At 70.1% G+C, this 54,706-nt stretch carries 55 protein-coding genes and 6 pseudogenes (2 of these 61 only partly in view); 25 read left to right on the top strand and 36 right to left on the bottom strand.

Annotation, left to right across the window (positions count from 1 at the left end):
• A protein-coding gene (locus tag N8I84_RS35670) for an N-acetylglucosamine kinase (protein ID WP_263234993.1) crosses the window boundary here: on the top strand, positions 1-889 show its 3' portion. Its footprint begins 80 nt before the window's first position; the window shows 889 of its 969 coding nt (coding positions 81-969); the start codon falls outside the window, past its left edge; the stop codon is at positions 887-889.
• A gap of 168 nt (positions 890-1,057) precedes the next feature.
• Positions 1,058-1,981, top strand: coding sequence for a sirohydrochlorin chelatase (locus N8I84_RS35665; protein WP_263233580.1), 924 nt, complete (start codon positions 1,058-1,060; stop codon positions 1,979-1,981).
• Positions 1,982-2,087: 106 nt separating this feature from the next.
• Here the strand turns inward: N8I84_RS35665 and N8I84_RS35660 are convergent, their stop codons facing one another.
• A complete protein-coding gene (locus N8I84_RS35660; RefSeq protein WP_263234992.1) occupies positions 2,088-3,575 on the bottom strand; it encodes an FUSC family protein in 1,488 nt (495 codons plus the stop codon).
• 255 nt (positions 3,576-3,830) lie between these two features.
• Here N8I84_RS35660 and N8I84_RS35655 point away from each other — a divergent pair, with 255 nt between their 5' ends.
• The 3 genes and pseudogenes from N8I84_RS35655 to N8I84_RS35645 all read left to right on the top strand — a co-directional run bounded on the left by N8I84_RS35655 (position 3,831) and on the right by N8I84_RS35645 (position 8,214).
• Entirely contained in the window at positions 3,831-4,307 is a 477-nt protein-coding gene (locus N8I84_RS35655; protein WP_263233579.1) for an Lrp/AsnC family transcriptional regulator, read from the top strand.
• 43 nt (positions 4,308-4,350) lie between these two features.
• Positions 4,351-5,039, top strand: a pseudogene (locus N8I84_RS35650) (HAD family hydrolase).
• A gap of 25 nt (positions 5,040-5,064) precedes the next feature.
• Entirely contained in the window at positions 5,065-8,214 is a 3,150-nt protein-coding gene (locus N8I84_RS35645; RefSeq protein WP_263233578.1) for an acetyl-CoA carboxylase family protein, read from the top strand.
• Positions 8,215-8,300: 86 nt separating this feature from the next.
• Here the strand turns inward: N8I84_RS35645 and N8I84_RS35640 are convergent.
• Positions 8,301-9,101 (bottom strand): annotated as a pseudogene (locus tag N8I84_RS35640) (LysR substrate-binding domain-containing protein); the annotation flags it as partial.
• Between the two features lie 58 nt (positions 9,102-9,159).
• On the opposite strand from N8I84_RS35640, the gene N8I84_RS35635 reads away from it, so the two are divergent.
• Positions 9,160-9,564, top strand: a complete 405-nt coding sequence (locus N8I84_RS35635) for a DUF5997 family protein (RefSeq protein ID WP_263233577.1) — start codon at positions 9,160-9,162, stop codon at positions 9,562-9,564.
• Between the two features lie 83 nt (positions 9,565-9,647).
• On the opposite strand, the gene N8I84_RS35630 is transcribed toward N8I84_RS35635, so the two are convergent.
• Positions 9,648-10,067 (bottom strand): CBS domain-containing protein, encoded by a 420-nt coding sequence (locus N8I84_RS35630; RefSeq protein WP_263233576.1) that lies wholly within the window; start codon positions 10,065-10,067, stop codon positions 9,648-9,650.
• Between the two features lie 147 nt (positions 10,068-10,214).
• Positions 10,215-10,583 (bottom strand): DUF6479 family protein, encoded by a 369-nt coding sequence (locus N8I84_RS35625; protein ID WP_263233575.1) that lies wholly within the window; start codon positions 10,581-10,583, stop codon positions 10,215-10,217.
• A 230-nt stretch (positions 10,584-10,813) separates the two neighbouring features.
• Between N8I84_RS35625 and ctaD the strand changes: the two genes are divergently transcribed.
• Together ctaD and ctaF are read left to right on the top strand one after the other, a co-directional pair.
• Positions 10,814-12,487 (top strand): aa3-type cytochrome oxidase subunit I, encoded by a 1,674-nt coding sequence (gene ctaD, locus N8I84_RS35620; protein WP_263233574.1) that lies wholly within the window; start codon positions 10,814-10,816, stop codon positions 12,485-12,487.
• Positions 12,484-12,873 carry a cytochrome c oxidase subunit 4 gene (gene ctaF / locus N8I84_RS35615; RefSeq protein ID WP_263233573.1) on the top strand — a complete coding sequence of 130 codons (390 nt, stop codon included), beginning with the start codon at positions 12,484-12,486 and terminating at the stop codon, positions 12,871-12,873. Before ctaD ends, ctaF begins: the two co-directional genes overlap by 4 nt.
• Here the strand turns inward: ctaF and qcrB are convergent.
• The 5 genes and pseudogenes from qcrB to N8I84_RS35590 form a co-directional block, all read right to left on the bottom strand.
• The gene (qcrB, locus tag N8I84_RS35610) at positions 12,803-14,341 is read right to left on the bottom strand and encodes a cytochrome bc1 complex cytochrome b subunit (protein WP_390898983.1); all 1,539 of its coding nucleotides are present in this window, start codon (positions 14,339-14,341) and stop codon (positions 12,803-12,805) included. The genes ctaF and qcrB overlap by 71 nt on opposite strands.
• Positions 14,342-14,487: 146 nt before the next feature.
• A complete protein-coding gene (locus N8I84_RS35605; RefSeq protein WP_263233572.1) occupies positions 14,488-14,676 on the bottom strand; it encodes a hypothetical protein in 189 nt (62 codons plus the stop codon).
• Between the two features lie 92 nt (positions 14,677-14,768).
• Positions 14,769-15,788, bottom strand: coding sequence for an iron-containing redox enzyme family protein (locus tag N8I84_RS35600; protein ID WP_263234990.1), 1,020 nt, complete (start codon positions 15,786-15,788; stop codon positions 14,769-14,771).
• Between the two features lie 231 nt (positions 15,789-16,019).
• A pseudogene (locus tag N8I84_RS35595) lies at positions 16,020-16,169 on the bottom strand (CDGSH iron-sulfur domain-containing protein); the annotation flags it as partial.
• Positions 16,170-16,173: 4 nt separating this feature from the next.
• On the bottom strand, positions 16,174-16,851 hold the full coding sequence (locus tag N8I84_RS35590; protein ID WP_263233571.1) for a HemK2/MTQ2 family protein methyltransferase: 678 nt from the start codon (positions 16,849-16,851) through the stop codon (positions 16,174-16,176).
• A 649-nt stretch (positions 16,852-17,500) separates the two neighbouring features.
• On the opposite strand from N8I84_RS35590, the gene N8I84_RS35585 reads away from it, so the two are divergent.
• On the top strand, positions 17,501-17,749 hold the full coding sequence (locus tag N8I84_RS35585; RefSeq protein ID WP_263233570.1) for an IS3 family transposase: 249 nt from the start codon (positions 17,501-17,503) through the stop codon (positions 17,747-17,749).
• 134 nt (positions 17,750-17,883) lie between these two features.
• On the opposite strand, the gene N8I84_RS35580 is transcribed toward N8I84_RS35585, so the two are convergent.
• From N8I84_RS35580 to N8I84_RS35565, 4 genes are all read right to left on the bottom strand, one after another.
• Entirely contained in the window at positions 17,884-18,282 is a 399-nt protein-coding gene (locus N8I84_RS35580; RefSeq protein WP_263227760.1) for a hypothetical protein, read from the bottom strand.
• A complete protein-coding gene (locus N8I84_RS35575) occupies positions 18,279-19,127 on the bottom strand; it encodes an IS5 family transposase (protein WP_263227758.1) in 849 nt (282 codons plus the stop codon). The genes N8I84_RS35580 and N8I84_RS35575 overlap by 4 nt, the downstream gene beginning before the upstream one ends.
• A 518-nt stretch (positions 19,128-19,645) precedes the next feature.
• Complete coding sequence (locus N8I84_RS35570; protein WP_079173190.1) at positions 19,646-20,527, bottom strand: DUF6083 domain-containing protein; 882 nt, start codon at positions 20,525-20,527, stop codon at positions 19,646-19,648.
• A gap of 159 nt (positions 20,528-20,686) precedes the next feature.
• Positions 20,687-20,950: a helix-turn-helix transcriptional regulator gene (locus N8I84_RS35565; RefSeq protein WP_071381387.1), complete on the bottom strand. Its 264-nt coding sequence runs from the start codon at positions 20,948-20,950 to the stop codon at positions 20,687-20,689.
• 624 nt (positions 20,951-21,574) lie between these two features.
• Here N8I84_RS35565 and N8I84_RS35560 point away from each other — a divergent pair.
• Positions 21,575-22,126 (top strand): hypothetical protein, encoded by a 552-nt coding sequence (locus N8I84_RS35560; RefSeq protein WP_263233569.1) that lies wholly within the window; start codon positions 21,575-21,577, stop codon positions 22,124-22,126.
• A gap of 560 nt (positions 22,127-22,686) precedes the next feature.
• Here the strand turns inward: N8I84_RS35560 and N8I84_RS35555 are convergent.
• Positions 22,687-22,869 (bottom strand): universal stress protein, encoded by a 183-nt coding sequence (locus N8I84_RS35555; RefSeq protein WP_071381389.1) that lies wholly within the window; start codon positions 22,867-22,869, stop codon positions 22,687-22,689.
• A gap of 514 nt (positions 22,870-23,383) precedes the next feature.
• A complete protein-coding gene (locus tag N8I84_RS35550) occupies positions 23,384-24,424 on the bottom strand; it encodes an acetate/propionate family kinase (RefSeq protein WP_263233568.1) in 1,041 nt (346 codons plus the stop codon).
• A gap of 624 nt (positions 24,425-25,048) precedes the next feature.
• Between N8I84_RS35550 and N8I84_RS35545 the strand changes: the two genes are divergently transcribed.
• Positions 25,049-25,585, top strand: coding sequence for a phosphate-starvation-inducible PsiE family protein (locus N8I84_RS35545; protein ID WP_263233567.1), 537 nt, complete (start codon positions 25,049-25,051; stop codon positions 25,583-25,585).
• On the opposite strand, the gene N8I84_RS35540 is transcribed toward N8I84_RS35545, so the two are convergent.
• A complete protein-coding gene (locus N8I84_RS35540; protein ID WP_263233566.1) occupies positions 25,559-27,733 on the bottom strand; it encodes an FUSC family protein in 2,175 nt (724 codons plus the stop codon). The two genes, N8I84_RS35545 and N8I84_RS35540, sit on opposite strands and share 27 nt — an antisense overlap.
• Positions 27,734-28,027: 294 nt before the next feature.
• On the opposite strand from N8I84_RS35540, the gene N8I84_RS35535 reads away from it, so the two are divergent.
• The 4 genes and pseudogenes from N8I84_RS35535 to N8I84_RS35520 all read left to right on the top strand — a co-directional run bounded on the left by N8I84_RS35535 (position 28,028) and on the right by N8I84_RS35520 (position 30,427).
• Positions 28,028-28,219: a hypothetical protein gene (locus tag N8I84_RS35535; protein WP_263233565.1), complete on the top strand. Its 192-nt coding sequence runs from the start codon at positions 28,028-28,030 to the stop codon at positions 28,217-28,219.
• 240 nt (positions 28,220-28,459) lie between these two features.
• Positions 28,460-28,909 (top strand): DUF1931 family protein, encoded by a 450-nt coding sequence (locus tag N8I84_RS35530; protein ID WP_263233564.1) that lies wholly within the window; start codon positions 28,460-28,462, stop codon positions 28,907-28,909.
• A gap of 87 nt (positions 28,910-28,996) precedes the next feature.
• Positions 28,997-29,158, top strand: a pseudogene (locus N8I84_RS35525) (ISNCY family transposase); the annotation flags it as partial.
• A gap of 75 nt (positions 29,159-29,233) precedes the next feature.
• Positions 29,234-30,427, top strand: a complete 1,194-nt coding sequence (locus N8I84_RS35520) for a PP2C family protein-serine/threonine phosphatase (protein WP_263233563.1) — start codon at positions 29,234-29,236, stop codon at positions 30,425-30,427.
• Positions 30,428-30,758: 331 nt separating this feature from the next.
• Here the strand turns inward: N8I84_RS35520 and N8I84_RS35515 are convergent, their stop codons facing one another.
• From N8I84_RS35515 to N8I84_RS35460, 12 genes are all read right to left on the bottom strand, one after another.
• The gene (locus tag N8I84_RS35515; protein ID WP_263233562.1) at positions 30,759-31,151 is read right to left on the bottom strand and encodes a DUF2267 domain-containing protein; all 393 of its coding nucleotides are present in this window, start codon (positions 31,149-31,151) and stop codon (positions 30,759-30,761) included.
• 21 nt (positions 31,152-31,172) lie between these two features.
• Positions 31,173-33,104 (bottom strand): MFS transporter, encoded by a 1,932-nt coding sequence (locus N8I84_RS35510; protein ID WP_263233561.1) that lies wholly within the window; start codon positions 33,102-33,104, stop codon positions 31,173-31,175.
• Between the two features lie 475 nt (positions 33,105-33,579).
• A complete protein-coding gene (locus N8I84_RS35505) occupies positions 33,580-34,077 on the bottom strand; it encodes an Hsp20/alpha crystallin family protein (RefSeq protein WP_263233560.1) in 498 nt (165 codons plus the stop codon).
• Positions 34,078-34,124: 47 nt separating this feature from the next.
• Positions 34,125-35,906 carry an FAD-dependent oxidoreductase gene (locus N8I84_RS35500; protein WP_263233559.1) on the bottom strand — a complete coding sequence of 594 codons (1,782 nt, stop codon included), beginning with the start codon at positions 35,904-35,906 and terminating at the stop codon, positions 34,125-34,127.
• On the bottom strand, positions 35,906-36,166 hold the full coding sequence (locus N8I84_RS35495; RefSeq protein WP_263233558.1) for a UBP-type zinc finger domain-containing protein: 261 nt from the start codon (positions 36,164-36,166) through the stop codon (positions 35,906-35,908). Before N8I84_RS35495 ends, N8I84_RS35500 begins: the two co-directional genes overlap by 1 nt.
• A gap of 6 nt (positions 36,167-36,172) precedes the next feature.
• A complete protein-coding gene (gene trxA / locus N8I84_RS35490; RefSeq protein WP_263233557.1) occupies positions 36,173-36,631 on the bottom strand; it encodes a thioredoxin in 459 nt (152 codons plus the stop codon).
• On the bottom strand, positions 36,628-39,267 hold the full coding sequence (gene clpB / locus N8I84_RS35485) for an ATP-dependent chaperone ClpB (RefSeq protein ID WP_263233556.1): 2,640 nt from the start codon (positions 39,265-39,267) through the stop codon (positions 36,628-36,630). The genes trxA and clpB overlap by 4 nt, the downstream gene beginning before the upstream one ends.
• Complete coding sequence (locus N8I84_RS35480) at positions 39,258-39,665, bottom strand: chaperone modulator CbpM (RefSeq protein WP_263233555.1); 408 nt, start codon at positions 39,663-39,665, stop codon at positions 39,258-39,260. The genes clpB and N8I84_RS35480 overlap by 10 nt, the downstream gene beginning before the upstream one ends.
• On the bottom strand, positions 39,662-40,615 hold the full coding sequence (locus N8I84_RS35475; RefSeq protein ID WP_263233554.1) for a J domain-containing protein: 954 nt from the start codon (positions 40,613-40,615) through the stop codon (positions 39,662-39,664). Before N8I84_RS35475 ends, N8I84_RS35480 begins: the two co-directional genes overlap by 4 nt.
• Positions 40,616-40,621: 6 nt before the next feature.
• Positions 40,622-41,233: a nucleotide exchange factor GrpE gene (gene grpE / locus N8I84_RS35470; protein ID WP_263233553.1), complete on the bottom strand. Its 612-nt coding sequence runs from the start codon at positions 41,231-41,233 to the stop codon at positions 40,622-40,624.
• Positions 41,234-41,241: 8 nt separating this feature from the next.
• Positions 41,242-43,146, bottom strand: coding sequence for a molecular chaperone DnaK (gene dnaK, locus N8I84_RS35465; RefSeq protein WP_263233552.1), 1,905 nt, complete (start codon positions 43,144-43,146; stop codon positions 41,242-41,244).
• An 81-nt stretch (positions 43,147-43,227) separates the two neighbouring features.
• Positions 43,228-43,755, bottom strand: coding sequence for a general stress protein (locus N8I84_RS35460; protein WP_263233551.1), 528 nt, complete (start codon positions 43,753-43,755; stop codon positions 43,228-43,230).
• Positions 43,756-43,955: 200 nt separating this feature from the next.
• Between N8I84_RS35460 and N8I84_RS35455 the strand changes: the two genes are divergently transcribed.
• Both N8I84_RS35455 and N8I84_RS35450 read left to right on the top strand, forming a co-directional pair.
• Positions 43,956-44,096: a hypothetical protein gene (locus N8I84_RS35455; protein ID WP_263233550.1), complete on the top strand. Its 141-nt coding sequence runs from the start codon at positions 43,956-43,958 to the stop codon at positions 44,094-44,096.
• 7 nt (positions 44,097-44,103) lie between these two features.
• Positions 44,104-44,679 (top strand): hypothetical protein, encoded by a 576-nt coding sequence (locus N8I84_RS35450; protein ID WP_263233549.1) that lies wholly within the window; start codon positions 44,104-44,106, stop codon positions 44,677-44,679.
• Between the two features lie 74 nt (positions 44,680-44,753).
• Here N8I84_RS35450 and N8I84_RS35445 read toward each other — a convergent pair.
• A pseudogene (locus tag N8I84_RS35445) lies at positions 44,754-45,591 on the bottom strand (IS5 family transposase).
• Between the two features lie 396 nt (positions 45,592-45,987).
• Here N8I84_RS35445 and N8I84_RS35440 point away from each other — a divergent pair.
• Positions 45,988-46,152 (top strand): hypothetical protein, encoded by a 165-nt coding sequence (locus N8I84_RS35440; protein ID WP_176986079.1) that lies wholly within the window; start codon positions 45,988-45,990, stop codon positions 46,150-46,152.
• 57 nt (positions 46,153-46,209) lie between these two features.
• On the opposite strand, the gene N8I84_RS35435 is transcribed toward N8I84_RS35440, so the two are convergent.
• Both N8I84_RS35435 and N8I84_RS35430 read right to left on the bottom strand, forming a co-directional pair.
• Positions 46,210-46,572, bottom strand: coding sequence for a hypothetical protein (locus N8I84_RS35435; RefSeq protein ID WP_263233548.1), 363 nt, complete (start codon positions 46,570-46,572; stop codon positions 46,210-46,212).
• An 85-nt stretch (positions 46,573-46,657) separates the two neighbouring features.
• The gene (locus N8I84_RS35430) at positions 46,658-47,266 is read right to left on the bottom strand and encodes a hypothetical protein (protein WP_263233547.1); all 609 of its coding nucleotides are present in this window, start codon (positions 47,264-47,266) and stop codon (positions 46,658-46,660) included.
• Positions 47,267-47,663: 397 nt separating this feature from the next.
• Here N8I84_RS35430 and N8I84_RS35425 point away from each other — a divergent pair, with 397 nt between their 5' ends.
• The gene (locus N8I84_RS35425) at positions 47,664-47,918 is read left to right on the top strand and encodes a hypothetical protein (protein WP_263233546.1); all 255 of its coding nucleotides are present in this window, start codon (positions 47,664-47,666) and stop codon (positions 47,916-47,918) included.
• Between the two features lie 17 nt (positions 47,919-47,935).
• Positions 47,936-48,634: an HAD family hydrolase gene (locus N8I84_RS35420; protein ID WP_263233545.1), complete on the top strand. Its 699-nt coding sequence runs from the start codon at positions 47,936-47,938 to the stop codon at positions 48,632-48,634.
• Positions 48,635-48,789: 155 nt separating this feature from the next.
• On the opposite strand, the gene N8I84_RS35415 is transcribed toward N8I84_RS35420, so the two are convergent.
• Positions 48,790-49,041, bottom strand: a complete 252-nt coding sequence (locus N8I84_RS35415; RefSeq protein WP_263234989.1) for a DUF2795 domain-containing protein — start codon at positions 49,039-49,041, stop codon at positions 48,790-48,792.
• Between N8I84_RS35415 and N8I84_RS35410 the strand changes: the two genes are divergently transcribed.
• The 3 genes from N8I84_RS35410 (at position 48,937) to N8I84_RS35400 (ending at position 50,686) form a co-directional block, all read left to right on the top strand.
• The gene (locus N8I84_RS35410; protein WP_263235075.1) at positions 48,937-49,416 is read left to right on the top strand and encodes a hypothetical protein; all 480 of its coding nucleotides are present in this window, start codon (positions 48,937-48,939) and stop codon (positions 49,414-49,416) included. The genes N8I84_RS35415 and N8I84_RS35410 overlap by 105 nt on opposite strands.
• A gap of 202 nt (positions 49,417-49,618) precedes the next feature.
• A protein-coding gene (locus tag N8I84_RS35405; RefSeq protein WP_390898982.1) for an IS5 family transposase occupies positions 49,619-50,493 on the top strand; the annotation gives its coding sequence in 2 pieces (ribosomal slippage) (positions 49,619-50,000 and positions 50,000-50,493; 876 coding nt in all).
• 55 nt (positions 50,494-50,548) lie between these two features.
• On the top strand, positions 50,549-50,686 hold the full coding sequence (locus N8I84_RS35400) for a DUF2267 domain-containing protein (RefSeq protein WP_263233543.1): 138 nt from the start codon (positions 50,549-50,551) through the stop codon (positions 50,684-50,686).
• A gap of 1,290 nt (positions 50,687-51,976) precedes the next feature.
• On the opposite strand, the gene N8I84_RS35395 is transcribed toward N8I84_RS35400, so the two are convergent.
• The 4 genes and pseudogenes from N8I84_RS35395 to N8I84_RS35380 all read right to left on the bottom strand — a co-directional run.
• Positions 51,977-52,375: a cyclic nucleotide-binding domain-containing protein gene (locus N8I84_RS35395; protein WP_263233542.1), complete on the bottom strand. Its 399-nt coding sequence runs from the start codon at positions 52,373-52,375 to the stop codon at positions 51,977-51,979.
• Positions 52,376-52,730: 355 nt separating this feature from the next.
• Entirely contained in the window at positions 52,731-53,159 is a 429-nt protein-coding gene (locus N8I84_RS35390) for a DUF2267 domain-containing protein (RefSeq protein ID WP_263233541.1), read from the bottom strand.
• Positions 53,156-53,401 carry an Hsp20/alpha crystallin family protein gene (locus N8I84_RS42875; RefSeq protein WP_313884355.1) on the bottom strand — a complete coding sequence of 82 codons (246 nt, stop codon included), beginning with the start codon at positions 53,399-53,401 and terminating at the stop codon, positions 53,156-53,158. Before N8I84_RS42875 ends, N8I84_RS35390 begins: the two co-directional genes overlap by 4 nt.
• A gap of 142 nt (positions 53,402-53,543) precedes the next feature.
• Positions 53,544-53,817: pseudogene (locus tag N8I84_RS35380) on the bottom strand (thioredoxin family protein); the annotation flags it as partial.
• A 220-nt stretch (positions 53,818-54,037) separates the two neighbouring features.
• Here N8I84_RS35380 and N8I84_RS35375 point away from each other — a divergent pair.
• Both N8I84_RS35375 and N8I84_RS35370 read left to right on the top strand, forming a co-directional pair.
• Positions 54,038-54,643 carry a hypothetical protein gene (locus tag N8I84_RS35375; RefSeq protein ID WP_313884315.1) on the top strand — a complete coding sequence of 202 codons (606 nt, stop codon included), beginning with the start codon at positions 54,038-54,040 and terminating at the stop codon, positions 54,641-54,643.
• Positions 54,644-54,686: 43 nt separating this feature from the next.
• Positions 54,687-54,706, top strand: partial view of an ankyrin repeat domain-containing protein gene (locus tag N8I84_RS35370; protein ID WP_263228084.1) — the start only. Its footprint extends 316 nt past the window's final position; 20 of the gene's 336 nt are visible here — the first part of the coding sequence; the start codon lies at positions 54,687-54,689; its stop codon lies off the right edge, out of view.

Below are 54,706 nucleotides of genomic sequence, written 5' to 3'. Positions count from 1 at the left end.
CCCACGCACCTCCCGGGAGGCGGTGCGCACCGGTGCCCGGGGGATCGATGCCGGGCATCTGCTGGAACAACTCCTGCCGATCGCACGGCGGTTGCTGGCGGACGCCGGTGGTGTCGAAGTGCGGGCGGTCGCGGTCGGGACGGCAGGTCTGGCCACGCTGGGCGACGACCTGCGCGCCCGGCTTCCCGGCGCGCTGGCCCGTGAGCTCGGTGTACGCAGGGTGGCGCTGGTCGCGGACGCCGTCACCGCCTACGCGGGCGCACTCGGCGCACGTCCCGGCGCGGTGGTGGCGGCCGGCACCGGCCTGATCGCGCTCGGCACGGATATGACGAGCTGGCACCGGGCGGACGGCTGGGGTCATCTGCTGGGCGACTGCGGCGGCGGCGCGTGGATCGGGCGGGCCGGGCTGGAGGCGGCGCTCCGCGCGCATGACGGGCGGCCCGGCGGTTCTGAGCGTCTGCTGGCGCGGGCCGAGGCGATGTTCGGCCCGGCCACCGGCCTGCCCGGCAAGGTGTACCCGCGCCCCGACCGGGCGGCGGTGCTGGCCTCGTTCGCTCCCGAAGTGGCCGCCTGTGCCGCGGACGACCCGCTCGCCGACGGCATCCTGGGAGCGGCCGCCCGGCACATGGCCGAGTCGGCGGCCGCCGTGTGCCCCGCCTCGGGCGAGCCCTACGTCGCTCTCACCGGGGGCCTGTTCCGGGTGGGCGAACCCCTTCTCGTACCGCTGCGGCGCGAGTTGGCGCGCCAGGTGCCGCAGGCACGCCTGGTCCCCGCTCAGGGCGACCCCCTGTACGGCGCCGTACGCATCGCGCTCGCACTCGCGAACGATTCACTCACACTCCCCGACGACGAACACCTGTTGCATGTCGTGACCGAAAAGAGCGAGTGATTCCTCTTGCCGGGAGAGGGGAGTTACCTCCTCGTACGCGGCGGATAAGTCACACCGTATCGATCACTTCTCATCCGCACGTAACTCATCAGACAAAACCGGACGGATACCGCTCACCTGCACCCTCCCCGAACAGGGGAGCCCACAAAGCCAGTAGCATGCGGCGCCATGAGCTCCCCCACTGGGCCGGCATCCGGCCTGCCTGTACGAATGCCGCGACCCCGCCAGCCCGGGCGGCACCGCCGCCCGGAACCCCTGGTGGCTCCCGAGGGCGCGCCCGCGCTCGTCCTCGCGGTGCCGGGCACGCCCAGCGCCGCCACGCGCAGCCTCGCCGAGGAGGTCGTGAGCATCGCGCGTTCCGAGCTGCCCGGCCTGGACGCGCGCATCGGCTACCTGGACGGGGACGACTCGGAGTTCCCCGCGCTGAAGTCCGTGCTCACGCACACCGCCGAGGAGCGCACCGCGCGCTACGAGCAGGCGGTCGCCGCGGGCCTGGACGTCAAGGAGCCCGACGGCCCCGTCGCCGTGGTGGTGCCGCTGCTGGCCGGGCCTGACAGCGCGCTGCTGCGCCGGGTCCGCCAGGCCGTCATGGACAGCCGGATCGCGGCCGACCTGACCGATGCCCTCGGCCCGCACCCGCTGCTCGCCGAGGCCCTGCACGTGCGCCTGTCCGAGGCCGGTCTGGCCCGTGCCGACCGCGCCCGCCTGTTCACGGTCGCGACGGCCGCGGACGGCATCATCCTCGCCTCCGTCGGCGGCGACGAGGCCGTGCAGGCGGCCGGGATCACGGGCATGCTGCTGGCCGCGCGACTCGCCGTCCCGGTGATGGCGGCGGCGCTGGACCAGGAGGGTTCGATCACCTCCGTGGCCGAGCAGCTGCGTTCCTCGGGCTCGCAGCAACTGGCGCTCGCGCCGTACCTGATCGGCCCGGAGCTCGAGCCGGGGCTGCTGAAGGCGGCCGCCGAGGAGGCGGGCTGCCCCGCCGCCGAGGCGCTCGGCCCGTACCCGGCGATCGGCAAGCTGGCGCTCGCCAAGTACACGACGGCGTTGGGCATCGCCCCGCAGCAGCCGCAGGGGACGCCGGTCCGCTGACCCCGCCGGACACACCCGTACGGCCGAGGGCCCGCTCCCCCAGGAGCGGGCCCTCGGCCGTGTCAGGGGCGAGCCTGCCGCCGACCCCGCTGCGGGGTGACCGGCGTCAGACCCGGACCGGGGACGAAGCGCGCAGCGGAACGGCCAGGGCGATCAGGGCCCGTTCCAGTCCGTGGAGGTGGCCGAGAGCCTGCTCGGCGCCGGGGTGGTGGCCCGGGACGCCCGCGGGGGACGTCAGGGCGCGTTCGGGGACCGCTCCGAGCAGCGCCTCCACCGCGGTCTCGACGCGCCGGCACGCGTCCGTGAGCCGGGCGTCGTGCGAGGCGTCCGGGTCGGCGGCGACGGCGACGAGGCCACGCGTTCGACGGGCGCACTCGTCGAGCAGCGCCAGCACCTGGCGGGCCCGCGCCTTGCGCGCACGCAGCGGGTTCAGCGGATGCACCAACGGCGCGAGCGCCTGTCGGACGCGCCCCAGCAACGCCTCGAGCTCCGCCGCGCGCGACGCGGGGTCCGCCTCCGGGTCGCCCGCGAGCCGCCGTGCCGCCGCGGCGGTGCAGGCGTGCACCGCGTACACGGCTCGGCGCACCCACTGGTCGGTGACCGCGTGCGTGGTGATCGGCAGGACGAGCACGACGGCGAGGGCCGCCCCCAGGGCCCCGACGCCCGTCTCCGCGAGGCGCAGGGCGAGCAGCCCCGGGTGCAGCACGCCGAGGAGGCCGTAGAGCAGGCCCGCCATCACGGTGACGAAGAACATCATCCAGCTGTAGGACGGGGCCGCCGTGTAGAAGATGCCGAAGACGCAGACGGCGACGAGCGCGGCGGTGGGCGCCGGGGAGCCGTGCAGCGGCACCGCGACCAGCAGCCCGGCGACGATGCCGGTGACCGTGCCGACGACCCGCCGGAAGCCGCGCACCAGCGTCTCGCCGCGCGAGGCGGTGTTCACGAAGATCCACCAGGCGGTGCCGACGGCCCAGTACCAACGCTCGTGGGACAGCACCTGGCCGGCCGCGATGGCGAAGGCGCAAGCGGCGGTCGCCTGGAAGGCCTGGCGGGTGGCGGGCCGGGCGAGGCCGCGGCCGCCGAGCGGTGCGGGCGCGGCGGGCAGCGGCGTACGGCGTTCGACGCACCACACCCCGAAGCGCACCGCCGAGGCGGTGGCGAGCGAGAGCACCACGGCCGCGTACAGCTCCGGAAGCTGCCCCGGGACGGCGTGCAGGAACTGCGCGACGAAGAAGGTCATGAAGGCGAAGATGCCGAGTGCATGCCCGCGCGGCCCCCAGCGACGGGCGTAGACACCGGCGAGGACGACCGTGAGCCAGACCGCGTCCCGCACCGCCGGCACATCGTGCAGGGCGGTCGCGACCGTGAGGACCGGAAGGCCGACGGCGGGCAGCAGCGCGGTGGTGACCGCCTGGCCGCGCACGGTCGGGTCGGCGACCGTGAACAGTGCCAGCAGCGCGGCGAGCCCGCCGGTGACCGAGGCCGGCAGCGGCAGCCCGGCCGCCGCGCACGCGGTCACGGCGAGGCCGATGCCGAGCACCGCGCGCAACGACACGCGCAGCCGGAACAGCCCCGGATCCGGAGCCGTGAACATCTTCTTCAACTTCTTCAGCACCGGGTGAGTCACCGTCGTCCGTCCGCCCCACTTCTCATGTCATCGCGACGCCAGGACATGGGAATGGCGCCGCGGGCACGGATTCCGGCCTCGTCACCGGTCCTGCGCTGCGCGGCGCCATTGATACCCCTAAGGAAAGCATCAGAGCCGCAGTGGCTCAACCGGCGTGCTGTTCACTGATCCATTGGTACAGTCGAAGAAGATCCACTGATACCACCGGGAGGCCAACGGACCATGGCCGTGGACGGACTCGACACCCGCATCCTGCGGCTGCTGCTCGAACAGCCGCGCACCAGCGTGCGCGAGTACGCGCGCATCCTGGGCATCGCGCGGGGCACTCTCCAGGCCCGCCTAGACCGTCTGGAGCGCGACGGGGTGATCACCGGCACGGGGCCGTCCCTGTCGCCCGCCGCGCTCGGGCACCCCGTGCTGGCCTTCGTGCACATCGAGGTCACGCAGGGGCATCTGGACGAGGTGGGCGACGCGCTCGCGGCTGTGCCCGAGATCGTGGAGGCGTTCTCCATCACCGGTGGCGGCGACCTGCTGACCCGGGTGGTCGCACGCGACAACGCACACCTGGAGGACGTCATCCAGACGCTCATCAGCTTGCCCGGGGTGGTCCGCACCCGCACGGAGGTGGCACTGCGCGAACGCGTACCGCACCGGCTGCTGCCGTTGGTGGAGTCGATCGGCCGCGCGGCGGCGCACTGACGCCCGGGCGGGGCACAGGCCGCCCCTTGGCATGCTGGAGCCCATGAGCACCCTCGGCGCCACCGCTGTCGTCCTCGATCTCGACGGGACCCTCGTGGACAGCGAGCCCAACTACTTCGAGGCGGGCCGACAGCTCCTCGCCGGGCAGGGCGTCACCTACACCTGGACGGACCACGAGCGGTACGTCGGCGTCAGCACACGGGAGACGGTGGTCCACTGGCAGGAGCGCTACGGCCTCACATCCCCGCTCGACGAGCTGCTCGCGGAGAAGGACCGGCGCTATCTGGCGCTCGCCCGCGCCGCCACCCCGGTCTACCCGGAGATGCGGAAGTTCGTGGAGATGCCGGCCGGCGCGGGCGTGCCGATGGCCGTCGCCTCGGGCTCCTCGCATGAGGCCATCGAGGCGGTCCTGGCGGGCACGGGCCTGCGCGCATGGCTCGGCACGGCCGTCTCGGCCGACGAGGTCGCGCACGGCAAGCCGCCCCGGACGTCTTCCTCGAAGCCGCGCGCCGCCTCGGCACGTCGCCCGCCGACTGCGTGGTCGTGGAGGACGCGGCACCGGGAGTCGTCGCCGCTCACGCGGCCGGGATGCGGTGCATCGCGGTCCCGTACGTCGCCGCTCAGGCGGACGACCCGGCGTTCGCCACGGCGGGGTTGCTGTTGCGCGGCGGGCAGGCGGAGTTCACTGCCCGGACGGCCTACGACTGGCTGCTGGGCTCGGCGTCCTCGTAGCCTTCTTGCGACCGGGGAGGGATTCATGGGTTCCGAGGCCGTACTCGTCGCCAACCGCGGGGAGATCGCCGTCCGGGTGCTGCGCGCCGCCGCCGAACTGGGCCTGCGGACGGTCGCGGTGTACGCGGACGGCGACGACGCGCACGTCCGGTACGCCGACGAGAGCGTACCGGTCCCGGACTACCGGGACGCGGAGGCGCTGCTGACCGCCGCACGTTCGACCGGCTGCGCGTTCCTGCACCCGGGATACGGATTCCTCAGCGAGGACGCGGAGTTCGCCCGACGCTGCGCCGCCGGGCAGGTCACGTTCGTCGGCCCCTCCCCCGACGCCCTGGCCCTCTTCGGCGACAAGGCACGCGCGCGTGCCTTCGCCTCGGAGCTGGGTGTCCCCGTCCTGCCCGGAGGGGGAACGACCCTGCAGGAGGCCCGGGAGCTCCTCCGCGACGGCCCGTTGATGATCAAGGCGGTCGGCGGGGGCGGCGGGCGCGGTATGCGGGTGGTGCGGACGGCCGATGAGCTGGCCGGGGCGTGGGAGCGCTGCCGCTCCGAGGTTCGGCAGGGCTTCGGGCTCGACACGGTGTACGCCGAGCGGCTGCTGGAGGGTGCCCGGCACATCGAGGTGCAGATCCTCGGCGACGCGCACGGCGCTCTCACGCATCTGTGGGAGCGGGACTGCAGCGCCCAGCGCCGGCACCAGAAGCTCGTCGAGATCGCGCCCGCGCCCGAACTCCCGGACAGCGTACGGACCGCACTCGTGTCGACCGCCCTACGGCTGGCGCGCGCCGCGCTCTACACCGGGCTCGGCACGTTCGAATTCCTGGTGCGGGGCGAGGAGTTCCACTTCATCGAGGCCAATCCACGGCTCCAGGTGGAGCACACGGTCACCGAGGAGGTGACGGGCGTCGATCTGGTGGCCGTACAACTGCGCCTGGCGGCGGGCGAGTCGCTGGCGTCGCTTGGACTGGCGGGACCGCCCGATCCGCCGCGCGGTTTCGCCGTGCAGGCGCGGGTCAACGCCGAGGTGGCGGAGGCGGACGGCACGGTGCGCCCGTCGTCCGGACGGCTGACGCGCTTCGACGTGCCGACGGGCCCGGGGATCAGGGTCGACACGGCGGTCCGCGCGGGCGCCGAGGTCGGCGTGCGCTACGACGCACTGCTCGCCAAGGTGGTGGCACACGTTTCGTACGGCGGCTGGCAGGCCGCCTGCGCCCGGGCCCGCCGCGCGCTGGGTGAGTTCGCCATCGAGGGGGTTCGGACTTCTGTCCCGCTGCTGCGGGCGGTCCTCGCTCAACCCGGGTTCTGGGCGCACACGGGATTCGTCGAGCAGCACCTGCTGGAACTGCTGCCCGAGGAATCGGGCGTGGCGGCCGGGTCGGCGGACGGCACTTTAGGGGCACCGCTGAGCGGCACGGTGCTCTCGGTCGAGGTCGCGCCGGGTGACGCCGTGTGCTCCGGGCAGCAGGTGCTGGTGCTGGAGGCGATGAAGATGGAGCACGTCGTCCGCGCACCGGGCTCCGGGGTGGTCCGCGCAGTGCACGCGCGCGTGGGGGACACGGTGGCCGAGGGACGGGCCCTGGTGGAGCTCGACGTCACCGACGACGATCCGCACCAGGACGGCGGAGTCCCGGCGGTGGACCTGGACGCCGAGCGGCCCGATCTCGCGGAGGTGGTGCGGCGGCATGCCTTCGGCCTGGACGAGCACCGCCCGGAGGCCGTCGCCAAGCGGCACGCCTCCGGCCGGCGTACGGCGCGCGAGAACATCGAGGACCTGTGCGACGAGGGGTCGTTCACCGAGTTCGGTGCGCTCACGGTCGCGGCGCAGCGGCGCCGGCGCTCGCTGGAGGACCTGATCCGGGCGACTCCGGCGGACGGCATGGTCACCGGCACCGGGCGCGTGAACGGCGAGCCGTGCGTCGTCATGTCGTACGACTACACGGTCCTCGCGGGCACGCAAGGGCTGCAGAACCATCGCAAGACCGACCGGATGCTGCAGATCGCCGAGGAGCGGCGACTGCCGGTGGTGCTGTTCGCGGAAGGCGGCGGGGGCCGCCCCGGTGACACGGACGGAGTCTCCGTCTCGGGCCTGGAGCTGACCACGTTCCACCAGATGGGCCGTCTCAGCGGTCTCGTCCCCCTGGTCGGCATCGCCTCGGGGCGCTGTTTCGCGGGCAATGCGGCCCTCCTCGGCTGCTGCGACATGGTGATCGCCACGCCGGAGGCCACGATCGGCATGGCCGGCCCGGCGATGATCGAGGGCGGCGGGCTCGGCGTGTTCCGCCCCGAGGAGGTGGGGCCGCTGTCGGTCCAGGCACCGAACGGGGTGGTGGACGTGGCGGCCGCCGACGAGGTGGAGGCGGTCGAGGTCGCGCGCCGCTACCTGTCGTACTTCCGAGGAACGCGGACCGCCTGGGAGGCCCCGGACCAGCGACTGCTGCGGCACGCCGTTCCGGAGAACCGCAGGCGGGCCTACGAGGTGCGCACGGTGATCGACGCGCTGGCCGACACGGGGTCGGTGCTGGAGCTGCGGCGGGCCTTCGGCGCGGGTGTGGTGACGTCTCTGATGCGGATCGAGGGCCGCCCGATGGGTCTGATCGCGAACAATCCGGGACACCTGGGCGGAGCCCTCGACCGGGACGCCGCGGACAAGACGGCGCGCTTCCTCCAGCTGTGCGACGCCTTCGGGCTGCCGATCCTCTCGCTGTGCGACACGCCCGGTTTCATGGTGGGACCGGACGCAGAACGGACCGCGACGGTACGGCACTTCGCACGCATGTTCGTGACGGGCGCGAACCTGCGGGTGCCGCTGGTGAGTTTGGTGCTCAGGAAGGCGTACGGGCTGGGCGCGATGGCGATGATGGGCGGCTCCACCCGCGCGCCGCTCGCCTGCGCCGCCTGGCCCACGGGCGAGTTCGGCGGCATGGGACTGGAGGGCGCGGTCCGCCTCGGCTACCGCAGGGAGCTGGCGGCGATCCCGGACCCCGAGGAGCGGGCCCGCGCGTTCGAGGAACGGGTCGCCGAGCTGTACGAGCAGGGCAAGGCGGTCAATGCGGCGGCGGCCCTTGACATCGACGCGGTGATCGATCCGGCCGACTCACGGCGCTGGGTGCTGGCGGCCCTGGACGGTTGGGAGGGGCCCCGCGACGCGCGCGGGCGGGGGTTCGTCGACACCTGGTGAGCGGGTGTGGCGGCGGGTCCGGAGGGCTGCTGCGGCGAGGCTGCGAGCCGTCGACCCAGGACGCCGGGCACGATCCTTCCGCGCCGGGTCCTGTCGTTCATCGCCCCTGTCCGGCCCCGGTCACGACCGCCGGCGGGGCTGCCGCGCCGCGCGGCCTTGGGGCCGCCGGAGCCGCTGCGGGGACTGCGGCCGGTCGACTTCCCCGGGGCGGGCTTGCGCCGGGCCCCTGCCGCGTCGGTGCCCTGACGCTTCGGTTCGGCGGGAGGCTGGACGGAGGTGCGGCCCCGAGTGCTGTTGACCGTCCGTCCGCGCACGATCCCGATGAAGTCCTCCACCAGGTCGGTGGTCGCGTCCTCGGGCCAGGACAGGGCGACGCTCGACTGGGGCGCGTCCACGACCGGGCGGTAGGTGAGGTCGCGGCGGTGGTACAGCCGCGCCAGCGACTGGGGCACGACGAGCAGACCCACGCCCGCCGCCACGAGTTCGACGGCGTCCTCGGTGGTGGCAGGACGTTCGAAGGCGGGCTCGCCCGGCGGTCGCTCCCAGCCCAGGACGTCGTCGAGGGGGTGGAGGACGACCTCGTCGGCGAGATCGTCGCAGGACACCTCGTCGACGGCTGCCACCACGTGGTCCTTGGGGACGACGACCACCGTGGTCTCGGTGTAAAGGGGGATCGCGCTGAACACCGTGCGATCCACCGGCAGCCGTACGAGCCCCGCGTCCGCCTCGCCGCCGCCCAGCATCTCGGGCGCTTCGGCCGCCGGCACCTGAAGCAGGGTGAGCGGTACATCGGGCAGGCGCTCGTTCCAGATCCGCGCCCATTTGGCGGGCGTCGCCCCGGGGACGTACACGAGCCGGAACGAGGGGGGTGCATCCGTGCCTGTCACCCCGCCAGGTTACCGGGCGTGGTCAAAGGGCCCGAATCCGGCCGATAGTCTGGACAGCATGAAGTCGCAGCAGACCACCCAGACGATGAAGCCCGCCACCGCGGCCAAGAAGCTGGGTGTGTACCTCCCCGCCACCCCCGCCGAGTTCCAGGAGGGTGCCGTCTCCCGGGCCGAGCTGAACGAGCTCCAGGCCAACCCGCCCGAGTGGCTGCGGGAGCTGCGACGCAACGGCCCGCACCCGCGCCCGGTGGTCGCGGCGAAGCTGGGCGTCTCCATCGCCGGCCTCGCACGCGGCGGAGTCACCGAGGCGCTCACCACGGAGCAGATCAAGGCGCTGAAGAAGGACCGTCCCGAGTGGCTGGAGAAGGAGCGCGCCACCCAGGCCGAGGTCCGCAAGGAGGCCGCGCGCATCAAGAAGCGGGACGCCGAGCGCGCCGAACAGTCGGGGCGTCCGCGCCCCTGACGCCGCCGAGCACCGCGTCGGCCGTACACGCGGCAGCGGGGCCGGGCTGATGCCCGGCCCCGGATCCTCCCGCACATGGTGTCCTAGACGTTGGGCTCCGCCGCGCTGATGTCGCCGAGCGCCGACTCCGGCTGGCGCTCCACGGCCAGGTCGCCGAGGGAGATGATCCCCACCGGCTCTCCGCCCTCGACGACGGGGACACGGCGGATGTGGTGCTCGCGCATCACCTGAACCGCACGGTCCAGGTCCTCGTCGGGGGTCAGGGTGACCAGCTCTTCACTGCACGCGCGGGCCACCGTCGTCTCCTGCGGGTCGGCTCCCTCCGCGAGCGCGCGCACCACGAGGTCGCGGTCGGTGACCAGTCCACGCAGATGGTCCTCCTCGGTGACGAGGACGGCTCCGATGTCCCGATCGCGCATGATCTGCGCCACCGTCGCCAGCGAGGTCTGCGGTTCGACCTTGACGGGCTCGGCGGTCATGATGTCGCGTACATGCTGGGCCATGACGTGTCCCTTCTCCACAGGTCTCCCAGGTCTCCCCAGGGCTTCCCCGGGACGGCGGTTCCGGTCCCCGCCGCTCAGGCGCCGAGTACCCGGTGGGCGCGGTCCTGCACGGCTGCGGCGCGGTCCGCCGGGACGGGCCACCTCCGGTCAGGTGGCGCCGGAGCCCCCGCTGCCGAAGGAACCACTGGAGCCGGAGTTCCAGCGCGGGCGTTTCTGCTGCCCGCTGCGCCGGGTGCCCGAGGCCTGGACCTCGTGCGGGGTGAGACGCTCGCTCTCGTCCTGCGCACGCGGAACCTCGTTCGGCTCCCTGACCTCCCGGGACTCCATGACGGGTCCGGAGGTCGGCCGGGTCGGCTGGTCGGAGGGACGCGGCGGCGACGGTTCCCGGCGTCGCACCCTGATGCCGAGCCGGACGGCCCACACCAGGGCTCCCGCGATGAGGAGACCGCCGACGAAGGCGCCGAGCACGCCCCAGGCGGCATCGGAAGCGGCTAGTTGAAGAGAGATCGTCAGCATTTTCTCCGGGTACCCCGATGCCGGAAATGAACCCTCCGCTCGCGGGCGCCTGCGACGGCGGCGGAACCGGGGCGACGGACCGGCTTCAAGCGCGGGCCGCGCGGCGGTGGTCTCTTCCTCCTCCCGACCGGTTTTCCCGGGCAGAACCGGGGCACCCGCGATGCGCCCGCGTGCCGTCCGGCCCGTGCGCCGGGTGTGACACCGCGGGCGACGGCGCGTGGAGGAGGACGATGACAGAACTGTCGGAATACACCGGGGACCTCCGGCGGAAGGCCACCGCCTCCTCCCCTCTCGGCCGCACGGTGCTGAACTGGATGACGACGACCGACCACAAGGTGATCGGTCGTCTGTACATGGTCACCGCGTTCTGCTTCTTCCTCCTCGCCGGTCTGCTGGCGATGGCGATGCGGGCCGAGCTGGCCCGTCCCGGCCTGCAGTTCATGTCCGAGGACTTCTACAACCAGCTCTTCACGGTGCACGGCACGGTGATGATGCTGCTCTTCGCGACGCCCATATTCGCCGGATTCGCCAACGCGGTGATGCCGCTGCAGATCGGTGCCCCGGACGTGGCGTTCCCGCGCCTGAACGCCCTGTCGTACTGGATGTACCTGTTCGGCGGCCTGATGGTGGTGTCCGGGTTCCTGACGCCCTCCGGGGCCGCCTCGTTCGGCTGGTTCGCCTACGCTCCGCTGAACAGTGCTTACCGCACGCCCGGCGCCGGCGGCGATCTGTGGACGATGGGCCTGGTGGTGACGGGTGTGTCGACGACACTCGGCGCGGTCAACTTCATCGCCACGATCATGTGTCTGCGGGCCCCGGGCATGACGATGTTCCGGATGCCGATCTTCACCTGGAACGTCCTGTTCACGTCGATCCTGGTGCTGCCCGCATTCCCCGTGCTCACGGCCGCGCTGCTGGCGCTGGAGGCCGACCGCAAGTTCGGGGCACACGTCTTCGACGCGACGAACGGCGGCGCCATCCTGTGGCAGCACCTGTTCTGGTTCTTCGGGCACCCGGAGGTGTACATCGTCGCGTTGCCGTTCTTCGGGGTGATCTCGGAGATCCTCCCGGTGTTCTCGCGCAAGCCGCTGTTCGGTTATCTGCCGATGATCGGCGCGACGACCGCGATCACCATGCTCTCCGCGGTGGTGTGGGCGCACCACATGTTCACCACGGGTGCCGTGCTGCTGCCGTTCTTCTCCCTGATGTCGTTCCTGATCGCGGTCCCGACGGGGATCAAGTTCTTCGCGTGGATCGGCACGATGCACCGAGGATCGCTGTCGTTCGAGACACCGATGCTGTGGTCGCTCGGCTTCCTGGTGACGTTCCTGCTGGGTGGCCTGAGCGGTGTGCTCCTCGCGTCGCCGCCGATCGACTTCCATGTCACCGACTCGTACTTCGTCGTTGCGCACCTGCACTACGTCCTCTTCGGCACCGTGGTGTTCGCGATGTTCGCGGGCTTCTACTTCTGGTGGCCGAAGTTCACCGGGAAGATGCTGGACGAGCGCCTCGGCAAACTGCACTTCTGGCTGCTGTTCCCCGCCTTCCAGCTCACCTTCCTGGTACAGCACTGGCTGGGCACGGAGGGCATGCCCCGCCGCTACGCCGACTACCTGCCGGCCGACGGCTTCACCCTGCTGAACACACTCTCGTCCGCGGGCGCGTTCCTGCTGGGCGTCTCCACGCTGCCGTTCCTGTACAACGTCTGGCACACCGCGCGGTACGGCCAACGGGTCACCGAAGACGACCCCTGGGGTTACGGCCGCTCGCTGGAGTGGGCGACGTCCTGCCCGCCGCCGCGCCACAACTTCGTGGCCCTGCCCCGGGTGCGGTCCGACTCGCCCGCCTTCGAACTGCACCATCCCCAGGCCCTGCGGCAGTCCCTGGAGGAGGGAGCGCGATGAAGACCGAGGCCGTGCTCTTCGGCGGCGTCGCCGTGTTCTTCGCGGGCTCCGCCGTCCTCTACGGTGCCTGGTCGAGGGATCCGGCGGGTACCGCGTGCCTGGGCATCGCCTTCGGGATGGCGGCCCTGGTCGCCTTCTTCTGCGCCGTGCAGTACCGGCGCAAGGGGCGTCGCCCGCAGGACCGCAAGGACGCCGAGGTGATGGACGCGGCCGGTCCGCTGGAGTTCTTCCCGGCCGGCAGCCCGTGGCCCGTGGTCACGGCGCTCGGCTTCGCCCTCGCCGCGACCGGTGTGGTCTTCGGGCTGTGGCTGCTCCTCATCGGCCTCGGGGTGCTGGCCCGGGGTGTTCTCGGGATGGTGTTCCAGTACGCGGCTCGAGGGAGCTGAGCGGCTTCCTCGGCGCTCCCGGCCGGAAGTCGGTCACCGGCTCGTGGCCGCTCTGGTAGCCGCCCTCCACGGTCTGCCGCACCTCCCCGGTCTCCTCGCCTTCAGCCAGGCGCTTCTGCTCCGCCTCCAGCAGGGCGTGGCACAGTCGGCGGGTGAGCAGGAAGGCTGCCACGGGCGCCGCCACGAGGGCGATGCGCAGGGTCCAGGTCAGAGAGTTCAGCGAGATCTGGAAGGTGTCGGCCACGATGTCGTTGCCGCCGGCCAGTAGCAGGACGCCGTAGAAGGTGATCCCGGCGACGCCGAGCCCGGTACGCACCGGGCGTTCCCGCGGCCGGTCGCACAGGTGCTGTTCCCGGTGCCGCTCCCCCGTCAGCCGCTGCTCGGCGAACGGGTAGGCGTACAGGACGGCGAAGAGCAGCAACGGCAGGACGACCCCCGGCAGCAGCACGTTCCACATGATCGTGTGGCCGGCGACGGTCGTCTCCCAGCGCGGCATGAGCCGCAGCGATCCCTCCAGGAAGCCGACGTACCAGTCGGGCTGCGAGCCGGTCGACGCCTGGTCCGGCCGGTAGGGGCCGTAGGTCCACACCGGGTTGATCTGGGCGACTGAGCCGAGCATCGCGATGACGCCGAAGACCATGAGGGACAGGCCGATGGAGGACGCGGCGAACTGCGGGAAGAGCGGCTTGCCGATGACGTTCCGGTTGGTCGCGCGCGGGCCGCGCCACTGGGTGTGCTTCAGGTGGAAGACCAGGATCAGGTGCACGGTGACCAGGGCGAGCAGTGCTCCGGGCAGCAGCAGAACGTGCACGGGGTACAGGCGCGACACGATGTCCTCGCCGGGGTACTGGGACCCGAACACGAACATGCTGACGTAGGTCCCCACGACCGGAAGGGACAACATGATGCCCTGGGCGATGCGCAGTCCCGTGCCGGAGAGCAGGTCGTCAGGGAGCGAGTAGCCCGCGAAGCCTTCGGCCAGGGCGATCAGGAACAGCGTGACACCGATGATCCAGTTGATCTCCCGGGGCCTGCGGAAGGCGCCGGTGAAGAAGATCCTCAGCAGATGCAGGCCGATCGCGGAGACGAACACCAACGCGGCCCAGTGGTGCATCTGCCGCATGAGCAGGCCACCGCGCACCTCGAAGCTGATGTGCAGGGTCGAGTCGAACGCCTCCGACACCAGCGTCCCGCGCAGCGGCACGTAAGGCCCGTGGTAGACGACCTCGCGCATCGCCGGCTTGAAGAAGAGCGTCAGCCACACGCCGGTCACGATCAGCACGATCAGGCTGTAGAGCGCGATCTCGCCGAGGAGGAACGACCAGTGCTCGGGGAATGCCTTGCGCAGGAGTCGTCCGCCGCCGTCCAGGACGGGCAGCCGCCCGTCCGCCGCGTCGGCGAACCGCTCCCCGGGACGGCGGACCTGGGATTCCGCGGACGGGGGCGGTGGCCGGTGCTCCGCCTTCACCGTGCCTCCCCCGAGTGGTCGGCGGACCCCTCGCACCGGTCCCGGTTCACGGAAACGCCTCCTTCTCCCGCCTCTCACCGACCGTTCCATGCCCTGCGCGGCCCTCGGGCCGCCGACGGCCACCCCTGCCTTCACACGGCCCGTCCTCAGGGGAAGAGCGCGATGCCGAGGACGATCAGCAGGACGATCACGACGATGATCGCCACCATGCTCCAGGAGCCGCGGTTCTTCGCCGGCGCCTTGGCCTTCCCGCCGCGGGGCCGGTCCTCCTCCAGCGTCGGTTGGGCCGGGCGGTCACGCTTGTAGAACTCTTCTTCATCTCGGTGTTCGGTCATGACGACTCCTTCCCGATGTGCCCGTTTCCTTGTGCGCCCCTGTCCTTGTCGCGGAGCGGGTTCCCCGTCCGCGCCGCGGGATGCCGGACGCGTCAGGCGGCCAGTGCCCCCGTGCGCAGGGCGCTGTCCCCGCCGCGCCACGTCTTGAGGAGGAGCGCGCCGAGCCGGTCCTCGAGGAAGCCGGTGGCCCGGATCCCGAACACGACGTCCGCCTCCAGATCCGGCTCGCTCTCCAGCAGCCCGCCGATCACGTCATGACGTACGACCTGTTCGTGCACGGCGTCCGCCACCACGTGCTCGTCGTAGAAGCGGGCGGCCGCCTCCCCCGCGCCCGCCCGGCGCATGGCCTCGGCAAGGCGGCGGGAGCCGGGGGAAGAGGTGACCTCGACCGCCGCGAAATGGCCGGTCAGCGCGCCGCGCAGGCTGCGGTGCAGGCCGAGAAGGGACATGAGGTTGACCGTGGCGAGCATCTCCGCGGGCGCGGCCTCCACGTAGTACCCGTAGGCCGTGTTGAGCCCCAGGTCCTCCATCAGGTCGGCGAAGAGGCCCGCGTGGATCTCGTCGGCCCGTCCCGCCCCGAACTCGTCGAACTCGACGGCCACCATGGCCGCCTTGGCCCTGCCGTGCAGCCGGGGGATCACCCAGGCATGCGGGTCGGCCTCCTTGAGGTGGTACAGCGACCGCAGCGCCGCGTACTCCCTGAGGTGGCGCAGTTCGCCCTGGTTCCGCAGGAAGTGGGTGACGCTGCCGCCGTCGTCGCCGACGGGTTCGACCTGGAGTTCGTCCAGGGCCTCCTGCGCGCCGGCGTCGACGGGGACGTCGGCACGCAGAGCGTCCAGGAAACGGTCCTCGAGGGCGCGGCGGAAGGTGAGCAGGGCGGGGTCCCACTCATGGTCGTCATCGACCCCGTCGAACCCCTGGTAGTGCAGTTCGTACAGGACGTACAACGCCAGCTGGAGGTCTTCGCCGTACGGGTCGCTGTCCGCGAGGGAGGCCAGCGACAGCGGGCTGCCCCGCTCACGCAGCGCGCTGACCGCACCGTGCGACAGGGGGCCCCTGGGCAGGGGCAGCGGCGGGCTGAACTGGCGTGGCTCACGTCGGCCGGTCGTCACGCGCGCGTCTCCTTCCGTTCCCGGTCCTGGTCGTCGGAAGTCCTTCCGCACCCCGCCTTGCGGCTCCTCCGGCATCTCCCTCCGCCCGGCTTCCCGGTCACCCGGCATCTCCCTCCGCCCGGCTTCCCGGTCACCCGGCATCTCCCTCCGCCCGGCTTCCCGGTCGTCCCGCATCTCCTTCGGCCGGGTTTCCCGGTCGTCCGTCGGTTTCCCGCGGCGGCGATGGCTGGTGTCGCACCACGGATAGGTGCGGCTGCGCCGGCAGGTGCAGATCGCCACCACGAACCGCCCGCTGACGACGGTGTCGCCGTCGGGGCCGGTGACCTCCACGGGGCCTTCGACCAGCAGCGGGCCGTCGCGATCGGCCCGGATGCGGACCACGCGTTCACTCTCGTACGGCACGGACCACCACCAGCTCTTCCACCATGTCGTCGGCGGGCAGACCCCGCTGCCGCAACCAGGCCAGCCGGGACCGCAGCACCCGGCCGAACGGAATGGGGACGCAATCCGTGACCCGGGCGCTGAGCCCCGCCGAGGTGAGTCGGTCCAGGGTCTCGTCCACCCCGGACAGCGCGGAGTGCACCATGAGGAGCACTCCGTGGGGGCGCAGGTGCCCGGGCGCGGCATCACAGATGCGGTCCAGAAGCAGCCGCCCGTCCCAGCCGGCGTCCCAGGCGCGGGCGGAGCCCCGGGGGCTTCCGGCAACGGGTGAGGGCACGTACGGCGGATTGCTGACCACCAGGTCGAAGCGGCGTCCGGGCACGGCCGCCGTGAGGTCGCCGCGGCGCACGCTGATGTGCTGCCCGCTGAGCAGCGCGTTCACCCGGGTCGCCAGCACCGCCCGCCAGGAGATGTCGATGGCGGTGACACGCGCGCCGAGCCGTGCGGCCTCCAGGGCCAGGGCGCCGCTGCCGGTGCCCAGGTCGAGGACGTCCGCCCCGGGGCTGATCTCTTCCCGACGCAGCGCACGCGTCAGCAGCCAGGTGTCCTCCTGCGGCTCGTAGACACCCGGCGGGGTCCACGCGGGGGCGGGAAGGGGCGGACAGGGGGTTTCGACGGTCATCGGCTCCTCCGGTCGACTACGCAGGCGCTATCCGCACCAGCCGCGGCGCACCGCGGCTGGTGCGGATCTTTGCCTGCGCACCCCGAGTCCCCCACTGCACGTAGTCGACACGTGCCCTTCTCACCCCGGGCGCCCCAAAGCCGGGGCGAAGCTCACCCGAGGAAGCTCAACCGCACCTGGCGCTGGGCGTTGTCCCGGTTCGTGTCCACCAACCTCCGCAAAGACAACCGTCAGCATAGGCGAGCACTTGCCCAGCAAGCGAGCCACTGACCACCCGGGCCGGCGAGAGACGGCCCACGGCTTCTTCGCTGGGGACGAAGAGATCGCGGGGAAAATCACCCAGACAGGGGAGTACCAGGTCAGGGGCCTGATTCAGTCAGCGGATCAGGCCCCTGACGGGCTTCTGGAGATCGTTTGGGGAAATCCGGCAGAAGATCTTGGTCGGGGTCTCCCAGCGGGCAACAACCGCACCCACGCTGATCATCGCGTCACCGCATCCCTCTCATGTGCGCGCTCGTGAACGGGGTGCCACGCGCCCCAGTCCGTACCGCCCGTCCGTCTCGGAAAACTGAACCTTCCCCTTGATCATGGACACCTGGAGACTGGGACATGAGGTTCCAGAGGAGACCTCCGCCGTGAGATAGGCCAGTTGGGGCTGCGGCAGAGCATGGGCCGCACCGGCTCGTGCTTCGACGCCGCCGCCGAGTCGTTCTTCGCACTGAAGGAGGAGATCGGAACCCGCCGCTGGCCCGACCGGGCCAGTGCCCGCGCGGAGATCTTCGCCTTCATCGAGACCTTCTATAACCGCAAGCGTCTGCGCAGGCATCCGGTCTGGGGTTACCTCACCCCGTTGGAGACCCGACAGCGAGACGAGCAAGGACGCGCCCTCGCAGCGTAAGCATCGAGTGTCCAAGATGACGGGGAAGCTTCAAACGGACTGAACACCAGAAGATTGCCTTAGTGGGCGGTTCGTAAGGCGATGTCCGTTTCTGGCTGAGGTGGGAGCAAGGACGCTGGTGGAAGTTCTGCTGGCTATTGCTTCCTGGCGAAGTTGCCGGTGTCGGCCTCGGTGAGGATCCCGAGTTTGACCAGGCGTTTCAGCTTGGCGCGGGTGCCTTCGACGTTCTTCGGCAGCAGTTCGTGGCCGAGGGCTGCGCAGACGTCCTTGGCCCGTAGCGGCCCGGTCGCGTGGTTGAAGGTGGCGAGGATGCGGGGGTAGTCCGGGTGCTCGGGCAGGTCCGGCGCGGACGCGGGGAGCCGGTCGGCGAGGCCGATGACGGTCTTGCGGGTGATCGTGAGGTGCTCCAGGTGCGTCTCGGCCTCCCGCAACCGGGTCTGCAGGTCGTCGATCTGTGCGCGGAGGTCGTCGGCCAGGGCCCGGGCGGCTTCTTCCTGGAGGTCCAGGGCATCGAGCAGGGGCCGGATGTTCACGCTGCCACCGCCTGCGCCGCGCGCCAGGAGGGGGCGCTCGCGCCGGTGAGGCGTCGGGTCATGACGTGGGTCATCGCCCAGTAGACGCGGGAGGCGGAGGAGGAGGGGCGGTGCTCGTAGTCGCGGACCAGGCGCCGGTGCAGTATCAGGATCCCGTAGGTCTGCTCGACCCTCCACCGCTTCGGCTGCGGCACGAACCCCTTGTCCTGCGGGTTGCGCGCGACGATCTCGACATCAATTCCCAGGCCGGCGCCATGCATGACGACCTGGTTCTTGAAGCCCTGGTCGACCAGGGCTTTGCGGACGGTTCCGCCGGCGTGCTCGGCGACCTGGTCCAGCAGGATGATGCCCGCGGCGTTGTCGTGGGTGTTCGCGGCGAGGACGACGACTGCGATGACCAGGCCGAGGACGTCCACGGCCAGGCCGCGTTTGCGGCCGGGCACCCGCTTGGCCGGATCGTGGCCACTCGTGGTGGCGGGGACCCCGGCGGCCACATGGACACTCTGGGTGTCCAGGACCACCAAGGTCGGGTCCTCTAATCGGCGGGCGCGTTCACGGACCTGGCAGCGCAGGAGTTCATGGATGACCTGGTCGGTTCCGTCGTCCCGCCAGGCGGCGAAGTAGTAGTACGTCGCGCTCTTCTGCGGCAGGTCGTGCGGGAGATAGGCCCACTGGCAGCCGGTTCGCCCCTGGTAGAGGATCGCGTTCACGATCTCCCGCATGTCGTAGACGCCCTGGTGGCCGCTGACCGAGCGGTGCCGGTCCTTCCACGCGGTGATCACCGGCTCGATCAACGACCACTGCTCGTCCGATAAGTCACTCGGGTACGGCTTGCGTTCACTCACCCGAACACATCACCAGATCAACAACCGTGGGCCGGCGGATTCCGCCCCGCCGCCACACCATCAGGCGACAGCAAATCCACTCAAAGACTCACGAACCAGCCACTCAAGGCCGTGATGGGCAGGAAGGCCCTCTATCTGTGCTGCGAGTTGGCGAGCTCGATGGTTTCTGTCCTGTTCCAAGGCCGCCACAATGGTGCGGCCGAGGAGGTCTGCGGGCTTGCGACCGCAGTTTGCCGCGGTTCGACGAACCGTTGAGCACACATCCCAGGAGAGGGCGACATAGAGCAGGACCTGGCCGCTTGGGTCGAGGTAGTGGGTCGTCAGCGTGTCAATGGGTAGCAGGCGGTCGCGGTTATGAGGAAGCGACCGGACGGCCCGCCCGGGCGACTTGGCGCACCGAACCGTCGTGAGCCGTGTGGGTTCGGCGTTCGCCGCCAGGGGAAAGGCGCGGCAGGCTCGGCGAAGCTCTGCGAGAATGACGGATCTCGTCAGGAGGATCTCCACTGCGTACGGGTGCTTCATCGCCAGGCCGCCTCCGACTCACCGTTTCCGCGGCGCGGTTGACGCACGTGAGTCGGGAGACGTGGGTGCACGTAGGGGTGATGGACCGCCGGGTCGAACGGCTCCCAATCGGTCAGTGCGAGATCCGCCGACGTCGGGACGGCGGCATGGTGAGGGCATCGCTGTGTACGCCAGCGCAGCTGTTCCGCGTACAGCAGCGAGGAAAGGTCGTAGAGAGCCATTACCTCAGTGGGAAGGGCCAGCTGACCTTTGGCGGCCGTTGCGGGGGCCAGGATCCAGATGCCTTGAAGGCTGTCCGGGGCGAGCATTTTCGTGGAGCATCGGGTGCGATGCCGCGTCTGCGCGACGCACTGGATCTCGTCCAGGGGGCGGGCGGCGAGGTAGCGGACATACAGGATCTGGACGACGGGCCTGGCGGGTCGGCACGTGCCGTTGGACCGCGAGCGGCGGTCGACGTCCGTGGGCGGGACGAAAACACCGGCGTCAGTCAGGCGGCGCGTGTTCACAGCCAGCGACCGGCGTAGCCAGGTCAGAGCGGGGGTGATGTCACACGGGGCGTCGCGAGCGGGGCAGACGACGGCGTGGGTCAGCCGACACCAGGTGCTGCCGTCCCCGGCGGGATGGGCGAGGCCTGAGCTGACGTGCCAGCGGTATGCGGCGGGCATCTCGGCTGCGGGCAGTTCTTGCGGGTGCAGTGGCACGGGCCGGTCACGGCCCCGGTGGTACCACTCGACCGGGTTTCCGCACTCACGGCAACGAGCACGCTGTGCGCAGCGCAGAAGGCGGGTTGGGCTGTCGGGGTGGACGCGCAGGGACCGTCGCTGTTGGGAGGATGCGGGGCTGCCGTCCCAGTGCCGGGATGCGGATGAGGGGTGCATGCGCGAGAAGGTGCCAGCCAACACGCTGTCGAAGCACTGCCCTGGCTGGTGACGTCCGTCGAACGGCCGAATCCATGGCAACGCCTGTTCGGATCATCGCTCAGACATTCGTGTCCGCCTACCCAATCGGGTGGTTGCCCGGCCGGCCGGGCCGACCAGTCAGCCGCCCGCCTGACGAGGTGGCTCGTGCCCCTGGCAGAGAGTGCCGAAGAGTTCGTCGAGGGGAGTGCTCAATGCGTGGGCCAGAGCGTGCCACGTCTTGAGAGTGCCGATAGTGCGCCCCTGCTCGATCTCGATCAGAGTCCTTCTGGCCAGGCCGCTTCGAGAGGCGAGCTCGTCGTAACTCCATCCCCGCGCCGCACGCAGCCGGGCGAGTTCCAGGCGCAGGGCCTCGAAGTCCGGGTCGGGCGGAAAGATCGTCACCCGACCATCCGACGGTGCAGACGCCTGCCCTGTCAGTGCATACCTCTGCCCTATTTCCGCCTTTCAGGTTCGTTCCGAGGGGCAGAGGTCTGCACTACCGTGTGCGGCCGACCCCAGCCCGCCAGAGGCCGGCGCGGAAACGGCAGGAGGAACTCGCGCGCCATGAGGCTCTGCTTCCCACAGTCAGATGTCCGGCGTACATGGACGGTTGAGCTCCTCCCCCAGCCCGGCGGGCCGGTACTCGTCTGTCAGCAATGTGCGCAGGGTGGGCAGCGGCTCACCGGCCCAGCTGCTCGATCAGAGGTCCTGGCCCATCTGGCGTCACACGCGCGCCGAGACCTGCTTCCTGCGCATCTGCGGACGTGCCAGTGCCACGAACGGGGCTGCGGCTGGCATCCCCGTCACCGTGGCTGCCACGGCCCGATCCGCCTTCTCCTGGCCCGTGACCACGGCGGACGGGCGTGGCGCCTCACCGATGCATGCACTGCGTGTGCGGCCGCCACGTCACAGGCCGCCGTCGTGCCCGAAACGATCCTGGCCGCTGCGGTCTCGTCGCGAGGACGGGCGAACACGCGCCGAAGACGCCACCCCAAAGGACCCGACAGCCGAACCCGGGTACAGGAGATGCTCAACTACCTTGCCGTCGCCCTGCCGGCCGCCACGGGGGCCGACGCCCGGTTGATCGCCTTGCAGTGCGCGCTGCGCATGAACAACGTGGCGCGCGTCCGCTTGCCCCTAGGGCTGCTGCGAAGCCTCCGCCTGGGATCTGCCTCAGAAGCGTGGCGCGAGCTGAGCGAAGCGGGATGGCTGCGGCCATTCATGTCCGACGGCGGCGTGATCACGGCTCAGATGCTCGACGCAGCCCTGCTCACACAGCACCCGGCTCGCCCCGACCGGCTTCAGGCCGCCGACTGGGCAGTGCGCTCCGCCTCCAGCATCCAAACAGATTCCGCGCCGCTTCCACGGCTGGCCGCTCTCGCACTGGCAGCGCACACCGTAGCCGGAGAGAACCAAGGAGCGGTATCAGCGGAGCAGATGGCGCGCGAATGCGGCTGCCGTATTACAGCACTGCCCGTGATTCTCAAGCACTTGGTGGCCGAGGAGGTCCTCGTCTCTTGGACGGGGACTGGGGAAGCGGGAGACTTGCGTTGGGAGCTGGTTTCCAATCGCGCCTGACTCGCATCGAAGGGGCAGGTCGGCGCCCGGCTCAGCTGCACACCATCAGGCGGTTTGGCCATCCCGGACTGAGGACGCCGGAGAAGGCTCACGGGCCACACACAGCTGCCTCCGCTGGTCCAGGATGTGCCCGAGTTGGAGCGGATCGCGCGCTTGCGGACTCGTTCCCGCGGAGCTCATCGCTGCGCTGGATCGGTTGGCCACATGCTCATCGCATGGCACGTTGCCTCCAGCTCAGGAGATCTGCACTGGGAACTGCTGCCGGATGCGTCGGTATCAGCAGACAGGCGGTCGATGTGGCGCCTGGGTTAACCCGGAGAGCAAAGGAAACACGGCCACCTCACGCTCGACGGCATCGACCTACCGCTGGAGTAGCAGTCGCTGCGGTCCGAACAGGCGTCATGGGGGCGGTATGGGCCCGCGGTCGTGGCTGCACAACGCGCACCCACCGGTGGACCGTTGTCTGCGCGAACGAGGGAACGCTGACCTGCTGACACGCGGCCTCTGTGGCTCGGGCGTCTCCTGTTCCCACGGTCGACGACGAACATGTCGAACAGCACTCAGTCGTACGGCACAAGCGCGACCGGGCAGTGCACGTGGTGGATCAGAGCGTGCCCGACCGGCCCCGTGTGCGGGCCGACCACGGCACAGCGCCTGCGGCTGCCCACGACGAGCGGCCCCGCACCGGCCGCGGCCCGGACGAGGACGTGCGCCAGCCACCCCTCGTGGAGCTCTTCCTTCACGACGGCGGTGGGTACTTCTCGGCCTCGCCCTGGCGCTGGAGGCCCATGAACAACGGGGCACGGGTCCGGATCGTCGAGCGGCGGCCTGATCCCTTCCGGCCCTCCCGGGCCGCCGCTTGACGTCAGCCCAGCAGTTGGTGCGCCCAGTCGCGTTGGATGTCGTCGCCGGAGCAGTCGAAGTCTCCGGTGTTTCTCCGGGGCGCCGATCGCGGGCGGTGCGCGCCCGAACGATGTCGACGTAGGGGTCCGAGTGGAAGCCTCGTGTGAGACCAGCACCGGGATACTGAGGGCGGCGAGCCAGTCGGTGAACATGCGGCTCAGGATGTCCTCATTGGCGTCGAAGGGGAGGTACGGGGCTCTGATGGGGGCCAGTGGCCCTCGAGCCCCGTGCCCCTGACAGGGGGGCGGCGTACAGGACCAGACGCCGCCACTCCTCCGTGCTTTCCAGGTACAGGAGGCCGGTTCTTGGCGCGGGCCAGGTAAGTGTGGATGTGCCGGCAGTTGCCTTGGCCAGTCACATGCCGCCGAGCACCCGTCGGGTCTCGGCGGCGATCTGCTGCGTCTCGCCGGTTGCGACCACGAGGACCGGGACACCTCTCACCGCCTGATCGATGCGTCGGTGGCCTTCCCGCATCAAATCTTCCAGTTCGGGGACGAGCAGCCCGCCTCGTACACCGAGAACAGTCAGGGCCGAGCAGATCTCCTCGCGTACCTCGGGTTGGTCTTCGCCGATCTCCCCGGTGAAGACCAGGGCGTCCAGCCGGTCCAGCGAGGCGGCCATCGAGGCGATGCCCCTGCGGCAGCTGAGTGTGAACGTCGCCAGCGCCAACGCGGCCGCGGCATCACCCTCCGCGCGGGCGCGCACCAGGTCCCGGGTGTCTCCCGAGGTACCGGAGAGGCCGAGCAGACCGGAATGCCGGTGGAGTGTGTCGTCCAATTCGTCCGTGCTCAGACCGTGCCGCCGCTGTAGCCACAGCAGCGCGCCGGGGTCGAGGCTGCCGCTGCGCCGACTCATCACCAGGCCTTCCAGCGGAGTGAGGCCCATGGTGGTGTCCACGCTGCGTCCGTTCCGCACGGCGCAGGCCGAGCAGCCGCCGCCCATGTGTACGAGCACGACCTGGAGGTTGTCGACGGGTCGGCCCAGGGCCTGCGCCGTCCTCTGCAGTGCCCACGAGTAGGAAAGCCCGTGGAAGCCGTACCGGCGCAGCTCGTATTCGGCTCGCCATCGCTCCGGCACGGCGTACGTGCTCGCCTGTGCCGGCAAATCCTTGTGAAAGACGGTGTCGAAGCAGGCGATATGAGGAACGTCGGGCAGGAGCTCTCGTGCGGCATCGACCACATGCAAGGCAGGGGTCACGTGCAACGGCGCGAGATCGGCGACGTCCGCCAGCAGAGCCCGTACGCGTGCGTCGATCAGCGTATGTCCAGTCAGGTGCGGGCCGCTGTGGACGATGCGGTGACCAACCGCCGTAGGAGTGGGCACCTCGCTGAGGAAGTTCCGCAGTTCCGCCGCCGCAGCAGGCCCCGGGGGCTCCGAGGCGTCTCGATCCGCCACCCGTTGACCGTCCGCCGCGAACAGAGCGATGTGAAGGCTCGAAGAGCCAGCATCGAGGACCAGTACGTGACCATCACGGCTCTCGTGGGAGCGGTCAGCACTCATCACACACCTCCAGTGCACTCGTGTCCCCCGGCACGGTGCGCCCGCCACGACGTGCGCCCCTGTGCTCAGGCTCGGCCTCGGTGCGGACCGGGTTGTACTCCGCCCGGCTCGGCAGTTCGGTGAAGAAGACGCTGGTGGCCCAGTCGCCGTCCTCCAGGCGGGTGCCGACGTTTCGGCCACGTCGGATAACGTCGACCTGCTCGTTCGCCGCCAGGGGCGCCGTCGGTGTCCGTCTGCCAGCGGATGCCCCTGGCGGTGCGGTGGCGCGGTTCCTCCCGCAGGCCGGAGGCAAGGTCCCGGGCCGCATCGGAGGGCAGACCCCGGGTCGGCGCCAGGACGGGCCGCAGGTTCCTGCCGTTCGTGTCCGCGTCGGGCTGCCTCACAACCCTTGTCCTGCCGCCTGGTAGGCCTCGGTGATGTCGCGCCTCGCCGCTTCCCCCAGGCTGCCACCACGGGGAGGGATCCGCTCGTCCACCCGTTCGGCAGCACGCCGCGCCTGCGGGACGGGGCACCCCTAGCATGCTGAATGTGCGACCCATTCTCCCGAAGCTCGAGGGCGGCCGGGTGCAGGGCCTCCTGCAGCTCATCGAGGACGGCATCCACCTCGTCGTCGCGGCGCTCCTCGTACTGCTCGCGGGGATCCTGACCGTCGGGGTCGTCCACGACGTCATCAGGTCGATCCAGGGGCCGTACCACGAGGAAACGGTCGTTCTCTCCGCCCTGGACAGCAGCCTGGTGCTGTTCATCGTGGCCGAGCTGCTCCACACCGTCCGCCTCACCATCAGGAACCAGACCCTCGACGCGGAGCCTTTCCTCGTCGTCGGCCTGATCGCCGGCATCCGCAGGGTGCTCATCGTGACAGCCGAGGCGGAGAAGTCCTTCCGGTGGAACGTCGAGGGGATCGAACTGCTCATCCTGGCGGGGCTGATCCTCGTGATGGCGACAGCGGTGTACGTGTGGCGGCGCTCGACGCGGCCGGGAGACTACTTCCCGCTCCAGGAGGCGCGGCGCTCCCCGCCGCCGACTTCGTCACCCACTCCGGTGCGCGGCTCCTGATCCGCCGCCCTCCGCCGCCGCGGCCGCCCGCACTCGCTGCTCCTCGCGAGCAGAGCCGACGTCCCGTTCCAAGGGTGTGCGGCTCACGGCCGTCGCGAGGTCCTCCAAGGCTTGCTTCTGCAGTTCCGCCTCGCGCCGCACGACCGGGCTCCGGTCCCCGGCGGCGCCCTCCCACGCGTGGAGCGCCTCCTCCACGCGCCCCCAGTCCGGATTCCTGTGCTCGCGCACGTCGGCTGCCGCCTGCGCGGTGTCCGCCTCCAGGGCCTCGGCGAACCGCTCCGCCTCGGGGACGACACGGCTGTCGGCCCGCGGGACGTGGCTCTCCATGAGCATCGCCGCGCGGCCGAACCCCTTGAGCGCCTCCTGCGCCTCCTGCGCCTCGCGCGACGTCAGCCCCCGGGGGCGGACCGGTTCCTGCCTTGCCCGGTCATATGCCTCCTGCCAGGCGGCCCGTGCCTCCCTGCTCTCCAGCAGTGCCCTGCGCATGTCGGCATGATGCTCCCGGGTCGGTTCGGCGTAGTTGCGGAGCACCGCGGCCGCATAGCGGCCGTTGGCGGCGAGCCAGTCCGCAAGCCGGCCCGACAGCCGGGGCGTCTCCCATGCGGGGAACACCACGTACGCCAGCATTGCCAGGGCCCCGCCGAGCAGGGTGAGCACCACCCGCTCCGGGACCGTCTGCTCCCATGCCTGGCCGCCCATGCCGAGCAGGAAGACGACGTACGCGGCGGTGAAGCACTGGGAGTAGGCGTAGCCGGTACGGTTCAGCATGTACGACAGGCCCGCCGAGACCACTGCCAGCGCGCCGAACACATGGGCATCCGGTCCCAGGGCCCGCACCATCACGGTGGCGAGCGCGACCCCCGCCAGGGTCCCGGCGAGACGGGCCACCGCACGCGCGTACGTCCGGTGGAAATCCGGCCGCATCACCATCACCGAGGCGATGGGCGCCCAGTAGCCGTGGCCCAGTGGGAGCCGGGCGGCGATCAGATAGCCGAGCGTGGCCACCGCCGCCAGGCGGACGGCGTGCCGGAACACGGGCGAGTCCCGGCGGAGCTCACGGCGGACCGCCCGGACGACGACCGGGACCAGCCGGAACATCGTCGGGCGCACCAGGAACTCGGCGCCCGCGGGGCCGGGCAGCGTGGGCGTCCTCCCGCGCGCGCCTCCACTCCCGGCGACCTCCAACGCCTCGCCGAGCAGTTCCACGAGCCGCTCGGCGGCCTGCCGCGCGGGGCCCTCCAGCACCTCGTGCTCCTCGTCGACGCGCAGGACGTCCACGCTCCCGGGCCGCACCTCGGCGGGAGTGCCGCGGCGGATCGAACGGGCGACCGCATCCAGAACGTCGGCGGCCGCGTCGAGCAACTCCCGCGCGCGGTCCCGCCCGGGTCCCTCCGCCGGGGCGCCCACGTCCGGGTCGGCGAGCGCGGCGACGACCGGCCGAATGCGCTCGGCGAGTCCCCGGGGCCCGTGCAGGACGGGGGGACGGGTGCGGGCCTGTGACGGCGTCACGGCAGCCGCGTCCCGGGCCGTCATCAACGGCTCCGGGTCGAACGGGGCCGTCGGGTCGTGCCGCAACCGGCGGGCGTAGTCCGCCACGGCGGCCAGGGCGTCGGCGAGCGCGTCACGATGCGCCCCCCAACGGCGGATCGGGAACAGCAGGATCAGCACGGCCTGCGTCACGCCCCCGAGCGCGATGACCCCGGCGTGCTCCAGGGCTCGCCCCACGCTCGTGGGCAGGGTGATGGTCACCAGCATGCTGCCCACGGTCGTCGCTGCGACGATCCCAGCGGTCGATCCGACGGCCCACGCCATTCCCGCGGCAAAGGCCCATACGGCCAGCAGCGGGAGGAACGTCACGAGTCGCCCCGCCGCCAGGTAGCCCACGAAGGTGCTGAGCGCCAAACCCGCGCCCGCGCCGAGCGCGACCACCTTGCGCGGACGCCAGCTGCGCTGAAAGGTGGCCCCACCCGCGGAGTAGGCACCGAGGGCGGCGGACGCGGCATACGCAGGGGAGACCAGCCACAGCGCCGGCCCGATGACGATCGCCACCCCAGCGGCCGTACGCAGCGCGAGCAGGGGCTCCAGCCGCGTCTCCTCGATCGTGAGCCCGGATCGCACGACCTCCCCGAAGGCCCGCAGCCACGTCACGGATGTGAGCCTAGCCGGAACGCCCTGCCGGGTCGCGTCGGCCGCGCCGCCGCCTCCTGGCGGCGCCGCGCTCGGCGGACGCGCGATCCCGGGCCGACCTACACTCACAAACCGGCACCCTCGCGTACAGGGCGATCGATGACCACACCCCCCAGCGCCAGCTGTCAGCCCCAGCGGCCGCGACTCGACGTCGTCCACGTGGCCGATCCGTGATGGCCAACGGAGGTCGCGAAGCGACTGAAGAGAGGGTCACGGACCCGGCCCTACCTGGACTGCATCCGCCCCGTCATCGCCATGATCGGCCCGCAGGAGCACATCGCGCTGCTGTCGCTGCCCATGCTCAGCCTGATGCGCGCCGCCCACCGGCTGAGGGGAACGGCCCTCGGCGTGATCGGAGCGCTGATCCCGGAGTCTGGCAACACCCTGCCACCCGGGTGGCTCCAGTACACCAGCGAGGCACCGCCACCGCGGCGTTCGGCCTCATGAGCAGCGACATCTGGGGTCACCCTTAACGTGGGGCCGCTCCGCGACACAGTGTTCGCCCTGCTGTCGATCCGCACGCCCGTCCGACCACCCGGGCAGTCGGACGCCTGGGCCTGGCAGGCCAATACAGGGAGGCAAATTGGGCCCGACATGCGCATGCGTTCGCGCGCCCCGTCGGCCAGGCTGAATGGCAAGCCCAGGGGCCGGGAGCCACCCCGGCGCCCGCAGCCGGAGGTTGCCGTCATGACCGTGATGTCCATCGCCAGGTTCGAAAGGTTCTTCCGGGCGGCCGCGGAGCTGGACGTCGACAAGAACGATCTCAAGCGCTACAGCGACTTCGTCGACGCCAAGCTCTACGATCTGCTGACCGTCGCCCAGGCCACTGCCAAGGCCAACGGGCGCGACATCATCCGGACCTGTGACCTACCGATCACGAAAGGCCTGCAGGAGAGCATTCACCACTTCCAGAAGATCAACCAGGAAGTAGAACTCAAACCGATCCTGGAACAGCTCGCCACCCACCCCGCTCTGGACCGCACGCCCGACGAGGAGACCGAGGCGGCCTATCCGGACATCATCGGCGGACTCAGCCTGGCCCTGGCTCAGAGCTTCAAGATCCTCCACCCCGACCTGAAAAACCCCCAGACCCAGCACTGGGACGAGGCCCGCGCTGTCTTCGACCTCCTGCTGTGAGTCGCGACCGGACCAGGCTTCCTCGGCTGCCGCAACGACCTGCTGGCTCGCCGCAGGCCCTCGTCCACGTCCAGGGCGCTACCGAAAGCGGGCATGGTCGGTGAGTCGGCCGAGACCGCGGCGGGCGCCCGCTGGCTGCTGGAGCAGATCGCTGTGCGGCTTGCGGGCATCCGCACGATCCCCCGACCGGCTGATGCGTCAGCCGATCCCGATGCCCGGCCGATACGCAAGGGCAAGCTCCAGCACCCAGGCTGATCGGCCCACAACTCGGATGTCGGAGAGCTCAGATTGTGGCGGCTCGATCTCGCGGGGATCATCGAAGGCATGGACAGGAACATGTCCGTCGGGTCCGGTGAGCGACTGCTGGAGGAACTGGTCAGAGCAGCCCAGCTGGCATCACCTGCGGAACTGCCCGCGGTCCTGAACCGGTATGCCGAGGCCATGGGTATGGGCAGGGCCGTTATCTATCTGGTCGACATCCAGCAAAGACTGCTGGTGCCGATTGTCGAAAGCGAGCCGGAACTGGAGCTCGACACTTCGCTGGCCGGATGGGCCTACCGCACCGACTCTCTCCGCGTGGAAGAAGTCCCCTCCGGCGGGCTGAACGTATGGCTGCCCCTGGCCGACGGAGCGGAGCGGCTGGGCGTCGTGGAGCTGAACATGAGCAGCCTGGACGGGCTCAAGCTGCGGCGCTGTCGAACGGCGGCGCTGCTCCTCGCACTGATCATCACATCCAAGCGCACCTACAGCGACACCATCGCGCAGCGCATGCGTACCAGGCCGATGCATCTGCCCACGGAGATGGTGAGGGCTTTTCTCCCTCCCCGGTCGATCGGCACCGGGCGGGTCGTTTCGACGGCGGTTCTGGAGCCTGCGTACGAACTGGGCGGCGATGCTTTCGACCATGCGTTCACCGAGGACGTTTTGCACGCCACGATCCTTGACGGTATGGGGCACGATCTGGCGTCCGGACTTGCCACCTCTGTCGCCATGGCAGGTTGCCGTAACGCCCGGCGCAGCGGGGCAGACCTGGACGAACTCGTGGGCACCGTGGACGAGGCGCTGGCGAAGTGGCTTCCGGAGCAGTTCTGCACGGGTGTCTTCACCCAGTTGCACATGCCCACCGGTGTGCTGCGCTGGTGCAACTGCGGCCATCCGCCTCCGTTGCTCATCCGTCGCCACCGCCTGCTCCACAACGCCTTGGAGCGGCCACCTGAGCCTCCTTTGGGTCTGCCCGCCAGTCTCGCCGGGACCGCCCGACAGGTGAACGACGTCAGCCTCGAACCCGGTGACCGAATACTGCTCTACTCAGACGGCGTCGTAGAGTCACGCGACGAGGCAGGCGAAGAGTTCGGCCTGGAGCGCTTCACCGACTACATCATCCGATCGACCGCAGCGGGGCAGAGCGCCCCGGAAGCGCTGCGCCTGCTCATCCACGCCATCCTCGAGCATCGGCACAACAAACTCAGCGACGACGCCACGATCTTGATGTTCGAGTGGCAGCCCCCTGATCCGTAACGGCAAGAGCCGCAGGGCGCAACTGGGCGCCGGTACTCCGAGGACGCAGACGCTGACGTCAGTGGATGCCGACACTCGGCAACCGCCCGCGACGTAGTGCTGGGACGGCCGGGGCGCCGCAGGCCTGCTCGGCGCGCTGGGCCGCGCTCCGGAGCCTGTGCAGCACGGCCCGAGGTGCCGCGTACGACTGCTTACGCCGTTCTGTGGGCCATTGAAAGGCCTCCTCGACGTCCTGGAGGAGTCGATTCGCCTTGTCCACCCTGGCGTCGAACGAGGAGAAACCTGTCTCAACCATTATTCGTTGGCCCTTCGTTCTGGGCGCCTCACGGGCTCAGTCCGCAAGGTCGGCCTTGCCGAACAGGACCGCGTAACTGGACGGGAGTTGGCTGATGATCTGATTCAGTTCTCCGCCGGTGACAGCGTCGGCAACCGTGGTCAGGACCGCGCTGGCGTCCCACTGCGCCGTACGCGGCCGGGCATGGGTGCGCTCGGCGACCCGGCGGTAGAACTCTTCGATCCCGAAGCTCTGCGCCCGCTGCGGCGTGGCATCGTCCAGAACCTGTCCCAGCGGGCCGGGCAGCTGGGATGCGAGGTCCTTGACCTCTCCCGGGCTGATCCGTTGGGCCAGCACTTCCAGTACGGCCTTGGTGACGTCCGCGGCTTCGTCCTGATCCTTGTATCCGCCTCGCTCGCGTACTTGGGCGAGGAATCCGTCGTATTTCATCGCTGCCTCCTTCTGCCCCGGTCACCGCTGGTCATAGGGGTCGTCCGGTGTGCTGTCGGGCCGGCCGCGTCCATGCGTCGGCGCGTAGCTGCCGTTGGCAAGACTCCTGGCCCTGGACTCCCGCTCGGACTCACGCAGGGCACGGCGGAAGCGTCCGGGGCCCCAGGAACGACCGCCCACAGCCTGTTCGAGTCGGTCGCGGCTTGTCGGGCCGGTTTCTTCGAGTGCGTGGGTGATCTGTTCGATCTCGTCGTCGAGGCGTTGTTCGGCCATGGCGGACGTACGGCTTGCCGTGCCCGCGGTGCCGGCCATCCCCGGCGAGTACATCCTGCTGCCCGGTCCGGTGCCCGGGCGGTAGCGGCGGGCTCCGGTGCGCTCCCGCTCCCGGCGGCGGGCGGTGCGGTCGGCGATCCGCTGTTCCCACTCGTGCGCGGCCTGCCGGACGTGCTCGGGCCGGAGGCGGTCTCGTGCGTCCTGCGGTGCGGGCTCGTTGCGCCAGTCTGCCTCGGCCTCCTCAGCGGTGAGTGGGCGGGCGATGTTCTCCAGGGACTGTTGTTCGGCCCGCACACCGAAGAAGACCTCGGCCACCCCGCCCAGCGCCATGGCTGCCGCTCCGACGAGGAAGCCGATGGCCACCACGTTGGCATCGCCAGTGTGAATCAAGTGGCCGAACAGCAGCGGGCCGGTGATTCCGCCCACGGCCGTGCCGATCGCGAAGAACAGCGAGATGGACAGCGCTCGGGTCTCCATGGGGAAGACCTCGCTCACCGTCAGGTAGGCCGAGCTCGCTCCCGCGGACGCCACGAAGAAGGTCAGCGAGACCAGCAGGAAGAACGACCAACTCGTCAGGGAGCCGTTGATCAGCAGGACGGCGAGGACGGCTGCCACGACCGCCGAGCCGAAGTAGGTGCCCGCGATCATCGGCTTTCTGCCAACGGTGTCGAACAGTCTGCCGAGAAGGAGTGGTCCGAGGAAGTTGGCGATCGCGAAGAGGACAAGGAAGTAAGGGATCGAGCCGGAGCCGATGTCGAAGAAGCCGTTCAGGATCGTGCCCAGGTCGAAGACGATCGCGTTGTACAGGAACGCCTGTCCGACGAAGAGCGCCAGACCGAGAACGGCGCGACGTGGATACCGCCGCAGAGCCACGCCGGCGATCTCCGTGAACGGGATGACGTCGCGCTGCCGTACGGTGACCGCCTCGCCCGGTTCCGGCAGCTCACGGCCGGTCTCCTGGTGCACCTCGGCCTCGATCCGGTCGACGATGCGTTCGGCCTCGTCTTCATGCCCGTGGATGAACAGCCAGCGGGGACTCTCCGGCACCTGGCGGCGTACCAGCATGATGCCCAGGCCCAGAACGCCGCCGAGGCCGAAGGCCAGCCGCCAGCCAAGGTCGGCTGCCAGCAGACTCTCGTTGAGAAGCAGCACGGCGACCAGGCTGCCGAGCGCCGCACCGACCCAGTAGCTGCCGTTGATGGCCAGATCCACCTGCCCGCGGTTGCGGGCCGGAATCAGCTCGTCGATAGCCGAGTTGATCGCGGCATACTCTCCGCCGATGCCCATACCGGTGATGAAGCGGGCGAGGTAGAGGTACCAGGCGTCGTGGGCGAACGCGGTCGCGACGGTGGCGAGTATGTAGATTCCGAGCGTGATCATGAACAGCTTCTTGCGCCCGTAGCGGTCGGTGAGCCTCCCGAACAGGAGAGCGCCCGCACATGCACCCGCCACGTAGACGGCTGCGGCAGTGCCTATGTCGGCGCTGGTCACGTTGATGCCGCTGCCCGGCTCGGTCATGCGGGCGGCAACCGCCCCGACGATCGTCACTTCGAGCCCGTCCAGAATCCAGACGGCTCCCAGACCGATGACGATCCGCCGATGAAATCGGGACCACGGCAGCCGGTCAAGCCGGGCGGGGACCTTGGTCGTGATGACACCGAACTCGGCGGTCCTGGTCATGCCATGCCTTCTCGTTCAGGGCCATGGGCTGTTGCCTGCAGACGAACAGAACAGGCCGGAATGGATCGGTCCGAATAGGGTGGTCTTCTGTGCTGCGTTGTCACCTTCTGGGACACCGTTTTCGCTTTCTCCACGAGGGCGACATGATGCTCTGGCACTGTGCCCGTAGGTGCGGATCAGAGGGGAGTAAGCGGTATCCGACGGCCCAGGACGCCGAGCGTTACGCGCGGGCATTCGACCGCGAGGACCAGGCGGACATGGGTCGGCGAGCACCGCTGGGTCTGCTCCCCCTTCGGGTCCTGCGCGCCTGGCGTCTGCGGCGCCGAAAGGAAGCCGGTGGGGAGCCGCGTGCCGCGGCTCCGCCGCCGTGAGGGGTTGTGAGTACGGGACGTCGTTCATGATCCGCCCCGGGGGTCGAGCCTCGTCGGCCCAGCCGCGGTGCCAGGTGGGTGCCTGGAACCGCGGCGTTCGCGTCTCAGCCGCTGCTCTCGGTGCTTTCACTCGTCTCGCTGATCTCGATGTGCCGGGGCTTTGCGACCTCGGCCTTGGGGACGGTGATGGCGAGCACCCCGTCCGACATCTGCGCATTGATCTTTTCGGTGTCGACCTCTCCGGGCAGCCGCAGCCGGTACTCGAAGGCTCCGGTGCGGCGGGTGCTCCGGCGCAGGACGCCTTTGCGTTCCTTCTCCTTGATTTCTCCGGTGACCACCAGCTCCTGGCCGTTGGCTTCGACGTTGATGTCCTTGCTCTTGACGCCGGGGAGTTCGATCTCGACGTGGAAGGCGTCGTCGGACTCCGTGACATCCGCCAGGGGTGTCCACGCGACTGCGGGCGCCACGCCTCCCACCGTAGATTCGATCAGTCCGCTCATCTCACTGAGCAGTTGGTCGAACTCCGTGAGCGGATTGCGTGCCCAGCCCATGGGCCTGGCCTGCATTGCGCCACCCCGGGGGCGCCGGACGGGCGTGGTCATTACCATCGCCTCCTTCTCCTTCTCGTGATCTCCTCGCCCGCTGGGTGTCATCCAAGCCAAGCGGACTCCTTCGGACGTGTGTGCGGGGAGCTGTCGGTGCCACCGGGCGCGGCCGTGTGGCCCAGGTAGCGGTGCACGAAGTGGATACTCATCGCGCCTTCTCCGACCGCGGAGGCCACACGCTTCACCGAGCCGCTGCGGACGTCGCCGGCGGCGAAGACGCCAGGCAGGCTGGTCTCCAACGTCAGGCAGTCGCGGCCCTGACTCTGCCACAGTCCGGGAACGGAGCACGCCTGCGCCTCCGCGCCGGTGAGCACGTAGCCGCGCGCGTCGAGGGCGAGCGCGCCGGACAGCCACTCGGTGTGAGGGTCTGCGCCGGTGAAGACGAACAGGGCCCGCACCGCGAGGTGGCGGTGCTCGCCCGCACGGTGGTCGACCACGGTGACCGCCTCCAGCGCCTTGTCGCCGAGTGCCTCGGTCACCTCGGTGCGCAGCAGCACGCGCACCCGCGGGTGGCGCTCGATCTGATCGATCAGGTAGCGGGACATGTGCGCCTCGAGGCTCGGCCCACGGACGAGCAGATACACCTGCGGTGCGTACCCGGCCAAGAAGAGCACAGCCTGGCCTGCGGAGTTGCCGCCGCCGACCACCGCCACCGGCTCGGTACGGCACTGCTGGGCCTCGTAGAGGGTCGCAGAGTAGTGGACGCTCGCGCCCTCCAACGGTTCGATGCCGGGCACATGTAGGCGGCGGTAGCGGGCGCCGGTTGCCAGGACGACGGTACGGGCGGTGATCTCGCTGCCGTCGGCGAAGCTGACGGCGTAGTGGCCGCCCCGCGGTTCGAGCCGGGCCGCCTCCGCTGGGACGCTGATCCGGGCGCCGAACTTGCCCGCCTGGAGCACAGCGCGCTCGGTGAGTTCGGCGCCGGAGATGCCGGAGGGGAAGCCGAAGCAGTTGTCGATGCGGGAGGACGTCCCGGCCTGGCCACCGGTGGCCATCGCCTCGACCACGGTCGTGCCGAGGCCCTCCGAGGCGGCGTTCACCGCGGCGGCGAGACCGGCCGGACCGGAGCCGACGATCAGGAGATCGCCGTGGCCGTTGCCCGACGGCAGGGGCGGCAGGCCGATGAACCGGGCCAGTTCGGCGTTGCTCGGATTGCGCAGCAAGGTCGTGTCCCGCCAGATCACCAGCGGCGTCTGCTCCGGACCGACCGCGAAGCGGCGCAGCAGCGCCTCGGCCTCCTCGTCCGTCTCCAGATCGATCCAACGGTGCGGCAGCCGGTTGCGGGCGGCGAACTCGCGCAGCCGCCGAGTGTCGGGTGAATAGCGCGAGCCGATGATGCGGAAACCGGCGCCCTGCCCGACGAGCAGAGCACGGCGGCCCAGGCAGGCGCGCAGCACCACATCACCAAGGGTGGAGTCCCGGGTCACCAGGTCACGCAGCTGGTCCACGGACAGGGCGAGGATCTCGCCGGGGTCCCTGACCACGGCGGCGTAGAAGGCCACCTGTCCGTTCAGGAGGCCGAGTTCGCCGATGAAGCGGCCGGGGCCGTGCACGCGTAGCAGGTGTTCATCGGGCGTGCCGTAGCCCTCGACGATGGCGACCGAACCACTGAGGACGACGTAGAACGTCTCGCACCGCTGCCCCTCCCGGATCAGCACGTCACCGGCGTCGACGGCGTGCCGCCGGCCGTGCTGCGCCAGGCGGGCCATCTGGTCGTCCGACAGGCGGGGATAGGCGCCGAAGATGTCGGGCGTCTCGAAGGGGACGCTCTCCTCCGCCTCGTCCGGCACAGGCGCTGCGCCGGGCCGCGTCTCGTCGCCGGGCATCACACGAACGCCTCATGGACGAAGCACCACCGCCAGTCCTCGCCGGGCTCCAGCGACGCCACGATCGGATGGCCGTCGGCGGCGGCGTGACGGCGGGCGTGCCGGTTCGGCGAGGAATCGCAGCAGCCGACGTGGCCGCAGGTCAGGCAGAGCCTGAGGTGGACCCAGGGGGAATGCGTGGCCAGGCACTCCTCGCACCCCGGGGCACGCGGGGTGACGGGGCGTACCAGGGCGAGGTGGGGGTCGGTCCGTACGGTCATGGCCGATCACCCTTTCCCGGACGGTTCGCGGCCCGCGATCGACTGCTCCACCCACCGCCGTAGGGCAGGGGCAGGTGCGGCACCCGACTGCCGGGCGATGGTCTGTCCTTTGTCGAGGACCAGCAGCGTCGGTACCGCCTGGACCTCGAACCGCCGCGCCAGGCGCGGGTTCTTGTCGATGTCGACCTTGACCAGCTTGATCGTTCCCGCGAGATCGTCGGCTACCTTCTCCAGCGCGGGGCTCACCATGCGGCAGGGGCCGCACCAGGTGGCCCACAGGTCGACCACGACGGGGACGTCGGCCCGCTCGGCGACCTCGGTGAAGTCGTCGTCGCCCGCGTCCACCATCCACCGTAGGGGCTGCTTGCAGTGGCCGCACTTGGGTCGGCCCTCCGCGGCTGCGGGCACCCGGTTGGTGCGCCCGCAGTTCGGACAACTGACGGTTGTCGCCTGCATCGTGCTCATGCCGCCCGCGCTCCCTTCACGTCGTCGGGCTGGGCGTAGGTGACCACCAGCTCTCCGTGTTCGGCGTCGACGCGGACCGTCGCGCCGTCCTGGACGTCGCCGCGCAGCAGGGACCGCCCGACCAGCGTCTCGACCTCGTGGGAGATATAGCGGCGCAGTGGCCGGGCCCCGTACACCGGGTCGTAGCCCTGGTGGGCGATCACTTCCCGGGCAGCATCGGTGAGTTCGACGGTGATGCGACGTTCGGCGAGGCGGCGGCGCAGTTCGTCGAACTGCAGCTCCACGATGCGCTCGATCTGCCGCTCACCGAGCGGCTTGAACAGCACGATGTCGTCGACGCGGTTGAGGAACTCCGGGCGGAAGTGCCCGCGCAGCTCGCCCATCACCAGGGCGCGGGCGTCGGGCTTGATCTCACCCTCGGCGGTGGCGCCGTCGAGGAGGTGCTCGGAGCCGATGTTGGACGTCATGATGATCACAGTGTTGCGGAAGTCGACCGTGCGGCCCTGAGCGTCGGTGATGCGGCCGTCATCGAGGATCTGCAGCAGGGTGTTGAAGACATCGGTGTGCGCCTTCTCGATCTCGTCGAACAGCACAACCGAGTACGGCTTGCGGCGTACGGCCTCGGTGAGCTGGCCGCCTTCCTCGTAGCCGACGTATCCGGGCGGTGCGCCCATGAGCCGGCTGACGGTGTGACGCTCCTGGTACTCGCTCATGTCGAGGCGGACCATATTCTCCTCGGAGTCGAACAGGGCCCGGGCGAGGGTCTTGGCCAGTTCGGTCTTCCCGACGCCGGTGGGGCCGAGGAAGATGAACGAGCCGATGGGGCGGCGTGGGTCGCGGATGCCGGAGCGGGCGCGGATGATGGCGTCGGCGACGAGCTTGACGGCCTCGTCCTGGCCGATGACCCGCTCGCGCAGGATCTCGTCGAGGCGCAGCAGCTTCTCGCGTTCGCCCTCCTGGAGACGGGCGACGGGGATGCCGGTCCAGGCGGCGACGATCTCGGCGATCTCCTCCTCGGTGACGACCTCGCGCAGCAGCCGGTTCTGCCCTTGTTTGGTGGCCAGTTGCTCCTCCTCGGCCTTCAGCCGGCGCTCCAGGTCCTGGAGGCGGCCGTAGCGGAGTTCGGCGGCGCGGTTGAGGTCGTAGGCGCGTTCGGCCTCCTCGGCTTCGTGGCGGACCTGCTCCAGTTCCTGGCGCAGCTCCTGCACGCGGCGGATGGCCTGCCGTTCGGCCTCCCACTGGGCGTGTTTGGCGTCGGCCTCGCCGCGCAGGTCGGCCAGTTCCTTGCGCAGTTCCTCCAGTCGGGCTTTGCTGGCGGGGTCGGTCTCCTTGGACAGGGCCGCTTCCTCGATCTCCAGGCGGGTGACGCGGCGGGTGATCTCGTCGAGTTCGGCGGGCATCGAGTCGATCTCGGTGCGCAGCCGGGCGCACGCCTCGTCGACGAGGTCGATGGCCTTGTCGGGCAGGAACCGGTCGGTGATGTAGCGGTGGCTGAGGGTGGCCGCGGAGACCAGTGCGGTGTCCTGGATCTTCACGCCGTGGAAGACCTCGAGGCGTTCGCGCAGTCCGCGCAGGATGGAGATGGTGTCCTCCACGCTCGGCTCGTCGACCAGGACCTGCTGGAAGCGGCGTTCGAGGGCGGCGTCCTTCTCGATGTGCTTGCGGTACTCGTCGAGGGTGGTGGCGCCGATCATGTGGAGTTCGCCGCGGGCGAGCATCGGCTTGAGCATGTTGCCCGCGTCCATGGCCCCTTCGGCGGCGCCCGCGCCTACGACGGTGTGCAGTTCGTCGACGAAGAGCAGGATGCGCCCCTGGGCGGCCTTCACCTCGGACAGCACGGCCTTGAGGCGTTCCTCGAACTCGCCGCGGTACTTGGCGCCGGCGACCAGAGAGCCCATGTCGAGAGCGAACACCGTCTTGTCGCGCAGGCCCTCGGGCACGTCGCCGCGGACGATGCGCTGGGCGAGGCCCTCGACGATGGCGGTCTTGCCGACGCCGGGGTCGCCGATGAGGACGGGGTTGTTCTTGGTCTTGCGGCTGAGGATCTGGGTGACGCGGCGGATCTCGGCGTCCCGGCCGATGACCGGGTCCAGCCGCCCGGACCGAGCCTCGAGGACGAGGTCGCGGCCGTACTTCTCGAGAGCCTCATACGCCACTTCGGGGTTGGCGGAGGTGACGCGCTGGTTGCCGCGGACCTGGGTGAGCGCGCTCAGGAACGAGTCCCTGGTGATGCCGGCCTGTTTGAGCAGGCGTCCGGCGGCGGTCGCCGAGCCCTCCTCGGCCAGGGCGAGCAGGAGGTGCTCCACGGACACGTACTCGTCCTTGAGGCGTTTGGCCTCCCGTTCGGCGGCATCGAGCAGGCGGGACAGGCGCTGAGTGACGAAGACCTGGCCGGGTGCCGCGCCGGGGCCGGTGACCTTCGGGCGGCGGGAGAGTTCCTCGCGCACGGCAGCGCGCAGCTCCTTCGGCTCGGTGCCGGCCTGTTGCAGCAACCGCGGGATCAGACCGTTCTCCTGATCGAGAAGCGCGAGCAGCAGGTGTTCCCCGTCGACCTCGGTCTGCCCCATGCGGACGGCCGCGGTCTGGGCCTCCTGCAGGGCTTCCTGGGACTTCTGGGTGAGACGGTTCATGTCCATGGGGGTGTTTCACTCCTCGTGCCGCCGCGGCGCAGGGCGGCTTCGAGCAGGCTGATGCGGTCGAGCAGGTCCAGCACCAGGCCGATGGATGCGTAATTGAGGCAGAGTCCGGAGCGCAGCCGCTGGATGCGGGCGAGGACCGCCGGGGCCGTGGGGTCGAACACCAAGTGCCCCGCGGCGTCGCGCTCGGCGTCGACCAGGCCGAGGGCGACGAACCGGCGGATCAGATCGGGGTGGAGACCCGAGCGACGGGCCACGGCGTCCAGCGAGAGCCTGGGGACAGGCACGAGCGCGTACCGGACAGCCGCCGAGGCGGTGACGTCGGCGCCCGCCCGTACCGGACGGTCACCCACGCCGGCCCGGCCGATGCCTCCCGCTCCCGCGGGTCGGTCGTTCATTGCGTCCTCCTGGGGTCGAACGAGGAGGTGGCGGCGAGCTCCTCGAACAGTTCGCGCTCCCGGTCGCCGAGGGCGGGCGGCACCATGACACGGAGTTCGGCGTACAGGTCGCCGTTCGCACCTCGCGGGTTCGGCATGCCTTCGCCGCGCAGCCGCAGCCGCCGGCCGCTGGACGAGCCCGCGGGCACCGTCACCTTGGCCGTGCCGCCGCTGGGGGTGGGCACCGGCACGGTCGCGCCCAGGGCCGCCTCCCAGGGGGCGACCGGGACCTGTACGTGCACGTCGCGGCCGTCCAGCCGGAACCGGGGGTGGGGCTGGATACGCACCCGCAGGTACAGGTCGCCCGCGGGGGCGTCACCACTGCCCCGGCCGCCCTCACCCGCCAGCCGGATGCGCTGCCCGTCGATGACACCCGGCGGCACGTCGACCTCGTACCGCCGCGGCTGCCCCGTGGGACCGGTGAGCGTGACGGTGCGACGGCCGCCTCGGTACGCCTCCTCGACGGTGAGCGGCAGTTCGGCCTCCTGGTCCGCTCCGGGCACGCCGCCTCGGGCGGCGCCGGCTCCGAACATGGAGCCGAGCAGGTCCTCGATGTCGATACCCTCCGCCCCGAAGTCGCCGCCGAAGCCGGTGGTGTACCGGACACGGGGGCCGCCCGCGCCCGCGGTCCTCCGAGCGCGGAAGCCGCCGCCCGCTCCGGCCGCGACCCGTTCATCGAAGTCCTCGGGGATCTTGCGGAAGTCCTCGCCGAAGCGGTCGTAACGGGCCCGGGTCTTCGGGTCCGACAGGACGCTGTATGCCTCGTTGAGGTCCTTGAAACGCTCCTCCGCCCCGGGGTCCTTGTTGACGTCGGGGTGGTACTTGCGGGCGAGCTTGCGATAGGCCTGCTGGATCTCGTCCTGGCTCGCGGTCCGTGACACGCCCAGCACCTCGTAGAAGTCCCGTGCCATGACCGGTCACTCCCGCTTCGCGACCGTCACGGCGGCGGGCCTGAGCTGCCGTTCGCCGTCCCCGTAGCCGGGGCGCAACACCTCGACGACGGTTCCCGGTGAGGCGTCGGGGTCCTGGACGACGCCGACCACCTCGTGCCGGGCCGGGTCGAAGGCGACGCCGGTCTCCGCGTGCCGCGGGTAGCCGAGCAGTTCGAGGACGTTCACCGCCTGGTCGCGGACCGCCCGGACGCCCTCCACGATCGCACCCGGATCGGCGCCGGCATGGGTCAGAGCGAGCTCGAGGTTGTCCAGGACGGGCAGGAAGGCGGCCGCCGTGCGGGAACGCTCGACCGTCCGCTCCCGCTCCAGTTCCCTGGCGTGGCGCTTGCGAAGGTTGTCGAGGTCGGCGAGCGCGCGCCGCCAGCGGTCCTCCAGTTCCTGGATCGCTGTCGTGTACTCGTCCTCGGCAGGCGCGGGGCCGGCGGCGTCGGGTCCCGGTTCGTCGTTCGCCGCTTCCGGCCGGAGCGGCGGACCCGGTTGCGGCAAATCCCCACGAGGAGGGCGTACGGCGCCTTCCGGGACTGGTTCGACCGGCTCCGACGCGGCCCGGTCGGGTTCCTGCGGACGGCTGGACATGGCGCGCCTCAGTCCTTGTCGAACTCGGCATCGATGACGTCGTCGTCACCGCCGCCGCCCGGGCCACCGGTCGCGCCGCCCCCGGTGGTGTCCTGGCCGGGACCGCCTGTGGTAGCGGCGCCCTGATGGGCCGCCAGCCCGGCGAGCACCTGCTGGAGTTCGGAGGTCAGGGGCCGCACGCGCTCCACACCCGCCTCTTCCTTAACCGCCGCCCGGGCGTCGGACACGAGCATCTCAGCGCGTGCCTTCTCGTGCGCGGGCGCTGCGTCGCCCAGTTCAGCGAGTCGCTTCTCGACCTGGTAGGCCACGGCGTCGAGCTCGTTACGGGCGTCGACGGCCTCGCGGAGTGCCTGGTCCTGGCCTCGGTTGCGCTCGGCCTCCTGGACCATGCGTTCGACCTCACTGCGGTCCAGGTTGGAGCTCTCGCTGATGGTGATGCCCTGTTCCTTGCCGGTGTCCCGGTCACGTGCCTTGACGTTGAGGATGCCGTTGGCGTCGATGTCGAAGGTGACCTCGATCTGCGGTTCGCCCCGCGGCGCCGGGCGGATGTCGGTGAGCTGGAACCGGCCGAGCACCCGGTTGTCAGCGGCCCGTTCGCGCTCGCCCTGGAGGACGACGATGTCGACGGCGGGCTGGTTGTCCTCGGCGGTGGAGAAGGTTTCGGTACGACGGACGGGGATGGTGGTGTTCCGCTCGATGATCTTCGTCATCACGCCACCGCGTGTCTCCACACCCAGCGACAGGGGTGTGACGTCGAGCAGCAGAACGTCCTTGACCTCGCCCTTGAGCACCCCGGCCTGGATCGCGGCGCCCAGGGCCACGACCTCATCGGGATTGACGCTCATGTTGGGTTCCTTGCCGCCGGTCAGCCGACGCACGAGGGCCTGAACCGCCGGGATACGTGTGGAACCGCCGACGAGGATGACCTCGTCGATGTCGCTCTCGCCGACCTTGGCGTCGGCCATGGCCTGCTCGACCGGTCCCAGGCACCGCTCCACCAGGTCGCTGGTGATCTGCTCGAACGTGGACCGCATGATCGAGTCGGTGAGATGCTTGGGGCCCGACGCGTCGGCGGTGATGAACGGCAGGCTCACCTGCGTCTGCGTCACCGAACTGAGCTCGGTCTTGGCCTTCTCCGCCGCCTCGAACAGACGTTGCAGCGCCTGCGGGTCCTTGCGCAGGTCGATGCCGTTCTCCTTCTGGAAGTCGTCCGCGAGGTAATCCACCAGACGCCGGTCGAAGTCGTCGCCGCCCAGGTGGCTGTCCCCGGCGGTGGAGCGCACCTCCACAACGCCATCGCCCACGTCGAGGATGCTCACGTCGAAGGTGCCGCCGCCCAGGTCGAAGACGAGGACGGTCTCGTGCTGCTTCTTGTCCATGCCGTACGCGAGGGCAGCCGCCGTCGGCTCGTTGATGATCCGCAGCACCTCCAGTCCCGCGATCCGTCCGGCGTCCTTGGTGGCGGTGCGCTGAGCGTCATTGAAGTAGGCGGGCACCGTGATGACCGCCTCGGTGACCCGCTCCCCCAGCTGCTTGGAAGCGTCGTCGGCGAGTTTCCGCAGCACCTGGGCGCTGATCTCCTCAGGCGCGTACAGCTTGTCGCGCACCTTGAAACGGGCCGCCCCGCCGTCGCCCTCGACGACGTCGTACGCCACCGCCCTGGCCTCGTCGGAGATCTCGTCGAAATGCCGGCCGATGAACCGCTTGGCCGAGTAGATGGTGCCCTTGGGGTTGAGGATCGCCTGGCGCCGGGCCAGCTGGCCCACCAGACGTTCCCCGGTGTCGGTGAAGGCCACTACGGACGGTGTCGTGCGGTTGCCCTCGCTGTTGGGCACGACGGACGGCTCGCCGCCCTCCCACACGGCGATCACCGAGTTGGTGGTGCCCAGGTCGATGCCCACTGCCTTGGCCATGAGGAACTCCTTCCGCGGCGGTCGACCTCCGTCGGCGACCGTTCATCCTCCGGGCCCTGTCCACCCGGCTTCGAAACTCGTTCAGCTGGGGGCGGGGTCGCTCCGCGGGCGGCCGCCCCTGGAGGAGACGCTCTCCGTGTTCGCGCCGGCCCCGCTGCCCAGCCCGGCGACCAGCCGGACGGCCTCATCGGCGACGTCCTCGTCCACCACGACGTCGTACCGGCTGGGCTCCATCGAGCGGACCGAGGCGAAGTCCCGGCGGCCGCCCTGAGCCGCGTGCAACAGCACGCCGAGCAGCGCACCGACGACCGCTCCGAAGATCAGCCCGTACAGGGCGAGGAGCAGACCGGAGACGACCGGATTCAGCCAGTTCAGCAGCCCGAAGATCCAGCCGACGAGTACGCCGGGCAGCGCTCCGGTGGCTGCGCCGTGGAGGGCGGCCTCGCCGTACCCCATTCGACCGATCACCTGTTCGACCAGGCGCATGTCCCGACCGATGATCGCCACCTTCTGAACGGGAAAGCCCTGGTCGGCGAGGTGATCGACGGCACGTTCGGCTTCCTGGTACGTCGCGTACGAGGCAACGGCCCTGCGGGCCTGCTCGGTCATCGCCACTCCTTCCGCCAGCGGACCGCCGAGCGGTCCCGACACGCCCAGAGTGGCTGTTCGCCGGGTCACCCCGCCTGCGCCCAGCGGGTCGAAAAGCGGCACCGGCGGTCGGTCTGCGAGGACAGGAGGCGGGACGACGATTCGGATTCGCGGCGGGATACCTCACGGTTCGGCCCGGCCTGAGGTAGCGGGGCTCACGGATGTTCCGACGCAAGGGACTTTCCCCCCGCTTCGACGCTCAAGAGGCGGGCGGCACCCGGGACACCACCGTGCCCGCGGACGAGCAGCGGAACGGCCCCACCCGAACGGCCGCCCCGCTCGGGGCGCACCTCACGGGCTGATGGCACTGTGCCACACACCTTCGACGGCGCGGACGAGCGCGAGACCTCGGTCTTGCCCTGTGCAGGTCGCTGCCCTCGGGCCGTACCGCGCCGGATATTCTCCCGGGGCCATCTGCGCCTGGCGGTGTCGTCCTGGTTCCCACCCGGGACGCAGGACTCCTTCCTCCTCTCCAGGCTGGTACGGCGCACCGCGGCGATCCTGTCCCTGGGCATGGCGACATTCGACGCGGCAGCGCGACGCTGCGGACCGGCGGCCGTACGGAGGCGACCGTCCCGGCTGACCGGCCCGCGGGGTGGAGGTGGGCCCAGCGGGCCCACCTCCACCGTGCACCGCTTGCTCATCTGCTGCCCCGGCTCCCGCAACCGGACCACCTACAGCTCGCCGTTCGCTACAACCCCCGCCTGCAGTGAAGCAGCCGAGGTCGGCGGCGACTGGTACGACAGCTTCGTACTGCCCACCGGCGTCCGGGGCGTGCTGCACGGCCAGCGGCATGGCGGTCGGGGATCCGGCGTAGCGGCCGGTGTCACGAGCGGGCGGCCGCGGCAGCACCTGCGCCAGCAGCAGTTCGCCAGATCTCCGTGACTGCGTTGACCTCCTGGAAGAACGCGTCCAGGTCCTGCGGGGGTAGGCGGGGACCGGGAGGGTGCCGAGGCCGATCAGGTGTCGCGCCAGTTCGGGGTGGTCTCGTGGGTGAGGCGTCGGCTTATGAGGTCGGTCATTGCGACGTGGATCATGGCTTCGGAGCGGTGGGGGTGGGTTTCGTAGTCGCGGGTGAGGCGGCGCTGGTGCATGAGCCGCCCGAAGGTCCGCTCGACCACCCAGCACCGGGGAATCACCTTGAAGCCTTTGACTCCGGGGTCGCGCTGGACGACTTCGACATCGATGCAGGGCGGGCGCCGTGGTCGATGGCCTTGGTGTGATAGCCGGGGTCGGCCCACGCCTTGGTCGCGCGAGGGCTTGTCGCGGCGATCTGTGAGTGCAGGTGGATGCCGCCGGCGTTGTCGGAGACGCTGGCGGCGGTCACCCGGACTGCCAGGAGCATTCCGAGGCGTCGACACCGTGGTGGCGCTTGCGGCCTGCGATTTTCTTGCCGGCGTCGATCGCCTGGTCGGCTGCGTGCACGTTGGCAGAGGTCTTGATGCTCTGCGCGTCCAGCACGCATGCGCTCGGCTCGGCGACCTGGCCCTCGGCCTCGCGCACGAGGCGCCGCAGAAGGCCGTTGAGCTGGCCGAAGACGCCTTCCTCCTGCCAGGCGGCGAAGTAGCCGTAGACCGTCTCCCACGGCGGGAAGTCGTGCGGCAGGTAGCGCCAGGGGATCCCGGTGCGGTCGACGTAGAGGATGGCGTCCATGATGCGGCGCAGGTCGTGCTCGGGCAGGCGGCCGATGTCCAGATCCTTGCCTCTTCGCTCGGCCCGCCAGGCGGTGAGCGTGGGTCCGATCAACTCCCAGCGGGCATCGGACAGGTCGCTCGGATACGGGCGATGTCGCTTCATGTTGCGGTAGTACCGTCGGGCATCACTTGCCCCCAGGGCGCAAACGGCCTCAACCGGGGGCGCGTAGGGATCAGACAGGAGCGAGTCGAACGAAACGGACGGGGGACGTGGCCTCACCGGTCGCACAGCACGCATCGGACACTACGGCCTCAGCAGCCTCGCACCCACTCGCCATCCGAAGCCATGTTGATGCATTCGCATTCTCCCTGTGTGAGGAACCAGCGCTGGACAGCGTCGGTGCCGACGACCTGGCAAACGGCCGATGGTGCGGGCGCTGTCCGGCCGCGGATCGCCTCTCTGGACGATGCTGGATTGCCGTTCGCACGCTGAGGCCGCAGACGGTTCCTCCACGGCCTGAGAGAGGAGGATGGACGTGAGCGACGAAGGAGGCCCGTCATGAAATCCGGAGCCCCTGATTACGACGCCTGGTACTCGCGCACGCCCTCGCAGGCCGAGGGCGAGCGGGACGAGACGGGCGAGCGTACCGCAACGGAACAGCACCCCGACGTCCCCCGGAGCGAGCCATCCCAGGCGGAGGGCGAGCGGGGCGACGACGCCTAGCGGCACTGGACGCCCCGTCGCCGGGGGCCGGGTGAGGGTGCACTTTTTCCGGCGCTGTCACCGGTTCCCGGCCCGCCTGCCGTCCAGCAGTCCGTGCAGGTGCGCGGCGGCGTTCTCGATGTCCGCGTATTTCTGCTGTCCGGCGCGTACCTCGGCAGAGAGCACACCGCAGCGGTGGACGCGCTCGAAATCGCCGTAGGGGAACTTGTACCGGCCCTTGGTCTCCTCTCCCATCTCGTCGTCGATGCCCAGGTACCACCTGGCGTATTCGTTGAATCCGTGCTCCTCGAGGTAGCCATTTTCGTCCGCTGCCGAAGGCTGGTGCTCGCTCCACTCGTCCCGGTCGTCCAGGACGATCCGGCCCTCTTCGGTCAGTTTCTTTGCGTGGTTGAACGCCCTCGCGTTCAGTTTCACCGTCATGCCGTTTACCGCCCTATCGACAGTCGTGTTCAGATGTCGGCTGCTGCCGCCCGGATATCCTGTCGAGCCTGCCCCATCAGCTCGTTCAAGTCGCCGACGTCAGGAGTGAGTTCCCGCGCGCGGGGCGCGATCTGCTGCAGCCATGCCGCAGTGGCCAGGGCCAGTTCGACGGCCTCCCGAGTCCGCTCCTCGCCGAGCAGTTCCTCGACCTGGAAGGAGCAGTTCCTCGACCTGGAAAAGCAATGCTCGCGAGCGTGTCGTCATCGGTGGCGGGCACCAAGTAGGGCTCCAGGCCCGGCGGATACGGTGTCCGCTCCCGGTACTCACGCATCGCGGTCACGACCGCGGGCACCGCGCTGTACTTGTCGAGGAGGCCCATGAAGACGTACAGGCGGGCCACCAGCCGTGGCAGGCCGGGGTGCCGGTCCAGCCAGGCTATCAGCTCGCGCTGGTCACCGACGTGGTCCATGATCTGCGACATCTCCTCTGCGACCCGGTTGGGCCAGGTCCAGTGGAAGGGCAGCAGCCGCGCCACCTGATGGGCGAGCGCCGCCTCGCCGCCGAGGGCGACGACATCGTCCTCCCCGGCGGACTCGAACATCAAAGTGGCGCGCGTCGACAGTTCGAACACCGCACCCAACTGCTCCGGTGCCGTCTCGCGAGAGGCCGGATTCCTGACCCATGCGCCGTGCATTGCCGACCTTCCGAGAACCGCCCGCTCGTCCGCGGTGACTCAGCCCGCTGGGTCGATTCCGACCGCGCGATTTGGTCACCGTGCACCGATGCCGATCGCATAGCCAGCGCGCAGCATGGCATTCGTCGACGGCCGAGTACTCACGCCGATGCCGGCCCCGGTGAGTTCATCCCGGCCCGCAACCGACGGACGGGTCAGCCTGACCATCAACGGCAGCTACTGGGTCGGGGCCGCCGTACGGAGCCTCGGCGCTTCGTCCTGCTGAACACCGCCTGGTTTCCCGCGGACGTCGGCTGGCGGGTGGCCTTCGGCAACGGCGGCTCCCTCGGACTGAGCACGAGCGGGCGGTGCCCGCCGGTACCGGCCAGGTCCCGGCGGTCCGCCGTACGCCCCGGGGGTGGCCGGCCCCGGTGGTCCGACCAGCCGCACGGCCGTCATGGCCGACCGGTCGCACAAGGAGGAGATCGACGAGGTGGCGCCGGCACTCGAACGGTACGGGCCGCTCGGCCGACAGGCGCTTGAACAGGCCGTCAGGGGGCGCGCCTGGGGCCTTGGCCGCTTCCGCACCGCTCTGAAGGACACGGTCGAGGAGTCCCGGGCGCAGCGGCTGTCCTCCGGTGCCTATACCCGGCCGGCCCGCGCCGGCCGCTGACGGGAGGGATGTGGAAGATGTCCGACGGTACGGCCACAAGGCCCGCGGCGTTCGTCTTCGACCTGGACGGGACACTCGTCGACAGCGTCTACCAGCACGTCATCGCCTGGCAGCAGGCGTTGAGCGAGATGGGCATCGGCCTTGCGATCTGGCGGATCCACCGGAGGATCGGGATGAGCGGTGGCCTGCTCGTCCAGGCCATGATGCGCGAGACCGGCGTACGGCTGACGCCGAAGGAGGCCGATGAACTGCAGAACGCCCATCACCGCCACTTCGAAGGCTGGACGAACGCCATCCGGCCGCTGCCCGGGGCCGCTGAGCTTCTCCGGACGCTGACGGACTGCGGCGTCCCCTGGACGATCGCCACCAGCGCCCGCCGGGACGACGCCGCACCCATGCTCGCCAGACTCGCCGTGCCGCCTGACGTGCCGACGGTCACCCGCGAGGAAGTCAGCCGCGCCAAACCTGACCCCGATCTGTTCCTGGAGGGCGCGGCGCGACTCGGAATTCCCGCCCGCGACTGTGTCGTCGTCGGAGACAGCGTGTGGGATCTGCTGGCTGCGCGGCGGGCGGAGGCACTCGGAGTGGGGTTGCTGTCCGGAGGATACGGGCAGGACGAACTGGAGCGGGCCCAGGCGTTCCGGGTGTACGCCGACCCCCTCGACCTGCTGGGGCACATCGACGAACTCGGCGTCCGGGACGCGCACGGCGCCTGAGCGCGACGTACCCGTCCCTGGGCGGTCCGGCACCCGAAGTCAGGCGGCGGCGAATGTGTTCGATTCGCTGTCCATGGGGCGTTCCGGTGTCTGCATGCCGTGCGGGGCGGATCAGGACTGGTCGAGTTCGTCCTGGACCGACGGCTTGGGGGACGTCACGCAGGTGCTGCGATTGGCCGGGGCGGCCGCTGTGCCGGGCCTGCTCCGCGCGCTGCGTCGCGCTCAGGTCCAGGTCGGATGCCGGGTCGACGCGCACCGACCTGGCCATTATCCCGGTTGCCGTACTCGTCCGGGGGAACGGCGTGAAGCGCCTTGACCACTTCCTCGGGCGCTCCGGCATTCTCGGCGGCCTTGACCAGTTCCTCTTTGCCGGCAGGGAAGTCGACGTCCTGCAGCGCGTCCAGCACGTCCCGTACGCTTGTGGAAGACATATCTCCTCCTCAGTTTTTGCCCCGAGGTACTTCGTACTCGTGCCCTATCTGTGGCATTCCCGGCAAAACCGGCTGCTGGCGATGTTGAAGCATTCCGGAAAATCCTGTGCCCGACGCCCGAATCCAGGGGAGATCACAATGCCCGGCAATATCGAACGTGCCGCCCTGCGCACCGCGGCTCAGGCCGCCGAGCAGATCCTGGCGAACGCCACCGAGCAGGCCGAGCGGCAGCACCCGCAGGACCCGTACGCCCAGCGCGTGGCCGAGGTCGGGATGCTCACCGGTGCGTTGAGGGTCCTGCTAGACGCGGTGCGCCCCTTTACCGAGGAAGGTGAAGAAGGCGGGCAGTGACCCGCGCTTTCGGCACCGGCCGCGAGGTCCGCGTCGGCATTTCGATCGCCGTTTGGGGCAGTTCATGCGCGGTACCTGTGATGGGTTGCAGGATTGGAGGCGCCAAGGACAGCGACGAATTTGTCCGGCTCGTCAGCTGGGCGGGCCCACGTGCCCTAGGGCGTGTTTCAGAAGTGGATCTTGATGTGTCAAGATCCACTTCATGGGGAGGCACGATCTGACGAATGCGCAGTGGGCGAAGCTGGAGCCCCTGCTTCCCGCTGGGAAGAAGTCCGGACGGCCACCGGTGCACACCAAGCGGCAGTTGATTGACGGCATACGCTGGCGCACCCGCGCTGGTGCTCCGTGGCGGGATGTTCCCGAGCGGTACGGCCCTTGGGAGACGGTGTACGGACTGTTTCGGCGTTGGCAGCGGGACGGCACCTGGCACCGCATCTTCGAGCAACTGCAGGCCCGTGCCGACGCCGAGGGGCTGATCACCTGGGACGTCTCGGTGGACTCAACCATCGCCCGCGCCCACCAGCATGCGGCGGGTGCCCGCAAAAAGGGGATCTGCAGGTCGAGCCGCCGGGCGGTGTGTTCACCGAGCCCGACGACCACGGGCTCGGACGCTCCCGGGGCGGGCTGACGACCAAGCTCCACCTGGCGGTCGAGCAGGCCCAGAAGCCGATGTCGCTGGTGATCACGGCCGGGCAGCGCGGTGACTCCCCGCAGTTCCAGGTAGTCCTGGGCCGTATCAGGGTGCCCCGGCTCGGGCCGGGTCGCCCGCGCACCCGACCGGACAAGGTTCGCGCCGACAAGGCGTACGGCTCCCGCGCGAACCGCGCCTACCTGCGCAAGCGCGGTATCCGCTGCACGATCCCGGAGAAGCGGGACCAGGTCGCCAACCGCAAGAAGCGCGGCTCCCACGGCGGCCGGCCGCCGAAGTTCGACGCGGCCGACTACAAAGAACGCCACGCGGTGGAGTGCGGGATCAATCGCCTGAAACGCCACCGTGCGGTCGCCACGAGATACGACAAACTCGCCGTCCGCTACGAGGCGACCGTGCTGGTCGCAGCCATCAACGAGTGGCTGTGACCAGCACTTTCGAAACACGCCCTAGGGGCAGGCTAAGGAGCTGAGCGGGGCCACGATGCTGACGCTGGCCGAGCGGATCACCGGCGGCGAGGCCAGGCACTTGGCCGGCGTCCTGCCCGCCGAGATCGCCCCGCCCCTGGTCCCACCGGAGGATGTCGCCCAGAAATTCGGCGTTGCCGAGTTCGTCCGGTGAGTGAGTGAGTGAGTGAGCGTGCGGGCGCCGATGAGGCCGTGGCGCGCAGGGGCGTTGCGGCGCTTTTCATGACTCTGGGAGAGGCCGTCCCCGCCCCGGCACGGAGTTCCAGGACGTGATGTTGCAACTGCCGAACGAGTTCCAGAACATCTAGCGTCGGACATCCCCGCGCCCGAATACGGCTGCGCGCACGCGATGAGAATCGCTCGCAGCGCTTGTTTGACATCCACCTGGCTGGTGGGAGGCTGGAAGAAGCGGTTGCGCGGCATGTGCGCTGCCCGGTACTGCATTCGAGGGCCCGGCGGACGTGGCTGGCCTCTGGTCCGTGGCTGGCTTTTGGCCATGCCTGTCAGGTGTTATGAGGCGGATTCCATGGAATCACGGCCAGTGCCATCGCCGACCGGGGAGTTCATCCGGCACCAGCGGCTCACCGATCCCCACACCCGAAGACTACCGAACAAGCCAAATAACTCAGCTTATTAGGCCCGGACTTCCGTGTCCGCACCGAGGTCATTGCCCCGGACGAGGATGTGGACCCTGGACGCGTGGTTCGCAGGAACAGCGCCGCCTGCCCGGCGGAGTTCCCGCCGCCGACCACGGCGACCGGATCCGCCCGGCAGAGACTGGCATCGTGGACCGTCGCCGCTAGACGCTGATGCCCTCCAGACGGTCGATGCCGGGCACCGCGAGCGAGCGCGCACCACACGCCCGAGCCGAGCACCACGGGCCCGCCCGGATCCGGAACCCGTCTGTGAAGGTGACCTCGTACTCGTCGTCCTGCGGGGTGAGCCCGCTGACCTGGGCGGCACCATGAGGTGGGCACCGAACTTGTGGGCCTTGAGTACCGCGCGTTCGGTGAGCTCGCCCCCGGAGACGCCCGAGGGGAAGCCAAGGTAGTTCTCGATGCGGGACGAGATGCCGGCCTGGCCTCCGGTTGCCACGGGGGCGACGGTCACCGTGGTCAGGCTGGCGCAGGCACCGCACACGGCGGCGGCAAGTCCCGTGGGGCCCGCACCTACCACCATTACGTCCCACCGCCCGGCCTTCGGCGAGGGGCATCTGGAAGGGCGAGCGGGTGCTGCGCAATCCGAGAAACGCCGAACTCTCCCGCTCATCGGGCTGCGCGCCTACAGGAGTCTCCTCGGGACGGATGGCCAATCGACGCGGCAGCGCCTCCGCCTCTTTGCCTCCTCCAGATCCACCCAGCGATGGGGCAGCCGGTTGCGAGCGGCGTACTTACGTAGCCGCAGCGTGTCCGGTGATTAACACGAGCACAGGGTCCGGAAGCCGTCACCGAGACCGATGAGCAGATACCTGCGGCCCAGGTGAGCGCGGAGGATCACGTCGCCGAGGACAGGACGCGGCCGCCAGAGCGCGCTGCCACTCCACCGGTACGGCCACGATCTTGCCCACCTCGCGCACCACGGCGGTATCGAACGCCGCCTTGCCCAGCAGCCCGAATTCACCCGGGAACTTGCCGAGTCCGTGCAGTGTCACGGTCCCGCTGAGGATCGCTAGGAACTCCTGGAACGGCTCGCGCTCGCGGTGCAGCACCTCGCCCTCGGTGGTCCTGCGGCGCTCACCGTGCCCGGTCAGGTCCTGGAGCTGCTCCGGTGTCAGACGCGGGAACGCCCCGCACCGGTCCAGTGTCTCGCGGATCGCACCATGCCTGTGCTCGGCCGTGCTCATCAGACCAGGGCCTCGTGGACGTAGCACCAGCGTCAGTCCTCTCCTGGCTGGAAGGACTGCACGACAGGGTGACCTGCGTTTCCCGCGTGCCGCCTGGCGTGCGGTGGCTGCTCAGCCACGCCCCACGATGGTTTCCTCCATTCCCATGTCGAACAGGACCAGGGTCGGCACGACCATCGCCCGAAACTGGTGCGCGAACGCCGGCGCCGGTCGATGTCGACCTTGAGCTCGCAGGCGGGCTGGTGTTCGGGTCACCGAATTCAGCTCTGTCTTGACCTTGTCCGGAGCCGCGAACTTTCTTGTGCCCCGTGGCACACCCTCTTTCCTGGTCGGCGGTTCGGGTGCCGTCGACCGGCTACGGCAATACGGAGGCCAGCGAGTTCGGAAGACCGGATTTGAGGTGGTCCCACTCGCCTTCGCTGACGTGGCGTTCCAGAGCCTCCAGCACGGTGCGAACGACTCGTTCGATGCCGCCGCCGACCGAGTAGGGAAAGTCGTCCCGGACGCGCTGGAGGAATTCCTCGCCGCTCAGCTTCACTGGTGTCTCGGACGGCTTCCATCCGTCGTAGTAGACGCCGCGGATCAGGGTCGGGAGCTGCGCCCCGAAGTGCGCGGCCCCGTCGACGGAGAGCCGGTCCCGTAGCCCGTGCAGGACGGCGCGCAGTGCGGCGTACGACTGCTTTCGGCGTTCCTTGGGCCAGCCGTTGGCCTCCTCGATTTCCCTGAGGAGCCGGTTGGCTTTGTCCACCATGGTGTCGAAAGAGGAGAAACCCGTTTCGGTCATCGCATGGCTCCTTTCGTGCCCGAAGCGCCCGACGGTTCTGGACCGTTGCACACCGGCCACTGTGACGTTCTCGGCGTCCTCCCTCCGGGCAGTCTCAGCCGGTGCTCGAAGGCACCGGTCCGGCGGGTGCCACGGTGCGGGACGCCCTTGCGCTCCTTTTCCTTGATCTCTCCGGTGACCACCAGGTCCTGTCCGTTGGCCTCGATGTCGATGTCCTTGCTCTTGACACCAGGGAGTTGGATCTCGACCTCGAAGGCGTCGTCGGTCTCTGTGACGTCCGCGAGTGGGGGTCCACGCGGCTGCGGACGCGGCGCCGCCCACCGTGGACTCGAGCGATCCGCTCATCTGAGTGAGCAGTTCGTCTTCCGCGGCGGTCCATCGTGTTCACCCTCCTGCAGCGGTTCGCTGGCCCGCCATCGCTTGCTCGACCCACGAACGCAGGACGTGCGCAGGTACCGCGCCGACCTTGCCGGCGAGCGTCTTGCCCTGGTCCAAACGACGAGGAGGGTCGCCACCGCCTGCACCTCGAAGCCGCCGACGGCCCCATGGATATTGTTGATGTCGACCTTGACGGGCTTGATCCGTCCGGCGAGGTCGCGGGCGACCTGTCCGAGGGCGCGGGGCTGACCATGCGGCAGGGGCCGCACCAGGTGGCCCACGCCAGGTTCCTACCGGTGCACACGGAGATTCTCGAGCACTCCCCAGGGTGACGAACCGGGTGGCTCAACGCCTGCGCCTGGCGAGTCAGGAATGCACAGGTCCGGTCGCCCCACGAGTACGAAAGAAAAGATCCACATATCTCGGGTAAGCCGGCCCGTGAGCGGGTACGCGAAACACCGCTCGCCTCCCTGTAGGATTGGAGAGAACGGAGTGATCCCATGGTCGGCAGCCGGGCGCACAACCTGTACCGCTGGCGCTCCGACCGGGAGGGCAGCCCTCCGCGGGGCAGCGCCGGGCAGCGCCCCACGGCCGCGCCCAGGGGGTTCCGGGTGCCCTCTCGCACCCCAGCCGCCCATGACCTGCGCGAACTGGTTGCGCTCTCCCGCGCCCTGTTCGACACCCCGGACGAAGGCGAGATCCTGCGCTTGGCCATGGACTACGTAGCCGCCGCGGGGCCGTACAGCGCCGAGGCCGGATACCTCAAGGTGGACGACGATCTGGTCCCCAGCCCGAGGAACGGGGAGATCCATGCCCCGGCCGTGGACTGCAGGGTGCGGGAGCTGGCCGGGCAAGACGGCCCTGTGACCGTACCCGGCTGGCCCTGGGGCCGGGCCCTGGGGCTCCGCGGACTTGAGAGGCTCCACGGCTACCTCGTGGTGACGTCCCGCTCCCGGCCTACCGAGGCCGAGTACTCCCTGCTCGTCACGCTCGTCCGGCACACCGCCGCTGCACTGTCAGTAGCCTTCGCACACCGCCGCCAACGCGAGGACGTGCTGGAACTGCACCGGCTAAGACGTCATCTCAATTGGTGGCTGATGGCGTAGATAGTTGCTGGCAGGCGTGCCGTGGGGACGGTTGAATGTCGTCGTGAGCGACCACTGGACACC

Origin of the sequence: Streptomyces cynarae, assembly GCF_025642135.1 — a bacterium.
Classification (GTDB): domain Bacteria; phylum Actinomycetota; class Actinomycetes; order Streptomycetales; family Streptomycetaceae; genus Streptomyces; species Streptomyces cynarae.
This window is presented reverse-complemented; position numbering and strand designations above follow the sequence as displayed.

Bases quoted from the DNA above. Each gene is read 5' to 3' on its own strand.
- N8I84_RS35495 (WP_263233558.1), bottom strand. From the start codon at position 36,166: ATGACCGTACGGACCGACCCCCACCTCGCCCTGGTACGCCCCGTCACC.
- N8I84_RS35625 (WP_263233575.1), bottom strand. From the start codon at position 10,583: ATGCTGACGATCTCTCTTCAACTAGCCGCTTCCGATGCCGCCTGGGGC.
- N8I84_RS35455 (WP_263233550.1), top strand. From the start codon at position 43,956: ATGTTCCGACGCAAGGGACTTTCCCCCCGCTTCGACGCTCAAGAGGCG.
- N8I84_RS35440 (WP_176986079.1), top strand. From the start codon at position 45,988: ATGAAATCCGGAGCCCCTGATTACGACGCCTGGTACTCGCGCACGCCC.
- ctaD (WP_263233574.1), top strand. From the start codon at position 10,814: ATGACAGAACTGTCGGAATACACCGGGGACCTCCGGCGGAAGGCCACC.
- ctaF (WP_263233573.1), top strand. From the start codon at position 12,484: ATGAAGACCGAGGCCGTGCTCTTCGGCGGCGTCGCCGTGTTCTTCGCG.
- clpB (WP_263233556.1), bottom strand. From the start codon at position 39,267: ATGGACATGAACCGTCTCACCCAGAAGTCCCAGGAAGCCCTGCAGGAG.
- trxA (WP_263233557.1), bottom strand. From the start codon at position 36,631: ATGAGCACGATGCAGGCGACAACCGTCAGTTGTCCGAACTGCGGGCGC.
- N8I84_RS35665 (WP_263233580.1), top strand. From the start codon at position 1,058: ATGAGCTCCCCCACTGGGCCGGCATCCGGCCTGCCTGTACGAATGCCG.
- N8I84_RS35510 (WP_263233561.1), bottom strand. From the start codon at position 33,104: ATGACCAGGACCGCCGAGTTCGGTGTCATCACGACCAAGGTCCCCGCC.
- N8I84_RS35535 (WP_263233565.1), top strand. From the start codon at position 28,028: ATGATCGGCCCGCAGGAGCACATCGCGCTGCTGTCGCTGCCCATGCTC.
- N8I84_RS35420 (WP_263233545.1), top strand. From the start codon at position 47,936: ATGTCCGACGGTACGGCCACAAGGCCCGCGGCGTTCGTCTTCGACCTG.
- N8I84_RS35390 (WP_263233541.1), bottom strand. From the start codon at position 53,159: ATGACCGAAACGGGTTTCTCCTCTTTCGACACCATGGTGGACAAAGCC.
- N8I84_RS35560 (WP_263233569.1), top strand. From the start codon at position 21,575: ATGCTCAACTACCTTGCCGTCGCCCTGCCGGCCGCCACGGGGGCCGAC.
- N8I84_RS35660 (WP_263234992.1), bottom strand. From the start codon at position 3,575: ATGTTCACGGCTCCGGATCCGGGGCTGTTCCGGCTGCGCGTGTCGTTG.
- dnaK (WP_263233552.1), bottom strand. From the start codon at position 43,146: ATGGCCAAGGCAGTGGGCATCGACCTGGGCACCACCAACTCGGTGATC.
- grpE (WP_263233553.1), bottom strand. From the start codon at position 41,233: ATGTCCAGCCGTCCGCAGGAACCCGACCGGGCCGCGTCGGAGCCGGTC.
- N8I84_RS35570 (WP_079173190.1), bottom strand. From the start codon at position 20,527: ATGCACCCCTCATCCGCATCCCGGCACTGGGACGGCAGCCCCGCATCC.
- N8I84_RS35545 (WP_263233567.1), top strand. From the start codon at position 25,049: ATGCTGAATGTGCGACCCATTCTCCCGAAGCTCGAGGGCGGCCGGGTG.
- N8I84_RS35430 (WP_263233547.1), bottom strand. From the start codon at position 47,266: ATGCACGGCGCATGGGTCAGGAATCCGGCCTCTCGCGAGACGGCACCG.
- N8I84_RS35515 (WP_263233562.1), bottom strand. From the start codon at position 31,151: ATGAAATACGACGGATTCCTCGCCCAAGTACGCGAGCGAGGCGGATAC.
- N8I84_RS35480 (WP_263233555.1), bottom strand. From the start codon at position 39,665: ATGAACGACCGACCCGCGGGAGCGGGAGGCATCGGCCGGGCCGGCGTG.
- N8I84_RS35435 (WP_263233548.1), bottom strand. From the start codon at position 46,572: ATGACGGTGAAACTGAACGCGAGGGCGTTCAACCACGCAAAGAAACTG.
- N8I84_RS35605 (WP_263233572.1), bottom strand. From the start codon at position 14,676: ATGACCGAACACCGAGATGAAGAAGAGTTCTACAAGCGTGACCGCCCG.
- N8I84_RS35520 (WP_263233563.1), top strand. From the start codon at position 29,234: ATGGACAGGAACATGTCCGTCGGGTCCGGTGAGCGACTGCTGGAGGAA.
- N8I84_RS35530 (WP_263233564.1), top strand. From the start codon at position 28,460: ATGACCGTGATGTCCATCGCCAGGTTCGAAAGGTTCTTCCGGGCGGCC.
- N8I84_RS35645 (WP_263233578.1), top strand. From the start codon at position 5,065: ATGGGTTCCGAGGCCGTACTCGTCGCCAACCGCGGGGAGATCGCCGTC.
- N8I84_RS35375 (WP_313884315.1), top strand. From the start codon at position 54,038: ATGGTCGGCAGCCGGGCGCACAACCTGTACCGCTGGCGCTCCGACCGG.
- N8I84_RS35395 (WP_263233542.1), bottom strand. From the start codon at position 52,375: ATGAGCACGGCCGAGCACAGGCATGGTGCGATCCGCGAGACACTGGAC.
- N8I84_RS35655 (WP_263233579.1), top strand. From the start codon at position 3,831: ATGGCCGTGGACGGACTCGACACCCGCATCCTGCGGCTGCTGCTCGAA.
- N8I84_RS35590 (WP_263233571.1), bottom strand. From the start codon at position 16,851: ATGACCGTCGAAACCCCCTGTCCGCCCCTTCCCGCCCCCGCGTGGACC.
- N8I84_RS35460 (WP_263233551.1), bottom strand. From the start codon at position 43,755: ATGACCGAGCAGGCCCGCAGGGCCGTTGCCTCGTACGCGACGTACCAG.
- N8I84_RS35475 (WP_263233554.1), bottom strand. From the start codon at position 40,615: ATGGCACGGGACTTCTACGAGGTGCTGGGCGTGTCACGGACCGCGAGC.
- N8I84_RS35400 (WP_263233543.1), top strand. From the start codon at position 50,549: ATGCTGACGCTGGCCGAGCGGATCACCGGCGGCGAGGCCAGGCACTTG.
- N8I84_RS35505 (WP_263233560.1), bottom strand. From the start codon at position 34,077: ATGACCACGCCCGTCCGGCGCCCCCGGGGTGGCGCAATGCAGGCCAGG.
- N8I84_RS35500 (WP_263233559.1), bottom strand. From the start codon at position 35,906: ATGCCCGGCGACGAGACGCGGCCCGGCGCAGCGCCTGTGCCGGACGAG.
- N8I84_RS35630 (WP_263233576.1), bottom strand. From the start codon at position 10,067: ATGGCCCAGCATGTACGCGACATCATGACCGCCGAGCCCGTCAAGGTC.
- N8I84_RS35635 (WP_263233577.1), top strand. From the start codon at position 9,160: ATGAAGTCGCAGCAGACCACCCAGACGATGAAGCCCGCCACCGCGGCC.